The following is a 57671-nucleotide window of genomic DNA, read 5'->3' as shown; positions in this document are numbered from 1 at the left end:
TCCGAGGTCTCGAACTGCTTCTTGAACTCCGTGATGGCGTCGGCGACGGCCGTGAGGGTGTCGTCCGACATCTTGCCGCCCTCCTTGATGGAGGTCATGAGGCCCTGCTCCTTGCGGTGCAGGTACTCCAGGAGCTCCTTCTCGAAGCGGCGGATGTCGGCGACCGGCACGTCGTCCATCTTGCCGGTGGTACCGGCCCACACGGAGACGACCTGGTCCTCGGTCGGCATCGGCTGGTACTGAGCCTGCTTCAGCAGCTCGACCAGGCGCTGACCGCGCTCGAGCTGCGCCTTCGACGCGGCGTCCAGGTCGGAACCGAAGGCGGCGAATGCCTCCAGCTCGCGGTACTGGGCCAGGTCCAGACGCAGACGGCCGGACACCTGCTTCATCGCCTTGTGCTGCGCGGAACCACCGACTCGGGAGACGGAGATACCGACGTTCAGCGCGGGGCGCTGACCGGCGTTGAAGAGGTCCGACTCCAGGAAGCACTGGCCGTCGGTGATGGAGATGACGTTGGTCGGGATGAACGCGGAGACGTCGTTGGCCTTCGTCTCGACGATCGGCAGACCCGTCATCGAACCGGCGCCCAGCTCGTCCGAGAGCTTCGCGCAGCGCTCGAGGAGACGGGAGTGCAGGTAGAAGACGTCACCCGGGTAGGCCTCGCGCCCCGGCGGACGGCGGAGCAGCAGGGACACGGCGCGGTAGGCGTCGGCCTGCTTCGAGAGGTCGTCGAAGATGATGAGGACGTGCTTGCCCTCGTACATCCACTGCTGACCGATGGCCGAACCGGTGTACGGCGCCAGGTACTTGAAGCCGGCCGGGTCGGACGCCGGGGCGGCGACGATGGTCGTGTACTCCAGCGCGCCGGCCTCTTCCAGGGCACCACGCACGGAGGCGATGGTGGAGCCCTTCTGACCGATGGCGACGTAGACGCAGCGGACCTGCTTCGACGGGTCGCCGGTGCGCCAGTTGTCACGCTGGTTGATGATCGTGTCGACGGCCAGGGCGGTCTTGCCGGTCTGGCGGTCACCGATGATCAGCTGACGCTGGCCACGGCCGATCGGGGTCATCGCGTCGACGGCCTTGTAGCCGGTCTCCATCGGCTCGTGCACCGACTTACGGGCCATGACGCCCGGGGCCTGCAGCTCAAGGGCGCGTCGGCCGCTGGTCTCGATCTCGCCGAGGCCGTCGATCGGGTTGCCGAGCGGGTCGACAACGCGGCCGAGGTAGCCCTCGCCGACGCCGACGGACAGGACCTCACCGGTGCGCTGCACCGGCTGGCCCTCCTCGATACCGCTGAACTCGCCGAGGACGACCGCACCGATCTCGCGCTCCTCGAGGTTGAGGGCGAGACCCAGGGTGCCGTCCTCGAACTTCAGCAGCTCGTTGGCCATGGCCGAGGGAAGACCCTCCACCTTGGCAATGCCGTCGCCGGCCACGGTGACCGTACCGACCTCCTCGCGCGAGGCCGCGTCCGGCTTGTACGCCTGGACAAAGTTCTCCAGCGCGTCCCGGATCTCCTCCGGCCGGATCGTGAGCTCCGCCATCTGGGTTCCCTGCTCTCCTTGTTGGGCCCGAAGTGTTCTTGGGGGGTCTGGGGTCAGCCCCCAGGAATCCTCTGCACGGCCCAACTAGGGCCGTAGGTAGTACGTGGTGAGACCGTCAGCCGGCCATGCGGCGGCTGGCGTCCTCGATACGGTCCGCGATGGAGCCGTTGATGACCTCATCACCCACCTGCACCTTGACCCCGCCGAGGACCGAGGGGTCCACGTCCAGGTTCAGGTGCATCTGGCGGCCGTAGAGCTTCGCCAGGGACTGACCCAGGCGCTGCTTCTGCTGGTCGCTCAGCGGGACCGCCGTGGTGACGACGGCCACCATGCGTTCCCGGCGTTCGGCGGCGAGCTTGGAGAGGGACTCGAGTCCCGCTTCCAGGCTACGTCCCCGAGGCGCGGTCACAAGACGGCCGACGAGACGCTCGGTGGTGGGCCGGGCCCGGCCGCCGAGAAGCTCCTTGACCAGGGTGCCGCGGGCCGGGGCCGTGGCGCCCTTGTCGGTGAGTGCGGCACGCAGCTCGGTGTTGGAGCCGACGATCCGCTCGAACCGGAACAGCTCGTCCTCGACGTCGTCGAGGTGACCGTTCTTCTGCGCCGCGGTCAGGTCCGCGGTGGCGGCCAGCTCCTCCAGGGAGTCGACCAGGTCGCGCGAGGCCGACCACCGGGAGCGGACCAGACCGGCCACCAGGTCGACGGCTTCGCCGCTGACCTGGCCGCCGAGCAGCCGGCCCGCAAGCTCGGCCTTGGCGTCGCCGGACTGCGAGGGGTCGGTGAGGACCCGACGCAGCGACACCTCGCGGTCGAGCAGCGCGGTGACCGCGGCCAGGTCGCCGGCGAGGGCCTCGACATCGACCGACGTGGAGTCGGTCAGCACGTCCAGGCGCTCACGCGCGGCGACGAGGGCCTCGCGGCTCGCTCCGTGCACGGTCATCGAGCGGCCTCTGCCTTCGTCGCGGCGTCGTCGAGCCCGTCGAGGAAGCGGTCGATCGTGCGCGACTGCCGGGCGTGGTCCTCGAGGGACTCACCGACGAGCTTGCCGGCCAGGTCGGTGGCCAACTGGCCGACGTCCTGACGCAGCGCCTGAGCGGCGGCCTTGCGGTCGGCCTCGATCTGCGCGTGACCGGCGGCGATGATCTCCTCACGCTGCCGCTGGCCTTCCGCGCGCATCTCGGCGATGAGCGTGGCACCCTGCTCCTGCGCCTCCTGGCGCAGCCGCGCGGCTTCGTGCCGGGCCTCTGCGAGCTGAGCCTTGTACTGCTCGAGCACGCTCTGGGCTTCGGTCTGAGCGGCCTCGGCCTTCTCGATACCGCCTTCGATGGCCTCGCGACGCTCTTCCAGAACCTTGTTGATGTTCGGGAGGAGCTTCTTGGCGAGGAAGCCGAAGACGATGACGAAGGCGATCAGGCCGATGACAAGCTCAGGGATCGGAGGGACGAGGGGATTCTCCATCTCCTCGGCCGCGATCGTGAGCAGCTGGCTCATTTCAGTGCCTTTCGTCTGGTCGGCGGTTCGTAAGTCCGCGAATTACTTGCCGTAGACGAACGGCATGACCAGACCGATCAGGGCGAGCGCCTCACAGAAGGCGAAGCCGAGGATCTGGTTGGCGCGGATGAGGCCGGCCGCCTCGGGCTGACGGGCCAGGGCCTGCGTGCCGTTACCGAAGATGATGCCGACGCCGACGCCGGGGCCGATGGCAGCGAGGCCGTAACCGATGGAGCCGAGCGAACCGGAAACAGCGGCAAGGGTCTGGGACATGCCAGTTCTTCCTTTTCTGTGCGAACCGGTGGGGGTTGGCCACCGGACGTCTGAGGGGGTGTGGGTGAGGGGCACTCAGTGGTGCTCGGCGAGCGCGCCCTGGATGTAGGTGCACGTCAGGAGGACGAACACGTAAGCCTGAAGTGCCTGGATGAACAGCTCGAACGCGGTCATCACCAGGGTCATGATGAAGCTGACGCCGGCGTAGGCGATGCCGATGCCGTTCAGCAGGTACCAGCTAGCGATCGTGAAGAGCAGCAGCAGGGTGTGACCGGCGAACATGTTCGCGAAGAGTCGCACGGCGTGCGTGAAGGGGCGGACCAGCAGGTTCGAGAAGAACTCGATGACCATGGCCAGCGGCAGGACCGGGCCCAGCGACTTGTCGTAGCCGGTGACGTTCTTGAAGAACCCGACGAATCCGTGCCGCTTGAAGGTCAGCGACACCCAGAGGATGTAGACAAGCACGGCGAGCACGGCCGGGTAGGCGATGATCGACGTCACCGGGAACTGGGCGACCGGGATGACCGACCAGAGGTTCATCATCCACACGAAGAAGAACAGCGAGACGATGAGCGGAACGTACTTCTCGCCCTCCTTCTTGCCGATCGTCTCGTAGACAACACCACGCCGGATGAAGTCGTAACCCGCCTCGGCGACCATCTGCAGCTTGCCGGGGACGACCTTCGGCTTGCCGAAGGCGGCCCAGAAGAAGCCGATGATGATGATCGAGCCGAGCAGCGCCAGCAGCATCGGCTTGTTGAAGTACATGTTGCTGTCCGCGTCGCCCCACAGGGGCTCGAACAGGAACGAGTGCAGGCCGGGAGCCGGGAATCCACACCCATCAAAAATGTGGCAGTCGGTCTCGAAGGCGAGCACCTGCGTCGGGTCAGCACTCACCGCGGGCTCCTTCAGCGTGGCGCATAGGTACGGCAACCTCGTTGTGTCGGCGCGGCGCGCAGCCGCGGTTCGGCACGGGACTGGTGGTTCGGATGTGGGGGCGGCGGTCGGGCATCGAGCCTCGCGCTATTGCAGGCGTCAGCTCAGATGCCCGCGCCCGCGATGCCGCAGTTGGCACCGGACGATAGCAGGGTCGTGAACCCCCACTTATCCCGCCCCTACGCTTCACGACTTCGGCCCCGTCTTCTCGGGCTTGTCGCCCTTCTGCGAGTCGGGTTCCACGTAGAGGATCTTGGCCTTCATGTGGGCGCGCGTCTGCGCCGCGATCCACGCGAGGGTCGAGACGACGAGGGCGATCGCGAAGGCCCTCGGGTTGAACAGCGTCGTGTCCTTGAAGAGGGCCATGAAGATGACCATGAGCAGCAACTGTGCCGCGTAGAGCATCAGGCCCATCATCTGGAACAGGTGCGGAAGAGATTTGGCGGTCCGCTCGAGGACCACGAGTCCGATCCCCATGAAGAAGAGCGCGACGACCGTTCCGACGAGCGCGCCGAGGGCCCCCTTGCCGCCCGCGACCGCGGCGCTGACCACGATGGTGATCACGCCGACGGCAGCCGTGGGGACGGCGGTTTTGAGAAGGGTCCGTGCGTCGTTGGACGGCATGGCGGCAGCTCCGCTTATTGATGGGGGCAGGGTGTCGTCATGGACGAGCGTAGTCCGGGGCCGAGACAGGACTTCGGGCCAAGGGACCGTCGCACTACGGTCTTTCGGCTCTATCCCCGGGGTTTCGTGAACGGTATCACAAACTATTTGATGCGGTCTTTACCTAGAAGGTGTGCCAACTGTCACACGTGAGGGGGAACCTGCGCGTCTGTGCATTCAAGACGCCAACTCATCCTGTAATGAGCCGTTTTGCTGGTCGCTGTCAAACGCCGAGAACCTGACGTTCGGCCACAGCGGCCAACTTGGGCGCCCGCCCGGCAGCCGTCATGTTGACGCCCCCGGGATCCGTTCGGATCCCGGGGGCGTCGGTCTTGCTTTCAGTCGGCGCTCGCGCCGAGCCGGTTCAGCAGGTCACGACCTTGTCCCAGTCGGCCCAGGGCTGGACGGACGAGAGCAACGCGGTCTTGTCCTTCTTCACGGACGTACAGGCCGAGTCGTAGCCGTACTTGAAGATGCCCTTCAGCTTCTTCGTGCCGGAGCAGTTGTTCGTGACCTTGAAGGTCTTGTACCCCTCGCTCTGGCGGGTCTTCTTCACCTTGACGCAACTGGGAGCGGCACCCTTGGCGCCGATCACCCCCGCGGTGCCCCCCTGTGACTGAGGAGCCGCCACGGCCGTGGTCCCCATGACGCCCAGCGAACCGCTGAACGCCACGACAGCAACGCCGAGTACAGCGAGCTTACGCATGATTCATCCTCTGCTCATGAGTGCGTGAGGAGGACGCCACCCTGGTCAGGGGTGGCTTGTTCCCCGTTTGACGTGATCATTTCTAACATGGGCGATCACGCAGCGCACCCACTTTTACGCGGGGAGCTACGGAAGCTGCGGTTCAGCTGAACGTGCTGTCCTTACGCCGATCCGTGAAGCGAGATCGACCGCCGATCGCTGTCGCTCCGTTGACGCCCGCGGGAATCGGCGCCGCACTCTCCTCGGTCTCCTCCGCCTCGACCGCCTCGGAAGCCTCCGCCGTCTCCTCCGCGGCGGCCTTGCGGCGGTAGCGCGGCGGTACCAAGTGCTGGGCCCAGCGCGGCGCGTGCGGGGTGAAGCGGGGCAGCAGGAGCAGGACCAGGCCGACGAAGCTGAGGGCGACGATGGTGAGCACGACCCACATTCCGGATGCGGAGTGGACCGAGTAGGCGACCGCGCCGAAGGCGATGAGCGCCGACCAGAAGTACATGATCAGGACCGCGCGGCTGTGGGAGTGGCCGATCTCCAGGAGCCGGTGGTGGAGGTGGCCGCGGTCGGCGGCGAACGGCGACTGCCCGTTCCAGGTGCGGCGCACGATCGCGAGGACGAGGTCCGCGAACGGGATCGCGATGATCGTCAGCGGCATCACCAGCGGGATGAAGACGGGGAGCATCGCGTGCGTGGTGTCCCGCGTGGAGCCGCCGAGGTTCAGCTTGAGGGCGTCCGGGTCGATCTGGCCGGTCATGGAGATGGCGCCGGCCGCGAGGACCAGCCCGATCAGCATGGACCCCGAGTCACCCATGAAGATCCGCGCCGGATGCATGTTGTGCGGCAGGAAGCCCAGGCACATGCCCATCAGGATCGCCGCGAAGAGCGTCGCGGGGGCGGCGGCCTCGATGCCGTAGCCGTACCAGATCCGGTAGGCGTAGAGGAAGAACGCGGCGGCGGCGATGCACACCATGCCCGCCGCGAGCCCGTCCAGGCCGTCGACGAAGTTGACCGCGTTGATGGTGATGACCACGAGGGCCACCGTCAGGAGCGTGCCCTGCCACTGCGTCAGGCCGACCGTGCCGACACCCGGGATCGGCAGCCACAGGATCGTCAGACCCTGCATGACCATGACGCCCGCGGCGATCATCTGGCCGCCCAGCTTGATCAGCGCGTCGATCTCGAACTTGTCGTCGAGGACCCCGATCAGCCAGATCAGCGCGGCCCCGGAGAGCAGCGCCCGCGGTTCGTTGGACGAGTCGAACACCTTGTCCAGGTTGGAGAGGTGGTCGGCGACCAACAGGCCCGCGCACAGACCGAAGAACATGGCGATACCGCCGAGCCGCGGCGTGGGTTCACGGTGCACGTCGCGCGCACGGATCTCCGGCATCGCGCCGGCCACGATCGCGAACTTCCGCACAGGGCCTGTGAGCAGATAGGTCACCGCGGCCGTGATGCAGAGCGTCAGCAGGTATTCACGCACGGGCTTCCCCACAGGTATCGCTGGCCATCTCAGCCCCACACCCTAGCTTCGCGTGCTTGACGATGGAGACTTCCGGGTAGCGACGATGGTTGCACGAGTGACGGTGCGGTACCGTCGCGGCCCTGTTCCAGGGCTGTCCCGGCCCTTCGCCGGCCCGCTATCCGAGGGCGTACGGGGGGAATCTCGCCGCGATGTCACGGACCTCCTCGCGGACCGCGCCCGTATCGAGATCGCCGCGTACGACGCCCGCGAGGAGCACCGCGATCCGGGCCGCCTCCGCCTGCCCCATGCCCTGCGTGGTGACGGCGGCGGTGCCCAGGCGCAGGCCCCGGCCGTCGCCGTGCGGCAGCGCGCAGGTGTCCAGGACCATGCCGGCCGAGGCCAGCTTGCCGCGCGCCACCGGGCCCGGGACGCCGAGCGGCGCCGGGTCGACGGTGACGAGGTGGGTGTCAGTGCCGCCCGTGGTGACGGCGAAGCCCTGCGCGGTCAACTCCCCTGCCAGGGCACGGGCGTTGGCGACGACCTGATGCGCGTACCGGGTGAAGGCCGAAGTGGCCGCCTCGCCGAACGCGACGGCCTTCGCGGCGATCGTGTGCATCTGCGCGCCGCTCTGGGTGAACGGGAAGACGGCCCGGTCCACCCGGTCCGCGAGCTCGGCGCGGCACAGCAGCATGCCGCCGCGCGGGCCGCGCAGCACCTTGTGCGTGGTGGCGCAGACGATGTCGGCGTACGGGACGGGGTTCGGGGCCGCTCCCCCGGCGACGAGCCCCATGGGGTGCGCGGCGTCCACGACGAGGTGGGCACCGACCTCGTCGGCGATGGCGCGGAAGGCGGCGTAGTCGATGTGGCGGGGGTAGGAGGTCGAGCCGCACACGATGGCCTTGGGGCGGTGGGCGCGGGCGGCGGCGCGGACCTGGTCGTGGTCGATGAGCCCGCTCTCGGGGTCGACGCCGTAGGGGACGAAGTCGAACCAGCGGCCGGAGAAGTTGGCCGGTGAGCCGTGGGTGAGGTGGCCGCCGGACGGCAGGCCCATGGCGAGCACGGTGTCGCCGGGGCGCAGGAGCACCGCGTACGCGGCGAGCACGGCCGAGGAGCCGGAGTGCGCCTGTACGTTGACGTGCTCGGCGCCGAAGAGGGCCTTCGCGCGGTCGACAGCGATGCGTTCGGCCATGTCCACGAGTTCGCAGCCGCCGTGGTGGCGGGCGCCGGGGTAGCCCTCCGCGTACTTGTTGGCGAGGGGGGAGCCGAGGGCTTCGAGCACCGCGGGGGACATGAAGTTCTCGGCCGCGATCAACTGGAGGGAGTCGGCCTGGCGCGCCGCCTCGCCGAGGATGATCTCGGCGAGTTCGGGGTCCTGGCGCCGTAGCTCCGTCAGGGGCGCGGGTTCAGTCGTGACCGGCATCTTCGGCTCCGGGCCTCGCGTGCGGGAGATGGTGCTTCCCAATGTAGGTCCGGGGCGCGCGGGCCGCCTGGGGGTGACGCCGCCGGGCTTACCCGGGCACGCCCGTCAGCGCCGCGACGACCGGATCGAGCGCCTCGTTGATCTCGCCGCCCACCGACCGGAAGAACGGCAGCGGCGCCCCGTAGGGGTCGTACACCTCGTCCGCCTCGACGGAGGGGGCGAGCAGCCACCCGCGCAGCGCCGCCGCGGCCCGCACCAGGGACCGTGCACGGCCCACCACGCCGCCCGCGGAGGTGTCGCGGGGGTCGGGGAGGGTCGCCGGGTCTATGGCCCGCACGAGCCGCGTGAACTCCTTCAGCGTGAACGTGCGCAGGCCCGCGCTGTGGCCCATGGAGATGACCTGGGCGCGGTGGTCGCGGGTCGCGGTCAGCACGAGGTCGGCCCTTATGACGTGGTCGTCCAGGAGCTCGCGGCCGACGAAGCCGGAGGGGTCCGCGCCGAAGTCGGCCAGGACCTGCTCCGCGTTGGCCTCCATCGGGGCGCCCTCGTGACCCCAGGTGCCCGCGCTCTCCACGATGAGCCCGCCGGCCAGCGGGTCGCCGAGCCGGTCCGCGAGGGCGTGCCGCGTCAGCCGCTCGGTGATCGGCGAGCGGCACACGTTGCCGGTGCTGACGTGGAGGATGCGGAAGGAATCGCCGGGGGCGTGCGGCCCCCGGTACTCGGTGCCTATGCCACGCCCCGTCTCAGGGGCAGTCAATTCGCCACCTCGAGGTCGGGTACGACCTTGCGCAGTTCCTCGGCGGAGAGCGCTCCGGCGCGCAGCAGCACCGGGACCTTGCCGGTGACGTCGACGATCGAGGAGGGGACGATGCCGGGGGTGGGGCCGCCGTCGAGGTAGACGGAGACGGAGTCGCCGAGCATCTCCTGGGCGGCGTCGCAGTCCTCGGGGGCGCGGTGGCCCGTGAGGTTGGCGGAGGAGACCGCCATCGGGCCGACCTCGGTGAGCAGTTCGATGGCGACCGGGTGCAGCGGCATGCGGACGGCGACGGTGCCGCGGGTCTCGCCCAGGTCCCACTGGAGGGACGGCTGGTGCTTGGCGACGATCGTCAGGGCGCCGGGCCAGAAGGCGTCGACGAGTTCCCAGGCCATCTCGGAGAAGTCCGTGACGAGGCCGTGCAGCGTGTTCGGGGAGCCGATGAGGACGGGGCTCGGCATGTTGCGGCCGCGGCCCTTGGCCTCCAGGAGGTCACCGACCGCCTCGGCGGTGAACGCGTCGGCGCCGATCCCGTAGACGGTGTCGGTGGGCAGCACGACGAGTTCGCCGCGGCGGACGGCGGACGCGGCTTCACGCAGACCTGTTGCGCGGTCGGTCGCGTCGTTGGTGTCGTAACGCCGTGCCATTTAGCGGGCCTCCTGCTCTGCGTACTGCTCAAGGGTGTGAAGTTCGTGGGTCACGGCATCGCCTTGCGGGCGGTCGCGAACCGCGGGCGGTTGTTCAGGTCGGGGTGGTCGGCGGCGTCCGCCCAGCCCCGCTCCTCGGTGAAGATCCACGGCACCAGGCCGCCCTGGGTGTCCGCGTGCTCGATGACGACGACGCCGCCGGGGCGCAGCAGACGGTGGGCGGTGCGCTCGATGCCCCGGATCAGGTCGAGGCCGTCCTCGCCGGAGAACAGCGCCATGTCCGGGTCGTAGTCGCGGGCCTCCGGGGCGACGTACTCCCACTCGGTGAGCGGGATGTACGGCGGGTTGGAGACGACGAGGTCGACCTGGCCGTCGAGGTCGGGGAAGGCCGTCAGGGCGTCGCCCTGGCGCAGGTCGACCCTGGACCCCTCGACGTTCTTGCGCGTCCAGCGCAGGGCGTCCTCGGACAGCTCGACGGCGTGCACGCGCGAGCGCGGCACTTCCTGCGCGAGGGCGAGGGCGATGGCGCCGGAGCCGGTGCACAGGTCGACGATGAGCGGCTCGACGACGTCCATGGCGCGTACGGCGTCTATGGCCCAGCCGACGACCGACTCGGTCTCGGGGCGCGGCACGAAGACACCGGGTCCGACCTGGAGCTCCAGGTAGCGGAAGTAGGCGCGCCCTGTGATGTGCTGGAGCGGTTCGCGGGCCTCGCGGCGCGCGGTCACCTCCCAGTACCGGGCGTCGAAGTCGGTGTCCTTGACGGTGTGCAGCTCGCCCCGCTTCACGCCGTGCACGAAGGCGGCGAGTTCCTCCGCGTCGTTGCGCGGCGAGGGCACGCCGGCGTCGGCCAGCCGCCGGGTGGCCTGGGCCACTTCCGCGAGCAGCAGGTTCACGCTGGTCCTCCGAGTCGAGCTGTCGTGCAGGGGTCCGATGGCTTACGCGGCGGCGAGCTTGGCCGCCGAGTCCGCGTCGACGCACGCCTGGATCACGGCGTCGAGGTCACCGTCGAGCACCTGGTCCAAGTTGTACGCCTTGAAGCCGACGCGGTGGTCCGAGATCCGGTTCTCCGGATAGTTGTACGTACGGATCTTCTCGGAGCGGTCGACGGTGCGGACCTGGCTGCGGCGGGCGTCCGCGGCCTTGCTCTCCGCCTCTTCCTGCGCCGCCGCGAGCAGCCTGGAGCGCAGGATACGCATGGCCTGCTCCTTGTTCTGGAGCTGGCTCTTCTCGTTCTGGCAGGAGGCGACGACGCCGGTGGGAAGGTGCGTGATGCGCACCGCGGAGTCGGTCGTGTTGACGGACTGGCCGCCGGGTCCCGAGGAGCGGTAGACGTCGATGCGCAGGTCGTTCATGTTGATCTCGACGTCGACCTCCTCGGCCTCGGGCGTGACGAGCACGCCTGCGGCGGAGGTGTGGATCCGGCCCTGGGACTCGGTCGCCGGGACGCGCTGCACGCGGTGCACGCCGCCCTCGTACTTCAGCCGCGCCCAGACGCCCTGGCCGGGCTCGGTCGCGCCGTTGCCGCCTTTGGTCTTCACGGCGACCTGGACGTCCTTGTAGCCGCCCAGCTCGGACTCGGTGGCGTCGATGATCTCGGTCTTCCAGCCGACGCGCTCCGCGTAGCGCAGGTACATGCGCAGCAGGTCACCGGCGAACAGCGCCGACTCGTCGCCGCCCGCGCCGGCCTTGATCTCAAGGATGACGTCCTTGTCGTCGGACGGGTCGCGGGGCACCAGCAGAAGCCGCAGCTTCTCGGTGATCTCCTCGCGCGACTTCTCCAGCTCCTTGACCTCGGCCGCGAACTCCGGGTCATCGGCGCCCAGTTCCCGCGCGGTCTCGATGTCGTCGCCGGTCTGCTTCCAGGAGCGGTACGTCGCGACGATCGGGGTGAGCTCTGCGTAGCGCTTGTTCAGCTTGCGCGCGTTGGCCTGGTCGGCGTGGACCGACGGATCCGCGAGCTTCTTCTCCAGATCGGCGTGCTCACCGATCAGGTCCTCGACGGCCTCGAACATCTCCGGCTCCTGCGTGTACGGGGTGCTGTGTCATTCCAAGGGCAAAAGGGGCTGCACCGCAAAGCGCCGGTCCCGGTGCCCCTGCGACGGGACACCGGAGACCGGCGCTGGAGCCTCGCTACTTGTTGGCAGCGGCAGCCTTGCCGAAGCGGGCCTCGAAGCGGGCCACACGGCCACCGGTGTCGAGGATCTTCTGCTTGCCCGTGTAGAACGGGTGGCACTCGGAGCAGACCTCGGCACGGATGGTGCCGGAGTCGATGGTGCTCCGCGTGGTGAACGACGCGCCACAGGTGCAGCTGACCTGCGTCTCGACGTACTCGGGGTGGATGTCGCGCTTCAAGGTGTCTCCTAGGTTCGGGAGGGCGCCGGGTCGCTGACGCGGATTGCGGGAGCGTGAACCGGAGCCGACGTACCAGTCTGCCAGGACTGTTCGTATCTCCCAAAACCGGGGTGGGACCGGATCTATTCCTGAGCGGTCCCGCGGCTATCTGACGACGCCGCCGGCGGCGCCGGTGGCCGTGCCCCTGCCCGCCGACCTCGGGACGGCCCGGTCGGCCTTGAGGGCCTTCCACACCTGGTCGGACTTGGTCTCGTCGATGAGGACGCGGTTGGCGTCGGCCGCGTCGTACTGCACCGGCAGCGTCACCATGTTCATGTCGGCGGAGCCGATGCCCTTGAGGCCGCCCGCGAACGAGGTCAGGGCCTTGACGGAGGCCAGCTCGGAGTCGGTGGTCACGGACTTCGTGGCGGTGTCGGCGAGGTCGTACAGCTTCTTGGGGCTGGTGAAGACGCCGACGTGCTTGATCTGGTCCATCAGGGCCTTCATGAACGCCTGCTGGAGCTGGATGCGGCCCAGGTCGCTGCCGTCGCCGACCCCGTGCCGGGTGCGTACGAGTCCGAGGGCCTGCCGGCCGTCGAGCCGGTGGGTGCCCGCGTCGAGCTTGAGGTGGCTGTCGGGGTCGTCGATCGCCTTGCTGGTGGTGACCTCGACGCCGCCCAGGTCGTCGATGAGGTCCTGGAAGCCGCTGAAGTCGACCTCGATGTAGTGGTCCATACGGATGCCACTCATGGCCTCGACGGTCTTCACCGCGCAGGCCGCGCCGCCCGTGGAGTACGCGGAATTGAACATGGCGTCGCTCTGCGCGGGGTGCTCCGTGCCGTTCTTGTCGGTGCAGGAGGGCCGCTCGACGAGGGTGTCGCGGGGGATGGAGACGATGCTCGCCTTCTTGTGCCCCTTGTAGAGGTGGACGACCATCGCGGTGTCCGAGCGGGCGCTGCCGTCGTCGGTGCCGCCACCGGCCTTCTTGTTGCTGCCGGCCCTGCTGTCGGAGCCGAGGACCAGGATGTCCTGCGAGCCGTTGTCGACGTTCTCGGGCCGGTCGGTGCCGAGGGCCTGGTTGATGTCGACGCTTTTCAGGTTGCCGTTGAGGTGGAAGTACACGTACCCGAGGCCGGTGCCGCCGAGGACGGCGACTCCCGCCGCGCTCCACGCCACGACGCGCAGCGCCTTGCCTCGGCCGGGGCGCGGCTTGCGGCGGCGGCCCTTGGCGCGGCGGCGCCCGGGCTTGCTGTCACTGTCGGGCATGTGCTCCTCGCTCCGTCTTCCTTCGGTCCGCTTCGCTCTTCACTGCGTGTGACGGTGGACCGCCATGAAGGGTTGCACAGCGTGCTGTGTCTCCAGCGGCGCGCGACGCATCCGGAGCGTGTCTAACCCTGACTCCTCCTACCGCTCTCACCTGCACGTTTAGCCTCTTGAGCCGCATGCTTCACGCAGGCCGCGCATCCTTATGCCTGTGGTGAAGGTCTCGGGCGACGCCGGATCCGCACCCGGAAAAGGGCTGGGCCCCGTCGCACCGTGCGACGGGGCCCAGCCCTCTTGATCTACGGAAGTCCGCTCCGTGAAGCGTCAGTCGTTGCCGTTGCCCGGCGTCGGCGTCGTCTTCTGGATCTGGAGCAGGAACTCCGCGTTGGACTTCGTCTGCTTCATCTTGTCGAGGAGCAGCTCGATCGCCTGCTGCTGGTCGAGCGCGTGCAGCACGCGACGCAGCTTCCAGGTGATCGCCAGCTCGTCGCTGCCGAGCAGGATCTCTTCCTTACGGGTACCGGACGCGTCGACGTCCACCGCGGGGAAGATCCGCTTGTCGGCGAGCTTGCGGTCGAGCTTGAGCTCGGCGTTGCCGGTGCCCTTGAACTCCTCGAAGATGACCTCGTCCATGCGGGACCCGGTGTCGACCAGCGCGGTGGCGAGGATCGTCAGCGAACCGCCGTCCTCGATGTTGCGCGCGGCGCCGAAGAAGCGCTTCGGGGGGTACAGCGCGGTCGAGTCGACACCACCGGACAGGATGCGCCCGGAGGCCGGGGCCGCCAGGTTGTAGGCGCGGCCCAGACGGGTGATGGAGTCCAGCAGCACGACGACGTCGTGGCCCAGCTCGACGAGGCGCTTGGCGCGCTCGATGGCCAGCTCGGCGACGGTCGTGTGGTCCTCGGCCGGACGGTCGAAGGTCGAGGAGATGACCTCGCCCTTGACCGACCGCTGCATGTCGGTGACCTCTTCCGGACGCTCGTCGACCAGGACGACCATCAGGTGGCACTCGGGGTTGTTGACGGTGATCGCGTTGGCGATCGCCTGGAGGATCATGGTCTTGCCGGTCTTCGGCGGGGCCACGATCAGACCGCGCTGGCCCTTACCGATCGGCGCGACGAGGTCGATGATGCGGGTCGTCAGCACACCCGGGTCGGTCTCCAGGCGGAGCCGGTCCTGCGGGTACAGCGGGGTGAGCTTGTTGAACTCGGGGCGGCCACGGCCCGAGTCGGCCGCCATCCCGTTCGCCGAGTCCAGACGCACGAGCGCGTTGAACTTCTCGCGGCGCTCGCCGTCCTTGGGCTGGCGGACCGCACCGGTGACGTGGTCACCCTTGCGCAGGCCGTTCTTACGGACCTGGGCGAGGGAGACGTAGACGTCATTGGGCCCGGGGAGGTAGCCCGACGTACGGATGAAGGCGTAGTTGTCGAGGATGTCGAGGATGCCCGCGACGGGGAGCAGGACGTCGTCGTCGGAGACCTGCGGCTCGTTGCCGAAGCCCTGCTCGTCGCGGCCGCGACGGCCACGACGGTCGCGGTAGCGGCCCCGGCGTCCGCGCCGGCCGCCCTCGAAATCGTCGTCGTCCTGCGGACCGTTGTTGCGGTCCCGGTCCCGGTCCTGGCGGTTGCCGCCCTGCTGCTGCCGGCCGCCGCCCTGGTCCTTGTTGCCCTGGCCGGCCTGGTCGTCGCCCTTGCCACGGCGGTCACGGTCACGGCCGCCACGGTCGCCCCGCTCACCACGGTCGCCGCGCTCGCCGCGGTCTCGGCGGTCGCGGCGCTCACGGCGCCCCTCGGCCCCGTTGTCCTGGCCACCGTCGCCCTTGTTTTCGGCGCCGTCCTGCCGGTCCTGGCGGTCCTGCTTGAGCTCCGTCTTCACGTTCGCGGCCTCGGCCGTGACGGTCTCGGGGCTGCCCGCCTCGGAGGTGGCACGACGACGACGGCGCTCACCGGCCGGCTGCTCGTCCCCCGCGCCCTGGCCGGGGATGTCGATCTGCTGCTGGCCCGCGGCCTTCTTCGCCTTGGCGTCACCGGCGTCGGCCACCTGGGCCTTCTCCGCCTTGGCGTCCGCCTTGGCCTGCGCGCCGTCGCCCGCGGGCTCCTCGCCGGTACGGGCCTTCGAGGCGGCCCGGCGCTTCGGCTTCGTCTCGGCGGCGTCGGCGCTCTTCGCGGGGGCACTGCCCCCGGCCTGCGCCTCCTTGATGACCTCGATCAACTGGCTCTTGCGCATCCGCGCGGTGCCCCTGATGCCAAGGCCCGATGCGACCTGTTGCAGCTCGGCCAGCACCATGCCGTCAAGGCCGGTACCGCGGCGCCGCCGGGCAGGCGCAGCAGAGGCGTCCCCTGCGGACGCGGCGGGCGCGGCAGCAGAGCTGTCGGCAGTCACGCCCATCAGATCGGTGGTGTCGCTCACGAAGGGTCCTTCCCTGGAGCGGACGTCGGCCTGTCTGGCTCGGCGACCGGTCGTGCTGTCCGGCGGTGGTCCTGCCTGGGGACCGTGCCGGGGCGGTTGTCCGCCGATGAGGCGGAAGAATGGGTGACGGCGATTCGCGATCCCGCGGGTGCACTGAATTTCCGTGTCACTGAATTTCTGTGTCGCGCGGCTCGGTCACACCGGTTCCGGAGCATGCTCGCCGGCGTTCAGCACCGCGTCCCGGCATAGCGGGGCGCTGTACAGAAATGCTGGGGAGGCTCCCGGAAGAATGGTTGTCCCGGACGGGGACACACAGCACCTCGCCATGGTGGGGTCGGGTGCAGACTTGAGGTTAACACTACCGGATCCAACAAACATTCCCCCTCTCGAAATCCGGCAACCGTACGTTTCTGATCAATCGGGGTTCGAGCCGAGCGGCAGGACGCTCGCCCCGGCGGTGTCGAGGGCCAGGCGGTTGGCCGCCCATCCCTCTCCGGCGAGCCGGGCGACCTTGTCGGCCGCTCCGTCCTCCACCAGGGCGATGACCGTCGGGCCCGCCCCGGAAATCATCGCGGGCACCCCGTCGGCCCGCAGCCGCTCCACGAGCGCGGCGCTCTCCGGCATGGCCGGCGCCCGGTACTCCTGGTGCAGACGGTCCTCGGTGGCCGGGAGCAGCAGCTCGGGGCGCCTGGTCAGGGCCTCGACGAGCAGGGCGGCCCGGCCCGCGTTGGCCGCGGCGTCCACATGGGGGACGGTGCGCGGCAGGAGTCCTCGCGCGGTCTCGGTGAGGACGGGTTTCCCGGGGACGAAGACCACCGGGACGACGGAGGGCGCCGCGTCGAGGCGGATCGCCCGGCCCGCGCCCGACTCCATCCAGGCGATGGTGAAACCGCCGAGGAGGCAGGGCGCCACGTTGTCGGGGTGGCCCTCGATCTCGGTGGCGAGTTCGAGGAGCGCCGCGTCGTCGAGCCGGGCGTCGCCGCCTATCGTCACGGCGCGGGCGGCGACGACCGCGGCGACGATGGCGGCGGAGGAGGAGCCGAGGCCGCGGCCGTGCGGGATGCGGTTCGCGCAGACGATCTCCAGGCCGCGCGGCTGCCCGCCGAGCAGGTCGAAGGCGGTGCGCAGGGACCGTACGAGGAGGTGCGACTCGTCGCGCGGCAGGGTCTCGGAGCCCTCACCCGCGATGTCGATGTGCAGCCCGGAGTCGGCGACCCTGACGACCACGTCGTCGTAGAGCCCCAGCGACAGGCCGAGGGCGTCGAAGCCCGGGCCGAGGTTGGCGCTGGTGGCGGGGGTGCGCACCCTGACGGCGGCGGCGCGGAACGCGGGACCGGCCATCGCTCGATGACTCTCCTTGAGCTGCGGGACGTATCGGGAACTTCCGAAGACTGAGGACTGACGAGATCTGCGAGATGTACGACGGTCGAGGTGTTCGAGAACTTCCGAGACTTCCGATGTCTTGTGCTGCGTACGTCGACCCCCGGGCCGCGAACGACGGAACCGCGGCGGGAGATCGCCGAAAGAACGACGGAACGGCGGCGGCACCGCGGCATATGCGGCGGGCGGGTTCGGTACAGCCTATCGAAGGAAGGTTCTGTGGCGACATAGGGCGCACAGGAGGCGCACGATGCGTGTCGTGAGCCCCCTGTGCACCCCGTGTACCGATACGCCCTGTTGACGGGGTATCAGCGCAGGCGGACGGCTCAGGCGAGGCCGAGGCGGGACGCCGCCGCGACCGCGTCGACCGGCACGGTGACCGGCTGCGGGGCGCCGGAGACGGCCCAGTCGGGGTCCTTCAGGCCGTTGCCCGTGACGGTGCAGACGATTCGCTGCCCCGGGTCGACCTTGCCCTGCTCGGCCGCCTTCAGCAGACCGGCGACGGACGCGGCGGAGGCGGGCTCGACGAAGACACCCTCCTGGGACGCCAACAGCTTGTAGGCGCGCAGGATCTCACGGTCCGTCACCTCGTCGATGAAGCCGCCGGACTCGTCGCGCGCGGCGAGCGCGTAGTTCCACGACGCCGGGTTCCCGATGCGAATCGCAGTCGCGATGGTCGACGGGTCCTTGACGATCTCGCCGCGCACGATCGGCGCGGAACCGGAGGCCTGGAAGCCCCACATGCGGGGGGTGCGGGAGGACACCTTGTCGGCGGCGTACTCCTTGTAGCCCTTCCAGTACGCCGTGATGTTGCCCGCGTTGCCGACGGGCAGGACGTGGATGTCGGGCGCGTCGCCGAGTGCGTCCACGATCTCGAACGAGGCGGTCTTCTGGCCCTCGATCCGGAACGGGTTGACGGAGTTGACCAGCGCCACCGGGTAGTTCTCGGAGAGGCTGCGGGCCAGGTTCAGGCAGTCGTCGAAGTTGCCGTCGACCTGGAGGATCTTCGAGCCGTAGACGAGGGCCTGGCCCATCTTGCCGAGCGCGATCTTGCCCTGGGGCACGAGCACGGCACAGACCATGCCCGCGCGCACCGCGTAGGCGGCGGCGGACGCCGAGGTGTTGCCTGTCGACGCGCAGATGACGGCCTGCGCGCCTTCCTCCTTGGCCTTGGTGATGGCCATGGTCATGCCGCGGTCCTTGAAGGAGCCGGTGGGGTTGGCGCCCTCCACCTTCAGGTGGACCTCGCAGCCCGTGCGCTCGGAGAGGACCTGCGCGGGCACGAGCGGCGTGCCGCCCTCGCGCAGCGACACGACCGGCGTGGTGCCGGTCACCGGGAGCCGGTCCCGGTACTCCTCGATGATGCCGCGCCACTGGTGGGTCATTCCGGTCATCCCTGCTACTCCCCTTCAACACGCATGATGCTGGCGACACCGCGCACGGTGTCGAGCTGGCGCAGCGCGTCCACGGTCCCGGTGAGGGCCGCGTCCGCCGCGCGGTGGGTGACGACGACGAGGGACGCCTCGCCGTCCTTCCCCGACTGGCGCACGGTGTCGATGGAGACCCCATGCTCGGCAAAGACCGTCGCCACCTGGGCGAGTACGCCCGGCTTGTCGGCCACGTCGAGGCTGATGTGGTAGCGCGTCACGGAGTCGCCCATGGGTGAGACGGGCAGTTGCGTGTACGCGGAGTCGCCGGGTCCCGTCGCGCCGTTGAGGCGGTTGCGGCAGACGGCGACGAGGTCGCCGAGTACGGCGGACGCGGTCGGCGAACCGCCGGCACCGGGCCCGTAGAACATCAGTTGCCCGGCGGCCTCGGCCTCGACGAACACGGCGTTGTACGCGCCGCGGACGGAGGCGAGAGGGTGCTCGAGCGGGATCATCGCGGGGTGCACGCGCGCGGTGACGGAACCACCGTCGGCGGCCCGCTCGCAGATGGCGAGCAGCTTGATGGTGCACCCCATCTCCTTCGCGGAAGCGAAGTCGGCGGCGGTGACCTCGGTCATGCCCTCGCGGTAGACGTCGTCGAGGCGCACCCGCGTATGGAAAGCGATCCCGGCGAGGATGGCGGCCTTGGCGGCGGCGTCGAACCCCTCGACGTCGGCGGTCGGGTCGGCCTCGGCGTACCCCAGCGCGGTGGCCTCGTCGAGGGCTTCCTGGTAGCCGGCGCCCGTGGTGTCCATCTTGTCGAGGATGAAGTTGGTCGTGCCGTTCACGATGCCGAGGACGCGGTTGACCTTGTCCCCCGCGAGGGATTCGCGCAGGGGCCGCACCAGCGGGATGGCACCGGCGACGGCGGCCTCGTAGTAGAGGTCGCGTCCGTGCTCGACGGCGGCGGCGTGCAGGGCGGCGCCGTCCTGTGCGAGCAGCGCCTTGTTGGCCGAGACGACGGAGGCGCCGTGCTCGAAGGCGGTGGTGATGAGGGTGCGCGCGGGCTCGATCCCGCCGATGACCTCGATCACCACGTCGATGTCGCCCCGTTTGACCAGGGCGGTGGCATCGGTGGTGACGAGCGCCGGGTCGATCCCTTCCCGCACCTTGGAGGGCCGCCGCACGGCGACCCCCGCCAGCTCGACCGGGGCACCGATACGGGCGGCGAGGTCGGCGGCGTGCGTCGTCATGATGCGCGCCACCTCTGAGCCGACTACCCCGCAGCCCAGCAGCGCCACCTTCAGCGGACGCGTACGCATCATCCGACCTCGATTCCCACAGTGTGTTTCTACGATGGAACCAGTCTCACGCACCGGACCGCGGTTTCTGTCCACGGTCCGGAGTATGAGACAGGTATTTCATTATCCGACGTCGAGACGCAGGAGATCTTCCTCCGTCTCGCGCCGGACGATCACCCGGGCCTCGCCGTCGCGCACGGCGACGACGGGCGGGCGAAGAGCGTGGTTGTAGTTGCTGGCCATCGAGCGGCAGTACGCGCCGGTGGCCGGGACGGCGATCAGGTCGCCCGGCGCCACATCGGCCGGCAGGAAGGCGTCCTTCACGACGATGTCACCGCTCTCGCAGTGCTTGCCGACGACGCGGACCAGCATCGGTTCGGCGTCGGAGCGACGGGAGACGAGGGCGACCGTGTACTCGGCGTCGTACAGGGCCGTCCTGATGTTGTCCGACATGCCCCCGTCCACGGACACGTACGTCCGCAGCCCCTCCAGCGGCTTGACCGTGCCGACCGTGTAGAGCGTGAAGGCGGTCGGACCGACGATGGCGCGGCCCGGCTCGACGGAGATCCGCGGCGTACGCAGCGACGCCGCCTCGCACTCGCGCGTGACGATCTCGGTGAGCGCCTTGGCGATCTCCTGCGGCTCGCGGGGGTCGTCGTCGCTGGTGTACGCGATGCCGAGCCCACCACCGAGATCGATCTCGGGCAGCTCGACACCGTGCTCGTCACGCACCTCGGCGAGCAGGCCGACGACGCGCCGCGCGGCGACCTCGAACCCGGCCATGTCGAAGATCTGCGAACCGATGTGGCTGTGGATGCCGATGAGCTCGATCCCGTCGAGCTTCAGCGCACGCCGCACGGCCTCGGCGGCCTGCCCGTCGGCGAGCGCGATGCCGAACTTCTGGTCCTCGTGCGCGGTGGCGATGAACTCGTGGGTGTGCGCCTCGACGCCGACGGTCACCCGGATCTGCACGCGCTGCCGCTTGCCGAGGCTGTCGGCGATGTGCGCGACGCGGACGATCTCCTGGAAGGAGTCGAGGACGATCCGGCCGACACCGGCCTCGATCGCCCGGTGGATCTCGCCCTCGGTCTTGTTGTTGCCGTGGAAGGCGATGCGCTCCGCGGGCATCCCGGCGGACAGGGCGGTGGCGAGCTCGCCGCCACTGCACACATCCAGGTTGAGCCCTTCCTCGTGCAGCCACCGCACGACGGCGCGGGACAGGAACGCCTTGCCCGCGTAGAAGACGTCGGCCTCGGGCCCGAAGGCGTCCCGCCACGCGGCGCACCGGGCGCGGAAGTCGGTCTCGTCGAGGAAGTAGGCGGGGGTGCCGAACTCCTCGGCGAGCCGCGCCACCTCGATCCCGCCGACACTCACCCTGCCGTCGGCGGTACGCGCCACGGTCTGCGCCCACACCTTCGGGTCGAGGACGTTGAGGTCGGCGGGGGGCGCGGAGTAGTGCCCGTCGGGCAGGACGTCGGCGTGGCGGGGGCCTGCGGGGTGTGCGGAACGGCTCATGACTGCGGGGCGCTCTCTTCGTCTTCTCTACGGCTACAGGTGTGCAGGGGCGTCGATGCCGAGCAGGGTCAGGCCACCGGCGAGCACCGTCCCGACGGCTTCGGCGAGCGCGAGCCGGGCGCGGTGGGCGGCCGAGGGTTTCTCCTCACCCTTGGGCAGGGCGCCGACGGAGATCCGCGCATCGGTGAGAAAGGCGTCGGCGACCTCGACGAGGTGCCGGGCGAGCCGGTCCGGCGCACGGTGCCGGGCGGCGGCGGCCAGGACGCGCGGCTGCTCGGCGAGGACGGCGAGAAGCTCCCGGCCGTCGCCTTCCAGATCGCCGGGCTCGCTGGTGAACCCGAGATCAGCGGCGTTGCGAGTGAGCGCGCGGGAACGGGCGTGGGCGTACCGCACACGGAACAGAGGATTCGACTCCCGCTGCGCCAGGTGGTGGGCGCGGTCCTCGACGCTCTCGACACGCGGCCGGTCGTGCGCGGCGGGGTGCAGCAGAGCCCACCGCCCGGCGTCGACACCGAGCCCCCGCGGGTCGGCGGGCACGGGCCGGAAGGTCACCGTGCCCGCCTCGTCGGCGTACGCGACCTCGACGTCGGCAGCCTGACTACGGCCGATGCGGGCGACGGCGTCGGCGAGGATCTCGGCGCGGGGTTCGCGCGGGATGCGCAGGTCGATGCGGTGGCCGCGCAGGGCGTCACCGTGCCCGTGGGCGAGCCCGTGCCGGCGGATGTCGAGCAGGAGGCTGTGGCTGGGCCCAGGGCCCTCGGCGCTGAGGGTGAGATTCAGAAACCCTGGTCCGGAGACATCGACGGCGGCGATCCCCGGACTGTCGACGAGCCGCTGGGACAGCACCTCGGCGACCTGCCGCGGGGACCGGCCGGCCGGACCGGCGAGTTGCAGGGCGACGTTCGTGGCGTAATCCCCGTGCCCCCCGGCCCGAGGCCGCTCGACGACGATCCGCGCCCGCCCCCGCTCCACGGTGTCCACGGCCCCCACCCCCAGCTCACCGTCATCCACCGCACGGCGCACGGCGCGCAACACGGTGTGGGAGAGCTCGGCGGGGGTCACGGGGACAAGCGTAGGCGAGAAGGGGGGTGGGTAGGCGAGCCGATTTGGCAGATGGTCCGGGATGCGGACGGGTGGGGGTGTTTTTGGGGCGGGGTGGGGCGGGCCCTGGGGGCGGGGGCCGGGGGGCTGCTGCCGGAGGCCGGGGGGCGTGGGGCTGCTGCCGGAGGAGGGGGGTCAGGTTCCGGCGGGGCGATGTACGTGCTCGGGCTCGCCTGCGGCGGTCTGGGCTGCTTGGGCGGTGGGGGTCGCGGTGTCGAGGGAGGGACTGGGGTTGAGCGGTTCCCCGCCTTCCTCGTGATGGCCCTGACTCTGCTCTTGGTCCTGGCCATCCCCGGCTGACGATGTCGGTGTCGCCGTAGAGGCGGGGGCGGAGGCGGAGGCGGCAGCGGAGGAGGAGGCGGAGGCGGGTGCGGCAGCGGAGGCGGCAGCGGAGGCGGAGGCGGGTGCGGCAGCGGAGGCGGACGGAGAAGTAACGGTACGCCCACGCCGACTCAACTCCCCCACTACGCGCACGAGTTCGGTCGGCTCAAAGGGCTTGGCCAGGAACGCGTCGACGCCGACTTCGAGCCCGCTCTCCACCTCGTCCTGGGTGCACCCGCTGACGACGACGATGGGCAGCCCGCTGGTACGAACGTCCCCGCGCAGATGCGCGGCGGTCCGCAGCCCGTCAAGACGCGGCATGACCACGTCCAGAGTCACTACATCGGGCCGCACCTGATGCACCACATCCAGGCATTCGGCACCATCAGCCGCAGTCACGACCTCGAAGCCCTCCAGCTCGAGGTTGACCCTGATCAATTGCCGGATGACCTTGTTGTCGTCCACAACGAGGACCCGACCTGAAGCGCCTGGCACAACTCGAGAGTAGGTCGGCACCGCCGACCGCGTCCGGGTTTTCCCCACTTCCGCCCCGTACAGGTGACTCAACAAGGCTCCGAACCGGCTCCGGGACCTCCGACTCCCTTCGGCCTTAGATGGACCCTGTGCGCCCCGACGCCGCCACTGGCTCCCCTCGGCCTTCGATGGGCCCTGTGTGCCCCGACGCCCCTGGCTCCCCTCGGCCTTCGACGAGCCCGGCCCCCTTCGACGTGACGCCGGCCCACAGCTCGGAGCGCCGCTGCCCACCCGTCGGTCTGCTGCCGGGCCCGACCTTCGGAGCACCATTCGACCTGCGCCCGGCCGACCTTCCCCACCCCGGAATACCCGTTCATGAGGACCCCGGATGAGCTGGTAGGGTTCTACCCGTCGCCGCACACCAAGCGGCACACGCCCCCGTAGCTCAGGGGATAGAGCAACGGCCTCCGGAGCCGTGTGCGCAGGTTCGAATCCTGCCGGGGGCACTCGCCAACGATCAGCAAGTATTAGGTGCTGACCAGGGCGGATGCCTGAAGTAGTAGAGGGCGGGAGTCAGTCTTACTGGCTCCCGCCCTCCCTCGTTGTCTATCGGTGATCACGACACACCTGCGACTAGGCACGCGCACAGCAGGCCGACGGCGAGGCGAGCGCGGCATGACAGGTTCCCCTGCCGCCCCGGACGTCACGCCGGTACTCGACAGCGAGGGGCTGGCCGGGCCATGCTGCGCGACCGTACAGGTCACCGCCTGGCTCGCCCTGGCGCCCGCCGCACACCTGCGTGTGATCACGTCAGCGGCCACTTTGGTGGAAGTCGTTCATCCGCGCATCAAACCGTCCGGCCCTGAAGTGGACTCTCCCCCGCCTCTCGCGGAGCCGGTCACCGACGCAGTCGCACGTCACGTCGCCGCCCTGCTCACCGATGCCGACTTGCACGTCCACAAGTACGCGGTCGACGCCATGCTCAGCGCGACCCCTCTTGCCGCCCCCGGGCCCGTCACATGCCCCTCTGGCCGGAAGATGTCACGACCCTAGGCGGGACGCGCGCCACCGCCATCAAGGTCTGACGCCCACAATAGGAATGAAACGAACACTGCAGTCCCTCAGAGCAAGCAGGAGCAGCATCACTAAGACCTAGCCAAGCAACTCATCCGCTTTCAACAGGCCATGCTTTACCTGAGTAGGCAGATGCATCTGCTCCGCTTTCCGTGCATCCCATACCACGATTCCATGATTCGCAATATAACTTAGCGGAATTTTCGGATTATTTAGATGGTTAGGAGCCCCACCCTCCCGCCGATTAAGCTCCTGTCCTCGCAATTTGGCTTCCCAAATGGAAAAATAGCGCTCTAGACGCGCGGGAGGGATCTCGTAGATTACCTCGGGATTAGACTGGTCGAAGACCGCCACAATCCACAAGTGCACATTCCTGTAACGCTCCACATTTTCGAGCGTAAGGGTATGCTCCGTGGTCACATTCAGATATTTTTTACGCTCACCTTTAGCGCTTACTCGCGCAACAGTCTTGATCTCGTATTCGCGACCTTGATCATCAATCGCGTCGTTGCCGGTGCGGTCCCCACCCTTGGCGAGGTTGAAAAGCGAGAGGAGCAACAGCTCCTTATATCCACCGTCATCGAAAACGTTATGGATGCGGCGAACACTCGCAAGCTCCTGCAGGGCGTTGCCGATCTTCACGACGCCAGCAATGTCCCCCTGCGGTCGCAGGACAGGTTCCGCCTCATTTCCCTCTGTAGTCACAGCCGAGACGCTCTCGCGGACGCGCCGCGACGTCTACAGACTATAAGTCACATGCAGGTCTCCAGTTGGCGTACGGCTCCGCATTCTCCCCTCGGCATCACTGCATGAGGTTTTGGCGGCGTTCAAAATGACTAAAAGAGGGCTTCGGCTTCCTTCGCAAGCCCACGAAGCAATCGGCCCGACTTCGGGTCGATGGTCCACCCATCATCGATGAGTGCCGTGGTTACCACCCTGAGATCGATGTCCCTGAGATGCCAGCCCTCGCTTATTCCGGTGCGCAGCAACTCAAGATAAAGATGACTCGGTGTCGCGGGGACTGCAGCCGCAAGCTCACGGATTTTTTGGCTGACCATGCTTGCGTCTACACGGATCAAAGGAAGCGCCTGCTGTGCAGAATCAGCGGCTTCCATCGTGATGATGAGATCAAGGGTGGCGACATGCTCAAATCCGGACGCAAGGCCCTTGACCGATCGCTGCCCCTTGTTTAGGACGACCAAGGCTTCCGGGAGAATACGAAGCCCAGCAGCCCGAATACACCTCTGGACCAGTTCCCACACCTCACCTGAGGAGTTTCCGAAAACCATACTGATTTTGCCGTCCGGCCGCAGCACCCTGCGAGACTCCGAAAGCGCTGCAGTAAGCAACCTCTCATAGCGATCTGCGGTCCGCTCTCCCTTCGTGCCCTTGCGGTCGACCACAGCTTCCTGACTCACATCGCTGAATCCATCGAGCCAAGCCTCTTGAAAAAGAGCCATATCCGCATAGAAGAGATTTGAGCCAAACGGCGGATCAGTAAAAATGTAATCGACGCTTCCAGTAGCAAGCGGAATCTTGTCTGCGCTACTGATTTCGTAAGAAACGTCAGGGGAATCTGCAACCTCAGGGCCTACAACTACCCTCCTTGCACCCCTCACCCATTCATCAGACTTCAAGACTGCGGAAAGTTTACGAGCAAACAAATCATAGACATTCCATTCGTAGAAAACGGAAGCTACGTAGTAGTTTGCGTTCGCCGCATTTAGCGGTCGAGCTTTCGACCACTGATAACGCTTCGACGCCCTAGTCAAACAGGCCGTAAAAGCAAATAGCAGCTTGGAACGGATTTTGGTGTCGGTCACGGTGCAGATCTTGCTATGCAAGTCGGTCAGTACTGCAAGGTTGCGCGCAGAGTAAAATGAGCCAATTGTGGTCATTCCGCTTTTACCAAGCGCTGACGCCTTATACATCTGACGATCCGGCGTGATCTCCACATTCGGGAAATTCACCCCGTCAAGTGATACCGCCGCTAGGTCACAAGGGCGTTGTTCAATCTGAACTGCGCTGCAGTCGCAGACAACGTAATCGAGCACACGCTCCTCGCTCAAGCGTCGGTTCCTACTCGAAACTCGGTCTCCGCAATGCGGACACACCATCGCCTGCTTGGACCAGCCAGCCTTTTCTAGCGAGTGATAGTAATTGACCGGCATATTGCAGCCACCACACTCGACAGCATAGGACCAGACAGATTTCGCAAGAGTCGCATTCGAACCGCAGCGTGAACATTCAACGGAATACAGGTCCCCAAGCGCCTCTTTCGAAGCCGCCACGACCTCATGAGCGTGCTTATGGAAATCGCTGCTATTCACCAGGTTGACATAATTGCGACCGATATGCTGACCTAGAACGCTAATGTCAAAAAGTTTTGCAGTCCGACCCGCCATGGAAGCAGCAACGCCTGTCATCCCTGAGCCGGCGAAGGGGTCGACCACCACATCACCGGGCTTCGAGTACGCCTCGATGAAGGGAATAATGGCAGGAACTGGAACCTTCGTCAGATAAGCATGCGCCATGTAGGCAGGGTCGCTCCTGCCTACAGACAGCTCCTCCGGTACGCTCCGAACGTTACTCATAGTCTGTAGCCCTGTCGCATTGATTGATCTAGTGTCTTAGCCGCAATGACTACGTACAGTAATAAACAGGACGCGTCCACCCACAGACTGGCATTTGGTGCGCGGGTTCGCTCATTGCGGGAACAAGCTGGGATGTCCCAGGAGGAGCTTGCTCACACTGCGGGCCTCCATCGCACGTACGTCTCAAGCCTCGAGCGCGGACAGCGCAACGTTGGTCTCGACAACATCGTCGCCTTAGCCCGATCCCTCGAGGTAACAACGTCAGTACTGCTCCAAGGTGTTTGATGCTCTGCGGGTTTGCCCCTTGGCCTCTGACCTCGCTGGGACGTTTGCGCGTTCATCACGGTAGCCAGTACCACCCGTACTTTGCGCGACCGGGGCACTATACATCGTCGTGCAGCACACCACAGTAACGAGCATCGCTGTGCAGTCGTCACGCGACGCCCAAGGTCGGCAGTAAAGGGTGCACGCAGGCGGACCAATGGAGTACGACAAAAGATCTCCACCTATCTTGCCTTTCCGTGCAAGCGCGATCACTTTCTTTCTTGCCGGCCATGTGGGAACACGAACGTTGGTCTTTACCGGACAACACTTCCACGCCAAGGGGCGTCGCAGGAGGGCCACTGTTGTCGGGGCGCGGCGCTGGCCAGGTGGACTGTCACACAGACGAAGGCCGGCCCCCGGCTCACCGGGTCCAGCCCTTCGTCGTTTCGGGTTCGTTCACGCGTAAAAGCGCGACACGCTCTGCAATACCGCCGCCGGCTTCGGGGAGTTCTCCAGTTCTATCGTGCCGTCCACCGTTATCTGGACTCCTCCGCCCGCCACCTCCTCCACCTCGGCCAGTGTTGCCGTCAGGCGGATTCGGGAGCCTGCCGGGACCGGGGACGGGAAGCGGACCTTGTTCAGGCCGTAGTTGACCTTCGTGGTGACTCCCTGGACGTCCAGGAGGTCGGTGAAGAGGGGGATGAAGAGGGAGAGGGTCAGGTAGCCGTGGGCTATCGGGGTGCCGAAGGGGCCCTCCGCGGCGCGTTCCGGGTCCACGTGGATCCACTGGTGGTCGTCCGTCGCGTCGGCGAAGGTGTTGATGCGGGTCTGGGTGATGTCCAGCCAGGGGCTCGTCCCCAGGGAAGTTCCTGCCAGCTTCTTCAGTTCCTGCAAGCCGTTCACTGTGAGGGTCATGAGAGGGCAGCCTCCGGAGGGGTGTCGTCAGTGGTGTCTTGGGTGGTTTCTGCAATGCGCAGTGCTGATTTGCGGAGTTTTCCTGATGCCGTGCGAGGGAGGTCCGGGACCAGCGCCGCTGACTTCGGGATCTTGTATGTGGCCAGGCGCGTCTTGAGGAACGTGAGGACTTCGGCCGGGTCGGGGGTTCTGCCCTCGTGCGGTACGAGGAACGCTCGGCCCACCTCGCCCCATGTGTCGTCCGGTACGCCGATGACCGCGCACTCCGCGATGTCGGGGTGGGTGAGGAGGGCGTCCTCTACTTCGGCGGGGTAGATGTTCTCGCCGCCGGAGATGATCATGTCTTTGATGCGGTCGACTATGTGGATGTAGCCGTCGGCGTCCGTTCTCGCCGCGTCGCCCGTGCGGAGCCAGCCGTCGGTGAAGGCCGCTGCCGTCGCCTCCGGCAGGCCCCAGTAGCCCGGCATGACGTGGGGGCCCTTGACCAGGACCTCGCCCGTCTCGCCCTCGGCTGCGGGCGTGAGGTCGGGGCGGACGACGCGGACGTCGCTGAAGAAGTGCGGTACCCCCGCCGAACCGGCCTTGTCCACCGCGTGCTCGGCGTCCAGGAAGAGGACGCCGGGTGCCGCCTCCGTCATGCCGTAGCCCTGCTGGAACGAGAGGCCGCGTTCCTGGTACGTCGCGATGAGTGAGGTCGGTACGGGGGCGCCGCCGCAGGTCAGGGTGCGTAGTGAGGTCAGGTCGGCGGTGGGGAAGGCGGGTTCCCTCGCCACCAGGTCGTACATCGTCGGCACCCCGAACATGAAGGTGATGCCGTGCCGGGCGACGAGGTCGAGGGTCTGCGCGGGGTCGAAGGATTCGACCAGGACGCAGGTGCCGCCCTTGAGGAGGACCGGCAGGGCGAGCATGTTCAGGCCGGCCGTATGGAACAGGGGGGCGCTGACCAGCGCGCGTTCGTCGGCGGCCAGGTCGATGTCGACGAGGACGTTCAGCGCGTTCCAGGTGATGTTGGCGTGGGTGAGCATGGCGCCCTTGGGGCGGCCCGTCGTGCCCGAGGTGTACATGATGATGCAGGTGTCGTCGCCCGTGACGCGTTCGTCCAGAGGGCCCGCGCCTGGGGGAACGGTCGACAGCAACTCGTCGTAGGAGGTACTCACTTGGGTGCCCTCTTGGGTGAGCACTTGGGTGCCCACTTGGACGTAGAGGTGGACGTCCGTGTGTCGGCGGAGGGTCGGGAGCAGGTCGGTGTGGGTCGGCGCGTGGAAGAGGGTCTGTGCTCCCGAGTCGGTCAGTTGGTAGGCGATCTCGGGGCCGGTCAGTCGGGTGTTGAGGGGAACGAAGACCGCGCCGAGGATGCCCGCGGCGAACAGGACCTCCAGGTAGGAGGGGTGGTTGGCGCCCAGGTACGCGATGCGGTCGCCGCGGCGCACGCCCCGGGCGCGCAGGGCGTGGGCGAGGCGGGTGGTGCGTTCGTGCAGGGCCGCGTACGTGGTGGTCGTGCCGTTGTGGATCAGGGCTGTGCGGTGCGGGGTCTTGCGGGCCCGGCGGGCGGGCCATGACCCCAGTCCCTCGTTGCGCATCCGGCACCCTTTCAGGGTTGGGTGAGGCCGAGGAGGCGGGCCGCGTTCTCCTTGAGGATCTTCGGGCGGACTTCGTCCTTGATCGGCAGCTTCGCGAAGTCGGCGAGCCAGCGGTCCGGGGTGAGGACCGGGTAGTCGGAGCCGAAGAGGACCTTGTCCTTGAGCAACGTGTTGGCGTACTGGACGAGTTGGGGCGGGAAGTACTTCGGTGACCAGCCGGAGAGGTCGATGTGGACGCCCGGTTTGTGTGTCGCCACCGCCAGCGCCTCGTCCTGCCAGGGGAAGGACGGGTGCGCAAGGATGATCTTGAGGTGGGGAAAGTCGGCCGCCACGTCGTCCACGTGCAGGGGGTTGGAGTACTTCAGGCGGATGCCCCCGCCGCCGGGGACGCCCGCGCCGATGCCCGTCTGGCCCGTGTGGAAGAGGGCGATCGCGCCCGTCTCCTCGATCACGTCGTACAGGCCGTACGCCAGGCGGTCGTTGGGGAAGAAGCCCTGGATGGAGGGGTGGAACTTGAAGCCTCTGACCCCGTACTCCTCGACCAGGCGGCGGGCCTGGCGGATGCCCGCCCTGCCGCGGAACGGGTCGATGGACGCGAACGGGATCAGCACGTCCGGGTTGGCGGCGGCGGCCTCGGCGACCTCCTCGTTGGGGACGGGCGCGGTGCCCGTCGCGGACTCGGCGTCGACGGTGAAGATCACGGCCGCCATGTGCCGTTCGCGGTAGTACGCGGCCGTCTCCTCCAGCGTCGGCTTCCGCTCGCCCTCGACCTTGAAGTACGCGGAGGACGCGTCGTGCAGCTCGTCGTCGAGGGAGGCGCGGCCCTTCGACTCGCCCTTGGACGACACTTCCGCGTGCGTGTGTACGTCGATGGCGACCAGGGCGTCGAGAGGCATGGCGGGGGCGCCCGGGGTCATGACGCCTCCGGGACGCGGGGGGCCGGGATGCCGACCGTCTCGGGTTCGGCGCCGATCGACGTGGGCCAGGCCGCGGCGAGCGCGTCCGGGGTCCAACCGCCGTCCATGTAGGCCGACTTGATCTCCTGTGGGTGTGACCAGAGGGTGACCCGGTCGCCGCCGATGCCGATGGCCTGGCCGGTCACGCCGCGGGCCGCGTCGGAGGCGAGGAAGGGAACGAGGGCAGCGCAGTCCTCCGGGGTGCCGAAGCCCTCGCCCTTGCGGAGGAAGGCGGGGAGCGGGGCGCCGTTGCGCATGGCCTCGATGTACGGGGCGAACGCCGGGATCGTCTCGGTCATCGCGGTCGCGGCGACCGGCACGATCGCGTTGACGGTGATCCGCGCGCGGGCCAGCTCCATCGACCACGTACGGGCCATGGCGGCGATGCCGGCCTTCGCGGCGGCGTAGTTGGTCTGGCCGAAGTTGCCGCGCTGGCCCGCCGGGGAGCCGACCAGGACGAGGGTGCCGCCCTCGCCCTGTTCGCGCATGCGGACGGCGGCGGCGCGGGCGCAGGTGAAGGTGCCTTTGAGGTGGGTGGTGAGGACCGCGTCGAAGTCGTCGTCGGTCATCTTCCAGAGCACCTTGTCGCGGAGGATGCCCGCGTTGGTGACCAGGACGTCGAGCCGTCCGAACGCGGCGACCGCGCGGGCCACCAGGCGGTCGGCGGCCTCGGCCGTGCCGACCGGGACCACCTCGGCGACCGCGTTGCCGCCCGCCTCGGTGATGGACTTGACGGCCGCCTCTGCCACGGCTTCGTCCACGTCGTTGACGACGACCGACGCGCCGTGGGCGGCCAGGGCGTGGGCGTAGGCGAGACCGAGACCGCGGCCACTGCCGGTGACGACGGCCACCTTGCCTGAGAGATCGACGGGGTCGCCTTCTGCGGCGACGGAGCTGCCTTCTGCGGCGACAGGGCTGCCTGCCGCGGCGACGAGGTTGCCTGCTGCGACTGCGTCGTTGGGGTCGACGGACACGAGTAAGTCCCTTCGGGTCGGCTGGCCGGTTCCGGGATCACGGGGGCGAACGGCCCGGCGAGAAGGAAGGTAGGAGCAATAATTGGTGACGTCAATAGTTGTTGCCGCCCGGGATGTGCGTCAGACTGGGCCACGCCACCGCTGCCGTGGCACGTCACGCCACCACCCGAGGAGACCGCGATGAACCCCAGCCCGATCGACGCGCACGAGCCTTGGATGCGCGGGCTGCACGCCGACACGGGCTATCTGCTGTACCGGCTCGGGCTGCGTTCGGGGCAGTTGTTCAACGCCTCGCTCCAGGCGTCGGGCCTGCGCCTGCGCCACTACGCCCTGCTGCGGCTCCTCGCCACCACGGAGGGCGCGCTGCAACGGGAGCTGAGCACGCGGCTCGGCTACGACCCGAGCGCGATCGTCGGGCTCGTCGACGATCTGGAGAAGGCCGGCCTCGCCGAGCGGCGGCCCGCGCCCGACGACCGCCGCAGCCGCATCGTCGTCCTCACCGAGGACGGGCGCGGGTTCCTGCGGGACACGGACGAGGCGGGCCTGCGCGTCACCGCCGAACTCCTCGAACCGCTCGCTGCGGACGAGCGCGAGACGTTGCACGGGCTCTTGCTGCGCGTCGCGGAGGCGGGGCTCACCTGATCTCCGCCGGGGCCCCGGCCGGTTCTGCTGTCGGCCATCGGGCTACGAGCTACGGGGCTTACGCGGCCGGTGCGTCTTGCGCTGCTTACGCGCCCTGCGCGCCCGACTTCGCCGTCGATGTCCGACTCGGGCGCCCGTCGGAGTGTGACGGCCGCCACCCATGACCAGCACAGGTTTACGCCTGCCTCAGTGGGTGACTACGGTGCGTGGGATGTCCCGCAGCCACTTGAATCCCGTAAACCTGGCAAGACGTGAGTTCCGGAGCCGGGGTTCCACGCGGGAGGGATCGTGAGCGAACCGGTACGCCTGACCGCCTCGCGGGCCCCCCTGCCCCCGCAGCGCGCTGACATCCCACCCGCGCCTCCAGCCGTGGCCGCGACTCCCCGACGCACCCCGGGCGCGACCGTCGCGGGCGCCGCGCCCAAGCCGGGCAAGGCGCGCGACGCGTTCTTCGACAACGCCAAGTACCTGGCGATCGTGCTCGTCGCGATGGGGCACGCCTGGGAGCCCTTGCGCGGGGACAGCCGCGCCGCGTCCGCCCTGTACATGACCGTGTACGCGTTCCACATGCCGGCGTTCATCGTGATCTCCGGCTACTTCTCGCGCAGCTTCGACGCGAGCCCGGGGCGGCTGAAGCGGCTGGTCACGGGCGTGGCCGTGCCGTACGTGGTCTTCGAGGCGGCGTACACCCTGTTCAAGCGGACGGCCGGGGGCGACCCCGGCTACCCGTTCAGCCTGCTCGACCCGTGGTACCTGACGTGGTTCCTGATCGCGCTGTTCGTGTGGCGGCTGAGCACGCCGCTGTGGAAGGTCGTCCGTCATCCGCTGCCGGTGGCGCTCGGCATCGCGGTGCTCGCGTCGGTCTCCCCCGACATCGGTGACGACCTCGATCTCCAGCGCGTCCTCCAGTTCCTTCCCTTCTTCGTGCTCGGTCTGTGCCTCAAGCCGGAGCACTTCCGCCTGGTGCGGCGGCGCGAGGCGCGCATTCTGGCGGTGCCGGTCTTCGCCGCCGCGCTGCTGTTCGCGTACTGGGCGGCGCCCCGGATGAACGCCGCCTGGTTCTACCGGCGTGACAGCGCCCAGGAGTTGGCGGCGCCCGGCTGGAGCGGTGTCGTGATGACACTGGCGATGTTCGGCTGCTCGGTGCTGCTGGTCGCCTGTTTCCTCGCGTGGGTGCCGGGGCGCAGGCTCTGGGTCACCGCGCTGGGCGCGGGCACGCTGTACGGCTATCTGCTGCACGGGTTCCTGGCCAAGGGCTCCCGGTTCTGGGACTGGTACGACGCGCACTGGGTGCACACGCCACTCGGTGAGATCGCGGTGACGTTGATCGCCGCGTCCGTGATCACCGCGCTGTGTACGCCGCCGGTTCAACGGGCGTTCCGGTTCGTGATGGAGCCGAAGATGGAGTGGGCGTTCAGGCGGGACCCGGTCTCAGTGGCCAAGCGGCGGTAGGGCCGCGCGGAGAGGGCGGCGGTCGGTCGAGGCGGGGCGCGTGTCTCGTGCCTCGTAACTCGTGCCTCGTGCCTCGTGCCTCGTGCCTCGTCAGGCCGACGCCCTCTTCCGGGGTGACGTCTTTTTGGCGGTGGACTTCCTGCCGGTTGTGGAACTCCGGCCGGTTGTGGCCTTTCCGCCCGCCGTGGTCTTTCCGCCCGCCGTGGTCTTTCCGCCCGCCGTGGACGTCTTACGTGCCGTGGACGTCCTGCCTGTCCCGGTCTTCGTCGCCGTGGACTTCCTACCGGCCGCGGTCTTCTTGCCCGCTGCGGTCTTCGTCGCCGTGGACTTCCTGGTGGTGGACTCGCCGGACGAGGACTTCGCGGACGACGTCTTCGCGGACGACGTCTTCGCGGACGACGACGATGCCGTCTTCTTCGCGGGCGCCGGCTTCTTCGCCGAAGTCGTCTTCTTCGGCGGTGCCGCCTTCTTCCGGGACCGGCCCGCGAGCTGGGTCACCTCGGCCATGTCCTCCTGCGCGGCGCCGCCCTCCTGCGCCGCCTTCGCCGCCCGCACGCTCTTCTCCAGCGCGGCCATCAGGTCGATGACCTTGCCGTCCCCGGGGTCCGGCGCCGGGGACGGCGTCGGCTCGCCGGAGGACTTCGCCGCGACCAGTTCCTCCACCGCGGCCCGGTAGTCGTCGTGCAGCGAGTCCATGTCGACCTCGCCGAGCGTGTCCATCAGGGCGTCCGCCAGGTCGAGTTCTGCGTCCCGCACCGTGACATGGGCATCGGGCGCGACCTCCTGCGGGGAGCGGATCTCGTCCGGCCACAGCAGCCCGTGCAGCGCGATGACGTCGTCGACGACGCGCAGCATCCCGAGCCGTTCCCGGCCGCGCAGCGCGAACTTGGCGATGGCCACCTTCCGGCTCTGCCGCAGCGCCTCGCGCAGCAACGTGTAGGGCTTGGCCGCGTGGACGCCGTTGGCCGAGAGGTAGTACGCGGTGTCCATCTGGAGCGGGTCGATGCGGTCCGCCGGGACGAACGCGACGATCTCGATCGTCTTGGCCGTGTGGGCGGGCAGTGCCGCGAGGTCGTCCTCGGTGATGGGAATGACCGACCCGTCGGCGTCCTCGTACCCCTTGCCGATCTCGGCGGGCTCGACCTCCTTGTCCTCCAGTTCGCACACCTTGCGGTACCGGATGCGCCCGCCGTCCTCCAGGTGGACCTGACGGAAGGAGACCGCGTGGTTCTCGGTGGCGTTGATCAGCTTGATGGGGATGCTGACCAGGCCGAAGGAGATGGCGCCGTTCCAGATCGAGCGCACCTGGGACCTCCCGTTTCTCGCCGTTCCGCCACGTCGACACCCCGTTTTGAGGCGGAATGTCAGAGTATTACGGTATGACGCCCATCACAGAAGTGGAGGGGCGGCGGCTTCCGCTCAGCAATCTGGAGAAGGTGCTCTACCCGGCCACCGGCTTCACCAAGGGCGAGCTGCTGCACTACTACGCGACGACGGCGGACGCCCTGCTCGCCCACCTCCGCGACCGGCCGGTCTCCTTCCTGCGCTTCCCCGACGGGCCCGGGGGCCAGCGCTTCTTCGCCAAGAACGTGCCGCCGGGGACGCCCGCCTGGGTGAAGACGGCGGAGGTGCCGCGGTCCCAGGGCGTCACCCGGCAGATCCTGGTGCAGGACCTCGCCTCGCTCATGTGGTCGGCGAACCTGGTCACCGAGTTCCACACGCCGCAGTGGCGGGCCGACGCGCCCGCGCGGGCCGACCGGCTCGTCCTGGACCTCGACCCCGGGGAGCCCGCCGACGTCGTCCAGTGCTGCGAGGTGGCGCTCTGGTTGCGCTCACGCCTGGCGGCCGACGGCCTCGACTCGTACGCGAAGACCTCCGGCTCCAAGGGCCTGCACCTCCTCATCCCGCTGGCCCCGGTCCCCTCCGAACGGGCCAGCGCCTACGCGAAGGCGCTCGCGCGGGAGGCCGAGGCGGACCTGCCGGACCTGGTGGTGCACCGGATGACGCGCAGCCTGCGCCCCGGCAAGGTGTTCGTCGACCACAGCCAGAACTCCGCCGCGAAGACGACAGCCACCCCCTACACGCTGCGCGCCCGCGCCGAGCCGACCGTGTCGACACCGGTCACCTGGGACGAGGTCGAAGCGTGTCGGCGCCGGGGGGACGCCGGTGACCTGGTGTTCCTGGCCGACGACATCGCGCCGCGCCTCCAGCGGTACGGGGATCTGCTCGGCCCTTTGAACGATCCCGACCGCGCCGGGCCCCTACCGCAGCCGTATCGGTAGCCGTAGTCCTCGCCCCCGCCCTCGCCCTCGCCCTCGCCCCCGCCCTCGCCCTCGCCCTCGCCCTCGCCCTCGCCCTGACGGTGAGACCTCAGACCCGCTCCCACGTGCCACGGTCCCGAGCCATCGCGTGCAGGGCCTCCACGTCCGCCGGTTTCAGCAGGCCTCCGGTGCGGGCGAGGCCGGGCAGTTCCGCGTCCGTCAGCAGTGTCACGCCGCGCGGCTGCGCCTGGACGTCGAGCGCGGTCGGCTCCACCACGACGAGCCCGGCCCGCACCTCGGCGGTGAGCGCGAACGACGCCCGGGACGCGTCGGCCCGGACCCGCAGGAGCAGTGGCTCCGGCTCGCCCCGTCCCGCCGTGACCATCGGATCGCCGACCCGTATCCGCTGCCGGTGCGCGGGCAGCACGTGCAGCGCGAACAGGCCGCCCGGCCCGATCAGCAGATGGTGCACGTGGGACCCGCCGGGCAGCGGTACCGAGTGCAGGACCCGCCAGCCCGCCCCTTCGAGCCCGTCGAGCGCCCCGCCGACCAGTTGCTGCGCGGCCAGCGCCCGGCGCCGCGGATCGCCGCGCAGCCTGCGCTGGGGCGCCGGAGCGCGGTCGAGGGCGATCAGCAGGGCTTCGCCCGGGCGGTTCGGCGCGAGGTCGTCGTCGGGGTGGAGGCTGAGCCTGGCCAGCTCGGCGGGGGTGGGCACCGGCGGGGGGCCGACGGTGACGTGCCCCACGACGAACGGGCGCAGCGCGTCGAGCACCGCCTCCCGGTACACCTCGGTGAGCAGGTTGACCCGGCTCGTGTCCCGGTCGTACCAGGCGACGTTCCGGCCGTCCTCCCCGTAGACGTAGAGCCGCTCCTGACCGTGCCGCCAGGTCGGTATGACGCGCAGTCCGCTCATGCCCCATCACCCCCTGACCATGGGAGCAGCAAGCCCGCCCGAGGGCAAGAAGGCGGCGGGCGCCGGAGTCGTCAGGTCGACAAAGAAGGACTTCCCCACCAATAAGGTGTGACCGAGAGAGCGTGATCGAACAGATGTGATCGCACAGATGTGATCGCGCAAATGTGATCGCACAGATGTGATCGGCGGGACGTGACCGGTGAGGTGTGTATGAAGAGGCGGCTTCCGGCCCTCGTGGTGCCCGCCGCCCTGCTCCTCGCGGGCTGCGGGGACAGCGGCGGGCTCGAAGCCGCGGGCCCGACCCCGACGGCGGTGGGGCCGCGCCACCTGTGGCCGTCCCTGACGCCCGCGTCCGCGCCCGCCGACGACTACGGGGCGGGCGAGACCCAGGTGGTGAAGGGCGTCGCGGTGCCCGGCGGCGACCTGCGCCGGGTGGACCCGGTGACGGTGGTCCGCGCCCAGGCCGCCGCGGACCCGGACACGTACAAGGACATCGAGAAGGGCCTCGCCGACTGCGGCGATCCCGGTCCGAAGGAGACCGGCTGCCCGGTCCTCACCCCCTACTACGCGGATCTGACGGGCAACGGCAAGGACGACATGGTCGTCGCCGTGCGCGCGCCGAAAGGGCAGCTCGTGGTGCGGGTCTACATGTACGCGGACGGCAGGCTGACGCAGATCATGGATGACGAGGACGCCGTCATCAGCGTCCAGCTCGCCGACCGCAGCGTGGTGGTGCGGGCGGTCGCCGACCTGTCGGGGTACGAGTACCGGACGTCGTGGTCCTACGACCGGCATCAGCGGGCGATGCTGCCGACGCGCGACGAGATCGTGCGGACCGGGCCGCCGACGACACCGGTTCCGAAGACACCGTCCGGTCCCGCCTCCCGCTCGGCCGCGCCGTCGCCCACGCCGTCACCGACGGGTGGCTCATGACGCGCCGGCCGCGCCTTCCGGCCTGGACGGCGTCGCTGACCTGGAAGGCCGTCGCGTTCCTCGCGGTGATCTGCTGCGCGCTCGCCGCGCTGCTCGGCGTTCTCGTGCACGTCTCGGTCACCCATCAGACGGTGCGTGAGGCCAGGGACCGGGCGCTGGACCGGCTCGACGAGGCGGCCGAGGCGTTCCGGGCGGGCGGGCGGCTCGGTCCCGGCGCGTCCCTCGATCCACCGGAGCTGCCCGCATCGCTGCGCGCCCTCGCCGTGCACGGGGAGCGCGGCACGATGGTCGGCCGCCACGACACGCGCCCCACGATGTGGGCGGCGGGTCCCGCGGCGGGCGGCAAGGCGCTCGCGGTGCGGATCGACTACGCGCAAGGGGCCCGCACCATCGACGGCCTCGACCGGGCGATCGTCGGGTCGTCGGCGCTGGCCATCGGGGCGACGCTGCTGGTCGGCGCGTTCGCGGTGACCCGGGTGACGCGGCGGCTGCACACGACGGCCCGGGTGGCCCGCAGGATCAGCGCGGGCGCGCTGGACGCCCGGGTCGACGACGTGCGGACCCGGGACCGGGGGCGGCGCCAGGACGAGGTGGCGGCGGTGGCCGGTGCCCTCGACAGCATGGCGTCGTCGTTGCAGGCGCGGATCCTGACCGAGCAGCGTTTCACCGCCGACGTCGCCCATGAGCTGCGTACGCCGCTGACCGGGCTGCACGCCGCGGCGGAGTTGCTGCCGCCCGGCCGCCCCACCGAGCTGGTGCGCGACCGGGTCGCCGCGCTCCGCACGCTCACCGAGGACCTGCTGGAGATCTCCCGGCTCGACGCGCGCAGTGAGCGCGTGGATCTAGACGCCACCTTTCTGGGTCCTGTGGCGGAGCGGGTGGTGCGGGCGTCGGGCACCGGGACGGCGGTCCAGGTGGTCCGGGACGTGTGCGTGGTGACGGACCGGCGCCGTCTGGAGCGTGTGCTCGGCAATCTCGTGGTCAACGCGCACCGGCACGGCGCCGGGCCCGTCGAGCTGACGGTGGACGGCCCGGTGATCACGGTGCGGGACCACGGTGAGGGCTACCCGGACTATCTGGTGGAGCACGGGCCGCAGCGGTTCCGTACGGAGGGCGGCGCGAAGGGGCATGGGCTCGGCCTGACGATCGCGCGCGGGCAGGCCGAGATCCTGGGCGCGAGCCTGCGGTTCACGAACGCGCCGGACGGCGGCGCCCTCGCCACGCTGACGCTGCCCGATCCGGAGGCGTCCGGCTGATCCGCCGCGTCGTCCGACCGGGCCGGGCGCCCGGCGCCGCGCCCCGCTGGTGGCGACATAACCGGATATCGCGGGCGCGCTTGCTACTTTCCCGCCATGACCGCCCCGACCGCGCCCTCCTCGGTCCCCGCCGTGCGTGCCTTCCGGCGCCCGGGGACCGAACTCGCCCTGATCGTCCTGGCCGTGCTGTTCAGCGTCTACGGCTACTGCGCGGTCGGGCTCGCCAGGGACGGCTCGGTCCCGCCCGGCGCCGCCGGGTACGGCGCGGGGCTCGGGGTGCTCGCGCTGCTCGCCCATGTCGCCGTCCGGGTCCGCGCCCCGTACGCGGACCCGCTGCTGCTGCCGATCGCGGTGCTCCTCAACGGGCTCGGCCTGGTCCTCATCTACCGCCTCGACCTGTCGACGCCGAGCGACGAGGCGGCCCCCACCCAGCTCGTCTGGTCGACGCTCGGGGTGGGCCTGTTCATCGGGTTCGTCCTCCTCCTGCGCGATCACCGGGTGCTCCACAGATACGCGTACCTGTGTGTCGTCGCGGCCCTGGTCCTGATGATCCTGCCGATCTTCTTCCCGGCGGTGAACGGGGCCCGTATCTGGATCAGGGTCGGCGGTCTTTCCATCCAGCCCGGCGAGTTCGCCAAGATCCTGCTCGCGATCTTCTTCGCCAGCTATCTCGCGGCCAACCGCAACGCCCTGTGCTACACCGGCAAGACGCTGTGGAAGCTGCAACTGCCCACGATGCGGGTGTTCGCGCCGATCCTCGCGATCTGGCTGATCAGCGTCGGCGTCCTGGTCCTGGAGACCGACCTCGGCACCTCGCTGCTGTTCTTCGGCCTGTTCATCGTCATGCTGTACGTGGCCACGGGCCGCGGGAGCTGGATCGCGATCGGTCTGGTGCTCGCCGCGGCCGGCGCGTTCGTCGTGGCGTCCTTCGAACCGCATGTGCACGGCCGGGTCGAGGACTGGCTGCACCCGTTCGCCTCGGTCGAAGCGGGGGACGGTGCGAGCCAGCTCGCGCAGTCGCTGTTCGCGTTCGCGGCGGGCGGCGTGCTCGGCACCGGGCTCGGCCTCGGCCACTCGGTCCTCATCGGCTTCGCCGCCAAGTCCGACTTCATCCTGGCGACGGCGGGCGAGGAACTGGGCCTCACGGGACTGACCGCGATCTTCCTGCTGTACGCGCTGCTCGTGGAGCGCGGTTACCGTGCGGGCCTCGCCCTGCGGGACCCCTTCGGGCGGCTCCTGGCCGTCGGGCTCGCCTCGATCGTCGCGCTCCAGGTCTTCGTCATCGCGGGCGGTGTGATGGGGCTGATCCCGCTGACCGGCATGGCGATGCCGTTCCTCGCGCAGGGCGGTTCGTCCCTCGTCACCAACTGGATCATCGTCGCGATCCTCGTCCGGGTCAGCGACCGGGCCCGCGGCGGGCTGCCGCCACGGGCGCCGTCGAACGCCGTGAGCGCCGCGGAGGCCGCCGCATGACCACGTACATCCGCCACGCCTCGGCCTTCTGCCTGCTGCTGCTGGTCGCGCTGCTCCTCAACGCGGCCCGCGTCCAGGTGTTCCAGGCCGGCTCCCTCGACGACAACGCGGCCAACCGCCGCACCGCCCTCGCCCGTTTCGGTCAGCCGCGCGGCGACATCCTCGTGCAGGGCGAGCCCGTCACCGGATCGCGGGACACCGGGGAGTCGCTGCGGTACGAGCGCACGTACAAGAACGGGCCGCTGTACTCCCCCGTCACCGGATACGCCTCGCAGACGTACGGCACGACGTTCGTGGAGAGCGCCGAGGACGCCGTCCTGTCCGGCACCGACCCGATGCTCGCGCCGCTCCCCTTCTGGAACGAGATCTCCCGCTCCCAGGAGCCCGGTGGCCGGGCCGAGACCACCGTCGTGGCCGCCGCGCAGCGCGCCGCGTACGCCGGGCTCGGCGGCAAGAAGGGCGCGGTCGCGGCGATCGAGCCGTCGACCGGAAGGATTCTGGCGCTCGTCTCCACGCCGTCGTACGACCCGCGGTCCATCGCGGGCACAGGACCGGCCGCGACCCGCGCCTGGTCGCGGCTGACCGCCGACCCGGACCAGCCGATGCTGAACCGGGCGATCCGGCAGACGTATCCGCCGGGTTCGACGTTCAAGGTGGTCACGGCCGCTGCCGCGCTGGAGAAGGAGGTCGTGGACGGCCCCGGCACCCGCACCGACACCCCCTCGCCGTACACGCTGCCCGGCACGACCACCCGGCTGAGGAACGAGTCCTCCTCCGACGCCTGCGAGAACGCGAGCCTGGAGTACGCGCTCCGCGTCTCCTGCAACACGGTGTTCGCCGACCTCGGGGTGCGGGTGGGGCTTGCGGGCATGGTCAGGATGGCGGAGAAGTTCGGGTTCAACGACGACGGCATCAGGATCCCGATGACCGCCGCCGCGTCCACCTTCGACACCGGCATGAACAAGGCGCAGTTGGCGCTCTCCTCCATCGGCCAGTACGACACGGCGGCCACGCCCTTGCAGATGGCGATGGTCGCGGCGGCCGTCGCCAATGGCGGGACGCTGATGGCTCCGCACCTCGTGGAGCGGACGACGTCCGCCGACGGCGCCACCGTCTCCGCCACCGGCAGCAGGACCTACAAGCAGGTCATGTCGCCCTACACGGCGACCGAGTTGCAGCGGATGATGGTCGACGTCGTGGAGCGGGGCACCGGCACGAACGCGCGGATCTCCGGGGCGACGGTGGGCGGCAAGACCGGCACCGCGCAGAACGGCGTGCGCAACGAGGGCGTCCCGTACGCCTGGTTCCTCTCCTACGCCCGCTCCGACACCGCGTCCGCGCCGCAGGTGGCGGTGGCCGTCGTGGTGGAGGACGCGGCGGCGAACCGCTCGGACGTCAGCGGCGGCGGCAGCGCGGCGCCGATCGCCCGGTCCGTGATGAAGGCCGTGCTGGACTCCGCGGACCGGTGACGCCGACCTGGCGACGACCCGGTCCCGTACGCCCTCAGCCCTCCGCGCCCGCGCTGATCGCGCTGTGCACCTCCGCGACCCGGTCGCGTTCCTCCGCCGCGAAGCGTTCCGCGTCCAGCTTCTCGGCGATCTCCTCGTCCTCGGTCATGAGCGCGTCGAGGTTGGAGTCGCCCATCTCGAAGACGCCCATGTCGACGTAGGCCTGCTGGAGGCGCGGGCCCCACAGGCCGATGTCCTTGACGCACGGCACGATCCGCGAGAACAGCAACTGCCGGAACAGGGCGAGGAACTCGGACTGCTCGGTGTACTCGTCGGCCTGCGCCTTGGGGATGCCGAAGTCCTCCAGGACCTCGACGCCGCGCAGCCGGTCGCGCATCAGGTAGCAGCCCTCGATGACGAACTCCTCGCGCTCGCGCAGTTCGGCGTCGGTGAGCTGCTTGTAGTAGTCGCGCAGCGCCATCCGCCCGAAGGCGACATGGCGGGCCTCGTCCTGCATCACGTAGGCGAGGATCTGCTTGGGCAGCGGCTTGTCCGTGGTGTCGCGGATCATGCCGAACGCGGCGAGCGCGAGCCCCTCGATGAGGACCTGCATGCCGAGGTAGGGCATGTCCCAGCGGGAGTCGCGGAGCGTGTCGCCGAGCAGGGCCTGGAGGTTGTCGTTGATCGGGTAGAGCATCCCGATCTTCTCGTGGAGGAAGCGGCCGTAGACCTCGGCGTGCCGCGCCTCGTCCATGGTCTGGGTCGCCGAGTACAGCTTGGCGTCGAGATCGGGCACGGACTCGACGATGCGCGCCGCGCACACCATCGCGCCCTGTTCCCCGTGGAGGAACTGACTGAACTGCCAGGAGGCGTAGTGCTTGCGCAGCTCGCCCTTGTCCTTCTCCGTCATCTTCGCCCAGTGGGGCGTGCCGTACAGGGACATCGCCTCGTCCGGGGTGCCGAGGGGGTCGTAGGGGTCGACCTCCAGCTCCCAGTCGATGCGCTTGGCGCCGTCCCACTGCTTGTCCTTGCCCTTCTGGTACAGGGCGAGCAGGCGGTCGCGCCCGTCGTCGTACTCCCAACTGAAGCGAGCCGAACCGGTCGACGGTACCGACCAGTTGGGCTCGTCCGGGGCCCTGGTGTACAGCTCATGCGTCGACATACCGGCAGGCTCACACGGTGATAGACGCGGGGTCAACAAGTCGCGCACAAGGGATTGACGGCCTTGCTGACGCGCAGTCTCATAAGGGGAGGCACAGTGGTGACTGCGGTAACTCCGCGAACAGGGATGGGGAGTCGGCGATGACGACCACGACGGAAGCCGACGCGGTGGAAGGGCTGCGCGACGCTCTCGGTCTGCTCAAGGACCGCGAGCAGGTGGCCGAGCGGCTGCTCGACTCCTCCGCCAAGCACTCCTTCGACCCGGACAAGGAGCTGGACTGGGACGCGCCGTTCGAGGACGGCAAGTGGTTCTGGCCGCCGGAGCTGGTCTCCCTGTACGACACCCCGCTGTGGCGGCGGATGAGCGAGGAGCAGCGGATCGACCTGTCCCGCCACGAGGCGGCGGCGCTCGCCTCGCTCGGCATCTGGTTCGAGCTGATCCTGATGCAGCTCCTCGTCCGGCACGTCTACGACAAGGCGGCGACGAGCGCGCACGTCCGGTACGCCCTCACCGAGATCGAGGACGAGTGCCGGCACTCGAAGATGTTCGCGCGGCTCATCACCCGCGGCGAGACCCCGCACTACCCGGTGGCCCGCGTCCACCACAACCTGGGCCGCCTCTTCAAGACCGTCTCCACGACACCCGGCTCGTTCACGGCGACGCTGCTCGGCGAGGAGATCCTCGACTGGATGCAGCGGCTGACCTTCCCCGACGACCGCGTCCAGACCCTGATCCGTGGCGTGACCCGCATCCACGTGGTCGAGGAGGCCCGTCACGTCCGCTACGCCCGTGAGGAGCTGCGGCGCCAGATGGTGACGGCACCGCGCTGGTCGCAGGAGTTCACGCGGCTCACGTCCGGCGAGTTCGCCCGCGTCTTCTCCGAGGCGTTCATCAATCCCGAGGTCTACACGAACGTAGGGCTCGACAAGAGGGAGGCCGTGGCCCAGGTCAAGGCCAGCGGCCACCGCCGCGAGATCATGCAGACCGGCGCGAAGCGACTCACGGACTTCCTGGACGACATCGGCGTGCTGCGCGGCGCGGGCCGCCGGATGTGGAGGTCGTCGGGTCTTCTGGCCTGACGAAGGGGGCGGGCCGGCGGATACGCTCGCGCCATGACGTCGGCAACCGGTACGCCCGCCTACAGACGGCTCAGCGTCGAGGAGCGGCGCGCGCAGTTGCTCGAAGCGGCACTGTCGCTGTTCGCGCACCGGGCCCCCGAGGACGTCTCGCTCGACGACGTGGCGGAGGCAGCCGGGGTCTCCCGCCCCCTGGTCTACCGCTACTTCCCGGGCGGCAAGCAGCAGTTGTACGAGGCCGCGCTGCGGTCCGCCGCCGACGTGCTCGAACAGTGCTTCGCCGAGCCTGCCGCGGGCCCGCTGACCACCCGGCTCGCCCGCGCGCTCGACCGCTACCTGGCCTTCGTCGACCAGCACGACATGGGGTTCGCGGCGCTGCTCCAGGGCGGCAGCGTGGTCGAGACCTCGCGGACGACCGCGATCGTGGACGGCGTGCGCCGGGCCGCCGCCCAGCACGTCCTCAGCCATCTGTCCGTGCCGGTACCGGGCCCGCGACTGCGGATGACGGTCCGCATGTGGATCACCGCGGTCGAGGCGGCCTCCCTCATCTGGCTCGACGAGGGCAAGCAGCCCCCGCTGGACGATCTGCGCGACGGTCTGGTCGACCAGTTCATGGCGGTCCTGACGGCGACGGCGGCCCGCGACCCGGAAACAGCGCGGGTCGTCCGCCGTGCCCTCGCCCTGGAGACCCGGGACGGCCCGGTGGGAGAACTGGCACGAAGGGTGCTTCCGGTGGTGAGCGACGCGGCGCATCTGCTGTGACAAGGGCGTGACGCGAGCCCGTTGCGGCGGGCCGTGTGCCCTTGGATGATGGGGCGCATGTCTGAGCACGGGGGTGCGGCGGACTACACGCCGCAGGTAAGAGGACCGGAGTCCGCCGAGGACTCCGAGGTGGCCGCGCACGAACGGGAGTTCACCGAACCGGTCGTCCAGGCGTTCCCCGACGAGCGGGGGGAGCGGGCATGACGGGCGGTGGAGGCGGTGGCAAGGACCTCCAGGCGGACGGTCTGGGCCTGGTCGCCAAGGGACTGACCGAGGCGCTGGCGGAGCTGAAGGAACTCGGCATGGTCGGCGAGGCCGGGGCCGGGCGCGGCTTCGGTGACATCGCCCTGTCGGGTCTGGAGCTGGGCCACGAGGGCCTGACGGGTGAGTTCAAGTCCTTCTGTGAGCGCTGGGAGTGGGGGGTACGTTCGCTGGTCAACGAGGGCAACGCCTTCGCGGTCAAGACCGGTCTGTCGGCGGGCACGTACTACGAGACCGAGCAGTACGTCGAGGGCTCGCTGAAGGTCATCACCAACTCCGCGATCGGCAACCCCTACGCCTCGGAGGAGGACGTCACCCAGCAGGGCTGGGGCGACATCGCCACCTCGGGCGTGCTCTCGGGCCCGGACTACAGCAAGGAGTCCTTCGACCAGGCGCTGGCCAACAGTGAGCAGGGGTGGAAGGACGCCGGGCGGGATGTGATGACCTCGCACACCGTGGGCCCGCTGGGTCTCAACCCGGAGAACCTGCACGGGGCGGCCGGGATGTCCGACGCCGAGTACGACCAGTGGCTGGACAGTACGTTCGGGCCGTCCCCGGAGGCCCGGGCCAAGGCCGCCGAACAGCAGCAGGGCGGGGGTGAATAGCCGTGGGTCTGCTCGGAGACATCGGCAGCGGTCTCAAGGACGCCGGTGGCGCGCTGAAGGACGGGATCAACGACGGCCTCGGCAAGCTGGAGGACGGCTACGAGGAGGGCAAGAAGCTCGTCGGTGAGGGCATCGACTGGGGTACCGACAAGGTCGGTGAGGGACTGGACAAGGTCGGTCTGCACGATGCCGCCGACGCGGTCGAGGACTGGGGCGACGACGTCGCATCCGATCTCGGTGCCACCCCCGGTGAGCAGCAGCTCGGCCAGACCGAGGAGGCCGACGAGCTCGTCCACGGCAAACCCGACACGATCCGCGAGTCCGCCAAGCACCTCAAGGACTTCCACACCGCCTTCGACCACGTCGCCTCCGGCATGCGCAAGGTCGATTCCTCCGGCTGGGCCGGTGAGGGCGGTGACGCGTTCCGCAAGAAGTTCGAGATGCACCCGACCAAGTGGGCCCAGGCGGCGGATGCCTGTGAGACGGCGGCCGGGGCGCTTGAGTCCTACGCGGACACGGTCAAGTGGGCGCAGGGCAAGGCGAAGGAGGCGGTCGAGCTCTACAAGAAGGGCAAGAAGGCCTCCGAGGACGCGGTCGACGCCTACAACAAGCGGGTGGACGCCTACAACGGCAAGATCAAGGCGAACGAGGACCCCGGCCCGAGGCCCGAACCCTTCCAGGACCCCGGCAAGGCCGACATCAAGAAGGCCCACGAGACCCTTGCCGAGGCGCGCAAGCAGCGCAACACCGCCGCCTCCGACGCCCAGACCAAGGTCAGGGCCGCCCTCGCACACGCACCCGCCGAGCCCCCGCCGCTCGACCGGCTCGGCAACAACCTCGTCGACGGCTACCAGGCCTACAACACCGAACTCACCCACGTCGTCGGCGGCGTCCTCAAAGGCACCGCCGGACTGGTCAACTTCGCCCGCGGCCTCAACCCCACCGACCCCTACAACCTCACCCACCCCGCCGCCTACCTCCAGAACGTCTCCATGACGCTCTCCGGCCTCGTCTCCACCGCCGCCCACCCCGAACGCATCGTCACCGCCGCCGTCGACGGCTTCAAGAACGACCCCTCCGAATTCGTCGGCCGCCTCCTGCCCGAACTCATCGGCACCAAAGGCGCCGGACTCGCCCGCAGCGGACTGCGCATGGGGCTCAAGACCGGCGCCAAGGAAGGGCTGGAGAACGGGGCGCGCAAGGCGGTCCAGAAGGAGCCGCACGGCCGTACCGAGCCCTCGCGCGAGAAGTACGAGCACGATCCCAGCGACCCGATCGACCTCGTCACCGGCAAGATGTACCTGCCGGAGACCGACATCGAGCTGCCGGGCGCGCTGCCGCTGGTGTTCCGGCGCCGGGTGGAGTCGGGCTCCCGGCTCGGCCGCTGGTTCGGACCGTCCTGGACGTCCACGCTCGACCAGCGTCTGGAGATCGACGCCGAGGGCGTCGTCCTCGTCACCGAGGACGGACTGCTCCTGACCTACCCGCACCCGGCGCCCGGCATCCCGACCCTGCCCACGCACGGCAGCCGCCACTGGCCCCTGGACCGGGTCGACGGCGGGTACACGGTCACCAACCCGTACACCGGCCGCACCTGGCACTTCGCCGACCTCGGCGCGGACCGGGCCGCACTGGAGCAGATCGACGACCGCAACGGGAACTGGATCACCTTCGAGCACGACGCCGAGGGCACCCCGCTCGCCGTCGTCTCCTCCGGCGGCCACCGCCTCCACGTCACCGTCGACGGCGACCGGGTCATCGCCCTGCACCTGGCCGGCGCGGGCCCCGGCGGCACGGACCAGGAGATCAAGCGCTACGGCTACTCCGAGGTCGGTGACCTCACCGAGGTCGTCAACTCCTCCGGTCTGCCGCTGCGCTTCACCTACGACGACCGCGGTCGCGTCACCTCGTGGACCGACAGCAACGACCGCTCGTACACGTACGAGTACGACGAGCGGGACCGCTGCGTCGCCGAGGGCGGCACGGACGGGCACATGACGCTGCGGCTGTCCTACGACGAGGTGGACGAGGCCACCGGGTACCGGGTCACCACGACGACCGACGCGCGGGGCCACCGCAACCGTTACCTCATCGACCACGACGGCCAGGTCGTGGCGGAGACCGACGCGCTCGGCCACACCACCCGTTTCACCCGGGACCGCCGCGGCCGGGTCCTGACCCGGACCGATCCGCTGGGCCACGTCACGTCGTACCGGTACGACGAGGCGGGCAACGTCCTCGCGATCACCCGGCCCGACGGGCGGGAGATCACCGCGGAGTACGACGGGTTCGGCCTGCCCTCGCGCATCAGGGCGGCGGACGGCACGCTCACGCGCCACACCTACGACGCGCGCGGCAACCGCACGTCGACGACCGGCCCGACCGGGGCCACCACCGTCTTCGGCCACGACGAGGCGGGGCGCCTGACCACGGTCACCGACCCGTTCGGGCACGTCACCACCGTGCGCTGCGACCGGGCGGGCCTGCCGGTGGAGATCACGGACCCGCTCGGCGGCGTCACCCGCTACGAGCGCGACGCCTTCGGCCGCCCGGTGCGGCTGACCGACCCGACCGGGCTCGTCACCCTCCTGGAGTGGTCGGTCGAGGGGCATCTGACCCGTCGCACCGCGCCCGACGGCACCAGCGAGACCTGGGCGTACGACGGCGAGGGCAACTGTGTGCGCCACACCGACCGGGCCGGTGGCACCACCCGCTACGAGTACACCCACTTCGACCTGCTCACCGCCCGCACCACCCCGGACGGCGTCCGCCACACCTTCACCCACGACAGCGAACTGCGCCTCATCCAGGTCACGAACTCCCAGGGCCTGACCTGGAGCTACACCTACGACCCGGCGGGCCGCCTGAGCGCCGAGACGGACTTCGACGGTCGCACCCTCACCTACACCCACGACGCGGCGGGCCGTCTCACCTCCCGGACGGACGCCCTGGGCCGCACCACCTCCTATGAGCACGACGCCCTCGGCCGCACGGTCCGCAAGGACGCCGACGGCCAGGTCACCACGTACGCCTACGACCTCACCGACCAGGTCGCCGAAGCCACGGGCCCCGACGGCTCACGCCTGACGATCCTGCGCGACAGTTACGGCCGCGTCCGCTCCGAGACCGTCGACGGCCGCGAACTGCGCCACGAGTACGACCGTTCGGGGCGTCGCGTCGCGCGGACCACACCGACGGGCGCGCGCACCACCTGGTCGTACGACGCGGCGGGCCGGCCGGTGGGCCTGACCGTGTCCGGGCGCGCCCTCGACGTCACCTACGACGCCGCCGGACGCGAACTCACCCGCGGTGTCGGTGACTTCCTCACCCTGGAGAACACCTACGACCCGCTGGGCCGGCTCCTCGCGCAGTCCGCGACGGGCCCGGACGGCGGCACGGTGCAGCGCCGCGCCTACACCTACCGCGCGGACGGCCACCTCGCGGCCCTGGACGACCACCTCGACGGGTCGCGCACCTTCGACCTGGACCCGGCGGGCCGGGTCACCGCCGTGCGCGCCGCCCACTGGACGGAGACGTACGCCTACGACGCGGCGGGCAACCAGACCACCGCCTCCTGGCCCGCCTCCCACCCCGGTCACGAGGCCACCGGCGAGCGCGAGTACACGGGCACCGGACTCACCCGGGCCGGGGGCGTCCGCTACGAGCACGACGCGCTCGGCCGGGTCACGCTCCGGCAGAAGACGCGCCTGTCCCGCAAGCCGGACACCTGGCGCTACGCGTGGGACGCCGAGGACCGGCTGGCCCAGGTCACCACGCCCGACGGAACGGTGTGGCGGTACACGTACGACGCGAAGGGGCGCCGTACGGCGAAGCTGCGGATGGCGGCGGACGGCGTGACGGTCGCCGAGCGCACCACGTTCACCTGGGACGGCACGACGCTGTGCGAGCAGACGACGTACGCGGCGGAGCTGCCGGGCCCGGTCACCGTCACCTGGGACCACCGCGGTCTGCACCCCGTCGCGCAGACCGAACGCGTCGGCGCCGCGGACGCCCCGCAGGAGGAGATCGACTCCCGGTTCTTCGCCATCGTCACCGACCTCGTGGGCACCCCCCGCGAACTCGTCGACGAGAGCGGAGCCGTCGCCTGGCGCACCCGTTCCACCCTGTGGGGCACCACGACGTGGAACGCGGACGCCTCGACGTACACACCGCTGCGCTTCCCCGGCCAGTACTTCGACCCCGAGACGGGCCTGCACTACAACTACTTCCGGCACTACGACCCGGAGACCGCCCGCTACCTCACCACCGACCCGCTCGGCCTCGCCCCGGCCCCGAACCCGTCGGCGTACGTCTCCAATCCGCACACGGTGTGCGACCCGCTGGGTCTGATGCCGTCCGACTACAAGAAGGTCACCTACGGCGAGTCCAAGGGCGCGGGCCAGGACCTCAAGCGGACGGCGCAGGTCGGCGACGACACGTGGCAGTTCAACACCGGCCACGGCTACGACCGGGCGCACACCGGTCCGAACGGTGTGCCGAACGATCTGCGCACCACCGGTCTCACCCCGGACGAGATCGAGCAGGGAATCGTCAACTCCGTCTACGACCACATGAAGAACGGGGGGACGGTGCCCAAGGTCGGGCCCGGGTTCACGGGGCCCATGGACGGGTCCCTGAAGATCGGCGGTCATGACATCGGCTACCGCGTCTCCCAGACACCCGACTCTGTGTACCGTGTGGCGACCTATTGGCTCAATCCCTGAGCCGGGCCGACGGAACACGAACAACTCCGACGAAACGTGACGAAGACGGATCATGCCTGACCTGACGAAGCCGATGCGCGACCTGATCGTCTCGACCGAGCGGGCGGACGGCCCGCGCGTTCCCGAGGCCGTCCGGGACTTCATCGAGAAGATCACGTTCGCCACTCCGGAGGAGATCCTTCCGGCGCTGCGCGGCGCGCTGGCCGAGGACTGGATGGCCATGCCGGTGTGGGCCCGCAACCTCGCGTTCCGGCTGGCCTGCCTCCAGCGCCCCGACGACGCGGAGCTGCTGCGGGAGGCGGCGGCCGACCTGCTCTCCTTCGGCCCCGACTGGGACGCGCACGCGGAGGAACTGAAGGAGCGGGCCGCCCGCCTGGACGGCTGAACCGGCGCCCGGCGCGGCCGGTGCGCGACAATCACGCCGTGAAGAGCGAAGACATCCCCTTTGTCGGTGGCCCCCTCGACGGACGGTCGCTGCCCGTCCTGGTGACGGCCACCGGCAACCCGCCCAAGGTGTACAAGGTGCCCGTGCCGGACGCGGCCGGCGGGCCCGACACCGTGCTCGTGTACGTACGTGAGCCCGTGCCCGACGGCAAGGCCGTGCGGCTCGTGCAGAAGTGGCAATACGTGTTCGTGCCCGACGGCAAGGTCGAGCGGGGCGTGCGCTGGCCGTGGCCGCGCAGACGTGACTCGTAAGGGCGGCTGGGTTGGGCCGAACCGCGCAGTCCGCCGCGTGGGCGGGGGCGCGGTCTGCGCATGGTCACGGTGCGGGGCCACGAGGGTTGGCCCGTACCGGAGGTGATGAGGTGTCAGGCAGGCTGGTGCGATGGGTGTGCGCGGCGGCCGTCGCGGGGGTGCTGGCGGCGCCGGGCCCGGCGGGCGCGCTACCGGAGCCGGATCCTGGCCCCGGTGGGGAGCAGTCCGTGGCCGGGCTGCTGACGCGGCTTCAGGAGCTGTACGGGGAGGCCGAGGAGGCCACCGAGACGTACAACGCGACCGAGGAGAAGTTGAAGGAGCGCCGCGCGGAGGCCCGGGCCCTCACCGAGAGACTGGCGGCGGCGCGCGGCTCGCTGTACGGCAGCCGGATCGCGGCCGGGCGCCTGGCGCGCCAGCAGTACCAGGGGCGCAGCGACATCTCCCCGTACGTGCGGTTGCTCCTGGCCCGTGATCCGCTGCACGCGCTCGACCAGGGGCATGTCGTCCTGCGGGCCGCCCGGGAGCGGAAGGCCACCGTCGACCGGCTGACCGGCGCCGAGCGCAGGGCCGATGTCCTGGCCACCCGGGCGCGGGCCGCGCTCGACGCGCAGTTGCGGCTCGCGGAGGAGCGGAAGAAGGAACGGGACGCCGTGCGGTCGCGGCTCGGGGACGTCGAGGAACTGCTCGCCTCCCTGACGCCCGAACAGCTCGCCGACATGTCGCGTCTGGAGGAGACGGGGGCGACCGCGTCGCAGCGGGCGTTCATGGCGTCGGGGGCGCTGGGTTCGGCGGCCAGGGCGCCGTCGAGGGCGGGTGACGCCGCGCTCTCGTACGCCGTGCGGCAGATCGGGAAGCCGTACGTGTGGGGCGCCGAGGGGCCGGACTCCTTCGACTGCTCCGGGCTGACCTCGCAGGCGTGGGCGCACGCGGGGCGCAAGATTCCGCGGACGTCGCAGGAGCAGTGGGCCAAGCTGCCGCGGGTGCCGCTGTCCCGGCTGCGCCCCGGTGACCTCGTCGTGTACTTCCGCAGGGCGACCCACGTCGCGCTGTACCTCGGCGGCGGAAAGGTCGTGCAGGCACCGCGGCCCGGCGCGCGCGTGAAGGTGTCGCCGATCGCCGCGAACCCGGTGCTCGGCGCGGTGCGGCCGGACCCGGAGGACAAACCGATGTCCGGGTACCGGCCGCCGCCGCTGCCGCGCGGTGCGATGTCGGGGGGCGACGCGGGGTACGACAGCCCCGAGGGGGCTAGCTGACCGAGGCGAGGTAGGCGGCCGTCTTCTCCGGCTCGTAGAAGAAGTTCTCGAAGTCGGCCGGGTTGTTGAACCCGTTCGCGAAGCGGTCGGCCACCGGCTGGAGCTGGCCGGCCGCGCCGATCAGGTTGAGGACGTGCTCCGGCGGGGCGCCGAGCATGGCGTTCGTCCACTTCGTGACGTGCTGGGCCGTGTCCCAGTACCGGTCGAAGGCCGACCGCATCCACTCCTCGTCGAACGGCCGGTCACCGTGCTCGACGATCGCGGCGAGGTAGGCGGCGGCGCACTTGGACGCCGAGTTGGAGCCCTGCCCGGTGATCGGGTCGTTGGCGACGACCACGTCGGCGACGCCGAGGACCGCGCCGCCGCCGGGGAGCCGGCCGATCGGGTTGCGGACGGTGGGGGCGTAGCGGCCCGCGAGGGTGCCGTTGGCGTCGGTCAGCTCGACCTTCGTGGCGCGCGCGTACTCCCAGGGCGTGAACTTCTCCATCAGCTCCAGGGTCAGCGCCAGGTGCTCGGAGGGGTCCTTGACGCCCTTGAACACGTCGACGGGGCCGCCGGGGACGCCCTCCCAGAAGAGGATGTCGGCGCGGCCGGTCGTCGTCAGCGTCGGCATGACGAACAGCTCGCCGACGCCGGGTACGAGGTTGCAGCGGACGGCGTCGAAGTCGGGGTGCTCGGGGCGCACGTCGAGTCCGTGCACGTAGGCGACGGCGAGGGCGCGCTGCGGCTCGCCGTACGGGGAGCGGGACGCGTCGCGGCCGAACATGGAGACCAGTTCGCCCTTGCCCGCGGAGACCAGGACGAGGTCGTAGGTGCGGGAGAAGTAGTCCAGGTCGGAGACGGCCGCGCCGTGGATGACGAGCTGGCCGCCGCGCTGGGCGAACGTCTCCATCCAGCCGGCCATCACGCGCTGGTCGACGGACTGGGCGTAGCCGTCGAGCTTGCCGACCCAGTCGACGGCGCGCTGGGTGGGGCCCGGGTCGTGCGAGCCGGGGGCGGCCACCGAGACGCCGAGGCCCTCGATCCGGGGGGCCTGCGACTCCCAGAAGTTGAGCTGGAGGTCGCGCTCGTGCTGGAGCGCGGTGTGGAACATGCACTGCGTCGACATGACCCGCCCGGAGCGGATCTCGTCGGCGGTGCGGTTGGACATGAGGGTGACCTCGTAGCCGTGGGACTGGAGTCCCAGGGCGAGCTGGAGACCGGACTGGCCGGCTCCGACGACGAGTATCTTCCGCGACATACGGCTGCCTCTAACTGATGACGAAAACTGGCGTACGGACAGGGGCTATTCGGGGGCGGCGTCCAGGGCATGGGCGACCAGGGCGAGCAGCGTCTCGATCGCCGATATCCGGCGCCGCGCGTCCATGATCAGCACGGGCACGTGCGGCGGCACCGTCAGGGCCTCGCGGACGTCGGCCGCCTCGAACTCCTCTGTCCCGTCGAAGTGGTTGACGGCCACGACGTAGGGCAGGCCGCAGCTCTCGAAGTAGTCGAGGGCCGGGAAGCAGTCGGGCAGCCGGCGGGTGTCGGCGAGGACGACGGCACCGATCGCGCCGCGCACCAGGTCGTCCCACATGAACCAGAACCGCTGCTGGCCCGGTGTGCCGAACAGGTACAGGACCAGGTCGTCGTCGAGCGTGATGCGGCCGAAGTCCATGGCGACCGTCGTGGTCGTCTTCTCCGGCGTGGCGGAGAGGTCGTCGGTGTCCTCGCTCGCCTCGGTCATCAGCGCCTCCGTCTGGAGGGGCTGGATCTCCGAGACGGCGGTGACGAGGGTCGTCTTGCCGACGCCGAAACCGCCCGCCACCACGATCTTCGTGGCGACGGGGGCCCTCGTCCTGTCCGTCTGCCAGGCCTGGAGCTGTTCTTCCTCACCGGGGAGTCCGGCGAGGAGCTCAGAGACGGCGGAGTCCACTCAGCACCCTTTCCAGCAGCGCGCGGTCCGGCTGTCCCGGGCCGTGACCGGTTCCGTACACGCGGATCTTTCCCTGGTCGGCGAGGTCGCTCAGCAGGACGCGGACCACACCCAGGGGCATCTTGAGGAGCGCGGAGATCTCGGCGACCGTGCGCATGCGGCGGCACAGTTCGACGATCGCCCGCATCTCGGGCATGACACCCGCGAGCGTCCCTTTCCCTATCTCCAGGCGCTCGTCGGGTCCCTCGATGGCGGCCGTGCTCGCGATGAACGTCTCGACGAGCAGGACGTGCCCGAAGCGGGTGCGGCCACCGGTCAGGGAGTAGGGGCGTACGCGGGCGGCTTTGCGGTCGCCGCCGCGCACGGGGAGTTTGGGACTGGTCACCGGCTGCTCTCCATCGACTGGCGCAGTTCGCTGCGGAGTTCGGGCGTCAGGACGTGCCCGGCCCGGCCGACGAAGAGCGCCATGTGGTAGGCGACGACGCTCATGTCGCAGTCCGGGGTGGCGTGCACGCCGAGCAGGGAGCCGTCGCTGATGGACATGACGAAGAGGCTGCCCTCCTCCATCGCGACCATGGTCTGCTTGACGCCCCCGCCGTCCATCAGCTTCGCGGCGCCGATGGTGAGGCTGCCGACGCCGGAGACGATGGTGGCCAGGTCGGCGCTGGAGCCCTTGGGTCCGCCGCTGCGGTCGACGGGGGCCTCGGTGTTCCTCCCGGGGTCGGAGGAGAGCAGGAGCAGCCCGTCGGACGAGACGACCGCGACGGAGAGGAGCCCTGGCACCTCCTCTACGAGATTGGTCAGCAGCCAGTGCAGATTGCGTGCTTCGGTGCTGAGCGCGGGGTTGTTGAGTGCAGGGGTGGGCGCAGTCAACTGCTTGCCTCCTCGGCTGTGTCCCCCTTGGCTTCTCCGATACGTTCCTGGGTGCCGGTCCCGGCCGCGGCCGGCCGGTCCCCGATCTCCGCCTCCACGTCGCGCCGGCCCTTGAGAGCGCCGCTGTGGAAGCCGCCGAGCCTGCGGCGCAGCGCGTCCGCGTCGACGGAGCCGGTGCGCGGCTTCGGGGCGGCGGCGGGCGCGGTCACCTTGGGGGTGCGCTTGGGCAGCCCCTTGTCGGTGACCCGCTCCCACTGCGGGGCGCGCTGCGCCGGGACGTCGGCGGCGGGCTCCGCTATGTCGCCTCCGGCGTGGCGCGTGTCCGGCGCGGGGGCGGCCTCGGGCCGCGGCGGGGCGACGAGTTCCATGGTGGTCTCGGACTCGGACTCGACCGGCGGCGCGGACGCCGGCTGGGTCTCGGGCTCCGGCTGGGTCTCGGACTCCGGCTGGGTCTCGGGCTCCGGCTCGGCCTCGGGCCGTGCTTGTGCCTCGGCCTCGCGGACGGCCTGCTCGGCGGCCTCGATGAGCGGGTCGGCGGCGTCCGGGTCCGGCTCGGGCGCCCGGGCCGGGGCGGCGGCCTGGTCCGTCGCCCGGCCGCTCAGGACGTTGGAGTTGGCCTCGGCCTCGGAGCCCGGCAGATGCACGGCGGGCGCGCCGCCCGGCACCGGCACGGGCGGTGGCGCGGCCACGGCGGGCACGGCCGCGAGCAGCGCGGTGGGCAGCACGACGACGGCGGCGACCCCGCCCTGCTTCTGCTCGCGCAGGCGGACCCGCACCCCGTGCCGCGCCGCGAGCCGCGCGACGACGTACAGGCCGAGCCCGAGCCCCTCGGCGTCCTCCGGGTCGTGGGTCTGCTCGGCGGAGAACGCGGAGAGCCGGCCGTTCAGCTCCCGCATCCGCTCCTCGGCCATGCCGATGCCCTCGTCCTGGACGGAGAGCATGACCTCCCCGTTCTCCAGGAGCCAGGCGGAGACCTCGACGGAGGCGTCCGGCGGCGAGAACGAGGTGGCGTTCTCCAGGAGTTCGGCGACCAGGTGGCTGAGGTCGTCGGCGGCGAACCCGGCGATGTGCGCGTGCGGCGGCAGCGCGGCGATCCGGACCCGCTCGTAGCGCTCGATCTCCGAGACGGCGGCGCGCAGGACGTCGACGAGCGGCACCGAACCGGCGTGCTGCTGTCCGTGCTCGGCCCCGGCGAGGACGAGCAGGTTCTCGCTGTGGCGCCGCATGACGGTGGCGAAGTGGTCCAGCTTGAAGAGCGTGGCCAGCCGCTCGGGGTCCTGCTCGCGGTCCTCCAGGCCCTCGATCACGCCGAGCTGGCGCTCGACGAGGCCGAGCGTGCGCAGGGCCAGATTGACGAACGTGCCGTTGATCGAGTTCCGGACCCGCTCCAACTGCGCGCCGGTCTCGGCGAGTTCGGCACGGAGCGCGTCGCGGTCGTCGGCCATGCGCTGCCGCTCGCCGACGAGGTGCTTGCGGTCGGACTCCAGGGTGCCCTGGCGCTCGTGGAGGGCGACGGCGTGCGCGTGCAGGGCGTTGACCGAGCGGACGACCTGGGCGAACTCGTCGTTGCGTCCGGTGAACTTGATCGGCTCCTCGCCGGCCGGGGCGGCGGCGACCCGCGCCGAGCCGAGGCGGAGCACGGCGAGCGGCCGGGTCAGCGAACGGGCCGCGCCCATGGCCACGCCGACGGCGGCGAGGAGGCAGACGCCGACCAGCGCGATACGCAGTTCGAGCCCGTTGACGTCGTCGTCGCGCAGCCGCTCCAGGCTTTTGACGCGCTGGTCCCCGAGCGCGGACTCGGCGCCGCGCATCGCGTCGATCCGGGCGGTCAGGGCGGCGTCCACGCTCTTGGCGTCGTAGGCCAGCTCCGCGTCGGACAGGGTCGGGGCGTCGGTGAGCCGGGCCAGGTAGGTGTCGGCCTTGCTGACGTCGGGCCCCGTGACGGTGGAGTCGTACGCGGACACGGACGCGGCCGGGGCGGAGTCGCGGAAGTCGGCCAGGGCGGCCTGTTCGCGCACCCGGGCCTGCTGGGCGGCGGCGCTGAGCGCGTCGCGCCGCTTGCCCTCGGCGGTGTCCTCGCCCTGGACGGTCGTCGGCAGCCCGGTGACGGGGTCGACGGTGGTCGTGGTGGCCGGCTCCGGTACCGCGTACGCGGCGAGGAGGAGGCCGCGGGCGGCGGACGCCTGGTCGACGGCGCGGTCGAGGTCGGCGAGGGCGTGCGCGCCGGAACCCGCGCGGGGCGGCATCGCGTCGGCCA

51 protein-coding genes, 1 tRNA gene and 2 pseudogenes (2 of these 54 running past the window's edge) are annotated in these 57671 nt (G+C 69.9%); 18 read left to right on the top strand and 36 right to left on the bottom strand.

Annotation, left to right across the window (positions count from 1 at the left end):
- The 22 genes and pseudogenes from atpA to ACIRF8_RS23645 all read right to left on the bottom strand — a co-directional run.
- On the bottom strand, positions 1-1547 hold the 5' portion of the coding sequence (gene atpA / locus ACIRF8_RS23750; RefSeq protein WP_404217443.1) for a F0F1 ATP synthase subunit alpha. 43 nt of this gene lie to the left of the window's left edge; 1547 of the gene's 1590 nt are visible here — the first part of the coding sequence; the start codon lies at positions 1545-1547; the stop codon falls past the left edge of the window.
- A 115-nt stretch (positions 1548-1662) separates the two neighbouring features.
- Positions 1663-2478, bottom strand: a complete 816-nt coding sequence (locus ACIRF8_RS23745) for a F0F1 ATP synthase subunit delta (RefSeq protein ID WP_404217544.1) — start codon at positions 2476-2478, stop codon at positions 1663-1665.
- A 2-nt stretch (positions 2479-2480) separates the two neighbouring features.
- Complete coding sequence (locus tag ACIRF8_RS23740) at positions 2481-3035, bottom strand: F0F1 ATP synthase subunit B (protein ID WP_394430386.1); 555 nt, start codon at positions 3033-3035, stop codon at positions 2481-2483.
- Positions 3036-3077: 42 nt separating this feature from the next.
- A complete protein-coding gene (gene atpE / locus ACIRF8_RS23735; protein WP_024884520.1) occupies positions 3078-3308 on the bottom strand; it encodes an ATP synthase F0 subunit C in 231 nt (76 codons plus the stop codon).
- A 75-nt stretch (positions 3309-3383) separates the two neighbouring features.
- Complete coding sequence (gene atpB / locus ACIRF8_RS23730; RefSeq protein ID WP_404217441.1) at positions 3384-4205, bottom strand: F0F1 ATP synthase subunit A; 822 nt, start codon at positions 4203-4205, stop codon at positions 3384-3386.
- 225 nt (positions 4206-4430) lie between these two features.
- The gene (locus ACIRF8_RS23725; RefSeq protein ID WP_404217440.1) at positions 4431-4868 is read right to left on the bottom strand and encodes a hypothetical protein; all 438 of its coding nucleotides are present in this window, start codon (positions 4866-4868) and stop codon (positions 4431-4433) included.
- Positions 4869-5271: 403 nt separating this feature from the next.
- Positions 5272-5613 (bottom strand): hypothetical protein, encoded by a 342-nt coding sequence (locus tag ACIRF8_RS23720; protein ID WP_404217439.1) that lies wholly within the window; start codon positions 5611-5613, stop codon positions 5272-5274.
- 142 nt (positions 5614-5755) lie between these two features.
- The gene (locus tag ACIRF8_RS23715) at positions 5756-7084 is read right to left on the bottom strand and encodes an MraY family glycosyltransferase (RefSeq protein WP_404217438.1); all 1329 of its coding nucleotides are present in this window, start codon (positions 7082-7084) and stop codon (positions 5756-5758) included.
- A 157-nt stretch (positions 7085-7241) separates the two neighbouring features.
- Positions 7242-8486 (bottom strand): serine hydroxymethyltransferase, encoded by a 1245-nt coding sequence (gene glyA, locus ACIRF8_RS23710; RefSeq protein ID WP_404217437.1) that lies wholly within the window; start codon positions 8484-8486, stop codon positions 7242-7244.
- An 88-nt stretch (positions 8487-8574) separates the two neighbouring features.
- Positions 8575-9243, bottom strand: a complete 669-nt coding sequence (locus tag ACIRF8_RS23705; protein WP_404217436.1) for a protein-tyrosine-phosphatase — start codon at positions 9241-9243, stop codon at positions 8575-8577.
- Entirely contained in the window at positions 9240-9887 is a 648-nt protein-coding gene (locus tag ACIRF8_RS23700) for an L-threonylcarbamoyladenylate synthase (RefSeq protein ID WP_404217435.1), read from the bottom strand. Before ACIRF8_RS23700 ends, ACIRF8_RS23705 begins: the two co-directional genes overlap by 4 nt.
- 50 nt (positions 9888-9937) lie before the next feature.
- On the bottom strand, positions 9938-10783 hold the full coding sequence (gene prmC, locus ACIRF8_RS23695) for a peptide chain release factor N(5)-glutamine methyltransferase (protein WP_404217434.1): 846 nt from the start codon (positions 10781-10783) through the stop codon (positions 9938-9940).
- 42 nt (positions 10784-10825) lie between these two features.
- Positions 10826-11902, bottom strand: a complete 1077-nt coding sequence (gene prfA, locus ACIRF8_RS23690; protein WP_404217433.1) for a peptide chain release factor 1 — start codon at positions 11900-11902, stop codon at positions 10826-10828.
- Positions 11903-12020: 118 nt separating this feature from the next.
- On the bottom strand, positions 12021-12242 hold the full coding sequence (gene rpmE, locus ACIRF8_RS23685) for a 50S ribosomal protein L31 (RefSeq protein WP_081219441.1): 222 nt from the start codon (positions 12240-12242) through the stop codon (positions 12021-12023).
- Positions 12243-12386: 144 nt separating this feature from the next.
- The gene (locus ACIRF8_RS23680) at positions 12387-13487 is read right to left on the bottom strand and encodes an LCP family protein (protein WP_404217432.1); all 1101 of its coding nucleotides are present in this window, start codon (positions 13485-13487) and stop codon (positions 12387-12389) included.
- A gap of 321 nt (positions 13488-13808) precedes the next feature.
- Entirely contained in the window at positions 13809-15893 is a 2085-nt protein-coding gene (gene rho, locus ACIRF8_RS23675) for a transcription termination factor Rho (protein WP_404217431.1), read from the bottom strand.
- 414 nt (positions 15894-16307) lie between these two features.
- Positions 16308-17234, bottom strand: coding sequence for a homoserine kinase (gene thrB / locus ACIRF8_RS23670; RefSeq protein WP_404217430.1), 927 nt, complete (start codon positions 17232-17234; stop codon positions 16308-16310).
- A 365-nt stretch (positions 17235-17599) separates the two neighbouring features.
- On the bottom strand, positions 17600-18658 hold the full coding sequence (gene thrC, locus ACIRF8_RS23665; RefSeq protein WP_404217543.1) for a threonine synthase: 1059 nt from the start codon (positions 18656-18658) through the stop codon (positions 17600-17602).
- A gap of 14 nt (positions 18659-18672) precedes the next feature.
- A complete protein-coding gene (locus tag ACIRF8_RS23660; RefSeq protein WP_404217429.1) occupies positions 18673-19965 on the bottom strand; it encodes a homoserine dehydrogenase in 1293 nt (430 codons plus the stop codon).
- Between the two features lie 99 nt (positions 19966-20064).
- A complete protein-coding gene (lysA, locus tag ACIRF8_RS23655; RefSeq protein WP_404217428.1) occupies positions 20065-21456 on the bottom strand; it encodes a diaminopimelate decarboxylase in 1392 nt (463 codons plus the stop codon).
- A 33-nt stretch (positions 21457-21489) separates the two neighbouring features.
- On the bottom strand, positions 21490-22518 hold the full coding sequence (gene nrtL / locus ACIRF8_RS23650; protein ID WP_404217426.1) for an ArgS-related anticodon-binding protein NrtL: 1029 nt from the start codon (positions 22516-22518) through the stop codon (positions 21490-21492).
- Positions 22519-23004: 486 nt separating this feature from the next.
- A pseudogene (locus ACIRF8_RS23645) lies at positions 23005-23373 on the bottom strand (response regulator); the annotation flags it as partial.
- A gap of 413 nt (positions 23374-23786) precedes the next feature.
- Here ACIRF8_RS23645 and ACIRF8_RS23640 point away from each other — a divergent pair.
- Positions 23787-23858 (top strand) — tRNA-Arg (locus ACIRF8_RS23640).
- A 169-nt stretch (positions 23859-24027) separates the two neighbouring features.
- Positions 24028-24437: pseudogene (locus ACIRF8_RS23635) on the top strand (DNA-binding protein).
- Between the two features lie 67 nt (positions 24438-24504).
- Here ACIRF8_RS23635 and ACIRF8_RS23630 read toward each other — a convergent pair.
- On the bottom strand, positions 24505-25068 hold the full coding sequence (locus tag ACIRF8_RS23630) for a hypothetical protein (protein WP_404217425.1): 564 nt from the start codon (positions 25066-25068) through the stop codon (positions 24505-24507).
- 194 nt (positions 25069-25262) lie between these two features.
- Entirely contained in the window at positions 25263-26960 is a 1698-nt protein-coding gene (locus ACIRF8_RS23625; protein WP_404217424.1) for a DNA methyltransferase, read from the bottom strand.
- Positions 26961-27065: 105 nt separating this feature from the next.
- On the opposite strand from ACIRF8_RS23625, the gene ACIRF8_RS23620 reads away from it, so the two are divergent.
- Positions 27066-27305, top strand: coding sequence for a helix-turn-helix domain-containing protein (locus ACIRF8_RS23620; RefSeq protein WP_404217422.1), 240 nt, complete (start codon positions 27066-27068; stop codon positions 27303-27305).
- 435 nt (positions 27306-27740) lie between these two features.
- On the opposite strand, the gene ACIRF8_RS23615 is transcribed toward ACIRF8_RS23620, so the two are convergent.
- From ACIRF8_RS23615 to ACIRF8_RS23600, 4 genes are read right to left on the bottom strand one after another with little or no spacing between them, the layout of a single operon-like run.
- On the bottom strand, positions 27741-28199 hold the full coding sequence (locus tag ACIRF8_RS23615; protein ID WP_404217421.1) for a MaoC family dehydratase: 459 nt from the start codon (positions 28197-28199) through the stop codon (positions 27741-27743).
- The gene (gene menE, locus ACIRF8_RS23610; RefSeq protein ID WP_404217420.1) at positions 28196-29779 is read right to left on the bottom strand and encodes an o-succinylbenzoate--CoA ligase; all 1584 of its coding nucleotides are present in this window, start codon (positions 29777-29779) and stop codon (positions 28196-28198) included. Before menE ends, ACIRF8_RS23615 begins: the two co-directional genes overlap by 4 nt.
- An 11-nt stretch (positions 29780-29790) precedes the next feature.
- Positions 29791-30675, bottom strand: coding sequence for an amidohydrolase family protein (locus tag ACIRF8_RS23605; RefSeq protein ID WP_404217542.1), 885 nt, complete (start codon positions 30673-30675; stop codon positions 29791-29793).
- A gap of 17 nt (positions 30676-30692) precedes the next feature.
- Positions 30693-31586, bottom strand: a complete 894-nt coding sequence (locus ACIRF8_RS23600; RefSeq protein WP_404217541.1) for an SDR family oxidoreductase — start codon at positions 31584-31586, stop codon at positions 30693-30695.
- A gap of 303 nt (positions 31587-31889) precedes the next feature.
- On the opposite strand from ACIRF8_RS23600, the gene ACIRF8_RS23595 reads away from it, so the two are divergent.
- Together ACIRF8_RS23595 and ACIRF8_RS23590 are read left to right on the top strand one after the other, a co-directional pair.
- Positions 31890-32351, top strand: a complete 462-nt coding sequence (locus ACIRF8_RS23595; protein ID WP_404217419.1) for a MarR family winged helix-turn-helix transcriptional regulator — start codon at positions 31890-31892, stop codon at positions 32349-32351.
- Positions 32352-32639: 288 nt separating this feature from the next.
- Positions 32640-33803 carry an acyltransferase family protein gene (locus tag ACIRF8_RS23590; protein WP_404217418.1) on the top strand — a complete coding sequence of 388 codons (1164 nt, stop codon included), beginning with the start codon at positions 32640-32642 and terminating at the stop codon, positions 33801-33803.
- A gap of 90 nt (positions 33804-33893) precedes the next feature.
- On the opposite strand, the gene ACIRF8_RS23585 is transcribed toward ACIRF8_RS23590, so the two are convergent.
- Positions 33894-35108, bottom strand: coding sequence for a Ku protein (locus ACIRF8_RS23585; RefSeq protein WP_404217417.1), 1215 nt, complete (start codon positions 35106-35108; stop codon positions 33894-33896).
- Positions 35109-35182: 74 nt separating this feature from the next.
- Between ACIRF8_RS23585 and ligD the strand changes: the two genes are divergently transcribed.
- A complete protein-coding gene (gene ligD / locus ACIRF8_RS23580; RefSeq protein ID WP_404217416.1) occupies positions 35183-36085 on the top strand; it encodes a non-homologous end-joining DNA ligase in 903 nt (300 codons plus the stop codon).
- A gap of 88 nt (positions 36086-36173) precedes the next feature.
- On the opposite strand, the gene ACIRF8_RS23575 is transcribed toward ligD, so the two are convergent.
- Positions 36174-36977 (bottom strand): NERD domain-containing protein, encoded by an 804-nt coding sequence (locus ACIRF8_RS23575; protein ID WP_404217415.1) that lies wholly within the window; start codon positions 36975-36977, stop codon positions 36174-36176.
- Between the two features lie 210 nt (positions 36978-37187).
- On the opposite strand from ACIRF8_RS23575, the gene ACIRF8_RS23570 reads away from it, so the two are divergent.
- From ACIRF8_RS23570 to ACIRF8_RS23555, 4 genes are all read left to right on the top strand, one after another.
- Positions 37188-37910: a hypothetical protein gene (locus ACIRF8_RS23570; protein ID WP_404217414.1), complete on the top strand. Its 723-nt coding sequence runs from the start codon at positions 37188-37190 to the stop codon at positions 37908-37910.
- Positions 37907-39166, top strand: coding sequence for an ATP-binding protein (locus ACIRF8_RS23565; RefSeq protein WP_404217413.1), 1260 nt, complete (start codon positions 37907-37909; stop codon positions 39164-39166). Before ACIRF8_RS23570 ends, ACIRF8_RS23565 begins: the two co-directional genes overlap by 4 nt.
- Before the next feature lie 96 nt (positions 39167-39262).
- Positions 39263-40639, top strand: coding sequence for an FtsW/RodA/SpoVE family cell cycle protein (locus ACIRF8_RS23560; RefSeq protein ID WP_404217412.1), 1377 nt, complete (start codon positions 39263-39265; stop codon positions 40637-40639).
- Positions 40636-42108 carry a penicillin-binding transpeptidase domain-containing protein gene (locus tag ACIRF8_RS23555; protein ID WP_404217411.1) on the top strand — a complete coding sequence of 491 codons (1473 nt, stop codon included), beginning with the start codon at positions 40636-40638 and terminating at the stop codon, positions 42106-42108. Before ACIRF8_RS23560 ends, ACIRF8_RS23555 begins: the two co-directional genes overlap by 4 nt.
- A gap of 34 nt (positions 42109-42142) precedes the next feature.
- Here the strand turns inward: ACIRF8_RS23555 and ACIRF8_RS23550 are convergent, their stop codons facing one another.
- On the bottom strand, positions 42143-43249 hold the full coding sequence (locus ACIRF8_RS23550; RefSeq protein ID WP_404217410.1) for a ferritin-like domain-containing protein: 1107 nt from the start codon (positions 43247-43249) through the stop codon (positions 42143-42145).
- Positions 43250-43389: 140 nt separating this feature from the next.
- Between ACIRF8_RS23550 and ACIRF8_RS23545 the strand changes: the two genes are divergently transcribed.
- The 8 genes from ACIRF8_RS23545 to ACIRF8_RS23510 all read left to right on the top strand — a co-directional run bounded on the left by ACIRF8_RS23545 (position 43390) and on the right by ACIRF8_RS23510 (position 52626).
- Entirely contained in the window at positions 43390-44328 is a 939-nt protein-coding gene (locus ACIRF8_RS23545; protein ID WP_404217409.1) for a diiron oxygenase, read from the top strand.
- Positions 44329-44361: 33 nt separating this feature from the next.
- Positions 44362-45087, top strand: coding sequence for a TetR/AcrR family transcriptional regulator (locus tag ACIRF8_RS23540; protein WP_404217408.1), 726 nt, complete (start codon positions 44362-44364; stop codon positions 45085-45087).
- 57 nt (positions 45088-45144) lie between these two features.
- A complete protein-coding gene (locus ACIRF8_RS23535) occupies positions 45145-45291 on the top strand; it encodes a hypothetical protein (RefSeq protein WP_404217407.1) in 147 nt (48 codons plus the stop codon).
- Positions 45288-45953 carry a hypothetical protein gene (locus ACIRF8_RS23530; protein ID WP_404209900.1) on the top strand — a complete coding sequence of 222 codons (666 nt, stop codon included), beginning with the start codon at positions 45288-45290 and terminating at the stop codon, positions 45951-45953. The genes ACIRF8_RS23535 and ACIRF8_RS23530 overlap by 4 nt, the downstream gene beginning before the upstream one ends.
- A 2-nt stretch (positions 45954-45955) precedes the next feature.
- Positions 45956-50677 (top strand): putative T7SS-secreted protein, encoded by a 4722-nt coding sequence (locus tag ACIRF8_RS23525; RefSeq protein ID WP_404217406.1) that lies wholly within the window; start codon positions 45956-45958, stop codon positions 50675-50677.
- A 52-nt stretch (positions 50678-50729) separates the two neighbouring features.
- A complete protein-coding gene (locus ACIRF8_RS23520) occupies positions 50730-51062 on the top strand; it encodes a hypothetical protein (RefSeq protein ID WP_404217405.1) in 333 nt (110 codons plus the stop codon).
- Positions 51063-51100: 38 nt separating this feature from the next.
- Positions 51101-51373 carry a hypothetical protein gene (locus tag ACIRF8_RS23515; RefSeq protein WP_404217403.1) on the top strand — a complete coding sequence of 91 codons (273 nt, stop codon included), beginning with the start codon at positions 51101-51103 and terminating at the stop codon, positions 51371-51373.
- Between the two features lie 110 nt (positions 51374-51483).
- Positions 51484-52626 (top strand): NlpC/P60 family protein, encoded by a 1143-nt coding sequence (locus ACIRF8_RS23510; RefSeq protein WP_404217402.1) that lies wholly within the window; start codon positions 51484-51486, stop codon positions 52624-52626.
- On the opposite strand, the gene ACIRF8_RS23505 is transcribed toward ACIRF8_RS23510, so the two are convergent.
- The 5 genes in view from ACIRF8_RS23505 to ACIRF8_RS23485 are tightly spaced (at most 45 nt apart) and all read right to left on the bottom strand, a layout consistent with a single transcriptional unit that may run on beyond the window.
- Complete coding sequence (locus ACIRF8_RS23505; protein ID WP_404217401.1) at positions 52619-53866, bottom strand: styrene monooxygenase/indole monooxygenase family protein; 1248 nt, start codon at positions 53864-53866, stop codon at positions 52619-52621. The two genes, ACIRF8_RS23510 and ACIRF8_RS23505, sit on opposite strands and share 8 nt — an antisense overlap.
- Positions 53867-53911: 45 nt before the next feature.
- A complete protein-coding gene (locus ACIRF8_RS23500) occupies positions 53912-54541 on the bottom strand; it encodes a GTP-binding protein (RefSeq protein ID WP_404217400.1) in 630 nt (209 codons plus the stop codon).
- A complete protein-coding gene (locus ACIRF8_RS23495) occupies positions 54522-54926 on the bottom strand; it encodes a DUF742 domain-containing protein (RefSeq protein WP_404217399.1) in 405 nt (134 codons plus the stop codon). The genes ACIRF8_RS23500 and ACIRF8_RS23495 overlap by 20 nt, the downstream gene beginning before the upstream one ends.
- Entirely contained in the window at positions 54923-55414 is a 492-nt protein-coding gene (locus ACIRF8_RS23490; RefSeq protein ID WP_404217398.1) for a roadblock/LC7 domain-containing protein, read from the bottom strand. Before ACIRF8_RS23490 ends, ACIRF8_RS23495 begins: the two co-directional genes overlap by 4 nt.
- Positions 55411-57671 carry the 3' portion of a nitrate- and nitrite sensing domain-containing protein gene (locus ACIRF8_RS23485; RefSeq protein ID WP_404217397.1) on the bottom strand. 496 nt of this gene lie beyond the right edge of the window, so only the last 2261 of its 2757 coding nucleotides appear in the window; its start codon lies off the right edge, out of view; the stop codon is at positions 55411-55413. The genes ACIRF8_RS23490 and ACIRF8_RS23485 overlap by 4 nt, the downstream gene beginning before the upstream one ends.

Origin of the sequence: Streptomyces sp. NPDC102406 (assembly GCF_044765725.1) — a bacterium.
In the GTDB taxonomy this organism is placed as follows: domain Bacteria; phylum Actinomycetota; class Actinomycetes; order Streptomycetales; family Streptomycetaceae; genus Streptomyces.
The sequence above is the reverse complement of the archived record's forward strand: the minus strand, read 5'-3'. Positions and strand labels throughout refer to the sequence as shown.

Coding starts and splice junctions, on each gene's coding strand:
- ACIRF8_RS23570 (WP_404217414.1), top strand. CDS start 37,188: ATGAAGAGGCGGCTTCCGGCCCTCGTGGTGCCCGCCGCCCTGCTCCTC.
- ACIRF8_RS23550 (WP_404217410.1), bottom strand. CDS start 43,249: ATGTCGACGCATGAGCTGTACACCAGGGCCCCGGACGAGCCCAACTGG.
- menE (WP_404217420.1), bottom strand. CDS start 29,779: ATGCGCAACGAGGGACTGGGGTCATGGCCCGCCCGCCGGGCCCGCAAG.
- thrB (WP_404217430.1), bottom strand. CDS start 17,234: ATGGCCGGTCCCGCGTTCCGCGCCGCCGCCGTCAGGGTGCGCACCCCC.
- ACIRF8_RS23660 (WP_404217429.1), bottom strand. CDS start 19,965: ATGATGCGTACGCGTCCGCTGAAGGTGGCGCTGCTGGGCTGCGGGGTA.
- ACIRF8_RS23740 (WP_394430386.1), bottom strand. CDS start 3,035: ATGAGCCAGCTGCTCACGATCGCGGCCGAGGAGATGGAGAATCCCCTC.
- ACIRF8_RS23545 (WP_404217409.1), top strand. CDS start 43,390: ATGACGACCACGACGGAAGCCGACGCGGTGGAAGGGCTGCGCGACGCT.
- ACIRF8_RS23530 (WP_404209900.1), top strand. CDS start 45,288: ATGACGGGCGGTGGAGGCGGTGGCAAGGACCTCCAGGCGGACGGTCTG.
- ACIRF8_RS23720 (WP_404217439.1), bottom strand. CDS start 5,613: ATGCGTAAGCTCGCTGTACTCGGCGTTGCTGTCGTGGCGTTCAGCGGT.
- ACIRF8_RS23620 (WP_404217422.1), top strand. CDS start 27,066: ATGACTACGTACAGTAATAAACAGGACGCGTCCACCCACAGACTGGCA.
- lysA (WP_404217428.1), bottom strand. CDS start 21,456: ATGAGCCGTTCCGCACACCCCGCAGGCCCCCGCCACGCCGACGTCCTG.
- ACIRF8_RS23700 (WP_404217435.1), bottom strand. CDS start 9,887: ATGGCACGGCGTTACGACACCAACGACGCGACCGACCGCGCAACAGGT.
- ligD (WP_404217416.1), top strand. CDS start 35,183: ATGACGCCCATCACAGAAGTGGAGGGGCGGCGGCTTCCGCTCAGCAAT.
- glyA (WP_404217437.1), bottom strand. CDS start 8,486: ATGCCGGTCACGACTGAACCCGCGCCCCTGACGGAGCTACGGCGCCAG.
- prfA (WP_404217433.1), bottom strand. CDS start 11,902: ATGTTCGAGGCCGTCGAGGACCTGATCGGTGAGCACGCCGATCTGGAG.
- ACIRF8_RS23575 (WP_404217415.1), bottom strand. CDS start 36,977: ATGAGCGGACTGCGCGTCATACCGACCTGGCGGCACGGTCAGGAGCGG.
- ACIRF8_RS23560 (WP_404217412.1), top strand. CDS start 39,263: ATGACCGCCCCGACCGCGCCCTCCTCGGTCCCCGCCGTGCGTGCCTTC.
- ACIRF8_RS23625 (WP_404217424.1), bottom strand. CDS start 26,960: ATGGCGCATGCTTATCTGACGAAGGTTCCAGTTCCTGCCATTATTCCC.
- atpE (WP_024884520.1), bottom strand. CDS start 3,308: ATGTCCCAGACCCTTGCCGCTGTTTCCGGTTCGCTCGGCTCCATCGGT.
- ACIRF8_RS23540 (WP_404217408.1), top strand. CDS start 44,362: ATGACGTCGGCAACCGGTACGCCCGCCTACAGACGGCTCAGCGTCGAG.
- ACIRF8_RS23520 (WP_404217405.1), top strand. CDS start 50,730: ATGCCTGACCTGACGAAGCCGATGCGCGACCTGATCGTCTCGACCGAG.
- ACIRF8_RS23555 (WP_404217411.1), top strand. CDS start 40,636: ATGACCACGTACATCCGCCACGCCTCGGCCTTCTGCCTGCTGCTGCTG.
- ACIRF8_RS23615 (WP_404217421.1), bottom strand. CDS start 28,199: ATGACCCTCACAGTGAACGGCTTGCAGGAACTGAAGAAGCTGGCAGGA.
- ACIRF8_RS23535 (WP_404217407.1), top strand. CDS start 45,145: ATGTCTGAGCACGGGGGTGCGGCGGACTACACGCCGCAGGTAAGAGGA.
- ACIRF8_RS23595 (WP_404217419.1), top strand. CDS start 31,890: ATGAACCCCAGCCCGATCGACGCGCACGAGCCTTGGATGCGCGGGCTG.
- ACIRF8_RS23505 (WP_404217401.1), bottom strand. CDS start 53,866: ATGTCGCGGAAGATACTCGTCGTCGGAGCCGGCCAGTCCGGTCTCCAG.
- ACIRF8_RS23680 (WP_404217432.1), bottom strand. CDS start 13,487: ATGCCCGACAGTGACAGCAAGCCCGGGCGCCGCCGCGCCAAGGGCCGC.
- thrC (WP_404217543.1), bottom strand. CDS start 18,658: ATGACCCACCAGTGGCGCGGCATCATCGAGGAGTACCGGGACCGGCTC.
- ACIRF8_RS23605 (WP_404217542.1), bottom strand. CDS start 30,675: ATGCCTCTCGACGCCCTGGTCGCCATCGACGTACACACGCACGCGGAA.
- ACIRF8_RS23725 (WP_404217440.1), bottom strand. CDS start 4,868: ATGCCGTCCAACGACGCACGGACCCTTCTCAAAACCGCCGTCCCCACG.
- ACIRF8_RS23565 (WP_404217413.1), top strand. CDS start 37,907: ATGACGCGCCGGCCGCGCCTTCCGGCCTGGACGGCGTCGCTGACCTGG.